This window comes from Pseudonocardia nantongensis (genome assembly GCF_046546495.1).
Classification (GTDB): Bacteria; Actinomycetota; Actinomycetes; order Mycobacteriales; family Pseudonocardiaceae; genus Pseudonocardia; species Pseudonocardia nantongensis.
In genome coordinates, this window is record NZ_JBKGXT010000022.1 from 1 (window position 1) to 57,671 (window position 57,671).

General features: G+C 74.6%; 45 protein-coding genes and 1 rRNA gene (1 of these 46 running past the window's edge). 32 read left to right on the forward strand and 14 right to left on the reverse strand.

What is annotated here, in order from left to right:
• Window positions 1–7 precede the first annotated feature (7 nt).
• The 7 genes from rrf (at window position 8) to ACLFMI_RS21505 (ending at window position 12,636) form a co-directional block, all read left to right on the forward strand.
• Window positions 8–124 (forward strand): 5S ribosomal RNA (gene rrf, locus ACLFMI_RS21475).
• 250 nt (window positions 125–374) lie between these two features.
• Entirely contained in the window at window positions 375–899 is a 525-nt protein-coding gene (locus ACLFMI_RS21480) for a single-stranded DNA-binding protein (RefSeq protein WP_410949722.1), read from the forward strand.
• 25 nt (window positions 900–924) lie between these two features.
• Entirely contained in the window at window positions 925–2,601 is a 1,677-nt protein-coding gene (ettA, locus tag ACLFMI_RS21485; protein ID WP_410949723.1) for an energy-dependent translational throttle protein EttA, read from the forward strand.
• Between the two features lie 92 nt (window positions 2,602–2,693).
• Window positions 2,694–6,509, forward strand: a complete 3,816-nt coding sequence (locus ACLFMI_RS21490) for a hypothetical protein (protein ID WP_410949724.1) — start codon at window positions 2,694–2,696, stop codon at window positions 6,507–6,509.
• Window positions 6,510–6,630: 121 nt separating this feature from the next.
• The gene (locus tag ACLFMI_RS21495; RefSeq protein WP_410949725.1) at window positions 6,631–11,469 is read left to right on the forward strand and encodes an NAD-glutamate dehydrogenase; all 4,839 of its coding nucleotides are present in this window, start codon (window positions 6,631–6,633) and stop codon (window positions 11,467–11,469) included.
• A gap of 21 nt (window positions 11,470–11,490) precedes the next feature.
• Window positions 11,491–11,931, forward strand: coding sequence for an acyl-CoA thioesterase (locus ACLFMI_RS21500; RefSeq protein ID WP_410949726.1), 441 nt, complete (start codon window positions 11,491–11,493; stop codon window positions 11,929–11,931).
• A gap of 48 nt (window positions 11,932–11,979) precedes the next feature.
• The gene (locus tag ACLFMI_RS21505; protein ID WP_410949727.1) at window positions 11,980–12,636 is read left to right on the forward strand and encodes a hypothetical protein; all 657 of its coding nucleotides are present in this window, start codon (window positions 11,980–11,982) and stop codon (window positions 12,634–12,636) included.
• A gap of 33 nt (window positions 12,637–12,669) precedes the next feature.
• Here the strand turns inward: ACLFMI_RS21505 and ACLFMI_RS21510 are convergent, their stop codons facing one another.
• The 5 genes from ACLFMI_RS21510 to ACLFMI_RS21530 all read right to left on the reverse strand — a co-directional run bounded on the left by ACLFMI_RS21510 (window position 12,670) and on the right by ACLFMI_RS21530 (window position 20,378).
• Entirely contained in the window at window positions 12,670–16,476 is a 3,807-nt protein-coding gene (locus tag ACLFMI_RS21510) for a hypothetical protein (protein WP_410949728.1), read from the reverse strand.
• Between the two features lie 36 nt (window positions 16,477–16,512).
• On the reverse strand, window positions 16,513–17,940 hold the full coding sequence (locus tag ACLFMI_RS21515) for a coiled-coil domain-containing protein (RefSeq protein WP_410949729.1): 1,428 nt from the start codon (window positions 17,938–17,940) through the stop codon (window positions 16,513–16,515).
• 196 nt (window positions 17,941–18,136) lie between these two features.
• A complete protein-coding gene (locus ACLFMI_RS21520; RefSeq protein ID WP_410949730.1) occupies window positions 18,137–18,520 on the reverse strand; it encodes a globin in 384 nt (127 codons plus the stop codon).
• Between the two features lie 23 nt (window positions 18,521–18,543).
• Window positions 18,544–19,566: a mechanosensitive ion channel family protein gene (locus tag ACLFMI_RS21525; RefSeq protein WP_410949731.1), complete on the reverse strand. Its 1,023-nt coding sequence runs from the start codon at window positions 19,564–19,566 to the stop codon at window positions 18,544–18,546.
• Window positions 19,567–19,697: 131 nt separating this feature from the next.
• On the reverse strand, window positions 19,698–20,378 hold the full coding sequence (locus ACLFMI_RS21530) for a pyridoxamine 5'-phosphate oxidase family protein (protein ID WP_410949732.1): 681 nt from the start codon (window positions 20,376–20,378) through the stop codon (window positions 19,698–19,700).
• Between the two features lie 69 nt (window positions 20,379–20,447).
• Between ACLFMI_RS21530 and ACLFMI_RS21535 the strand changes: the two genes are divergently transcribed.
• Both ACLFMI_RS21535 and ACLFMI_RS21540 read left to right on the forward strand, forming a co-directional pair.
• Window positions 20,448–21,902 (forward strand): aminotransferase-like domain-containing protein, encoded by a 1,455-nt coding sequence (locus ACLFMI_RS21535; protein WP_410949733.1) that lies wholly within the window; start codon window positions 20,448–20,450, stop codon window positions 21,900–21,902.
• A gap of 26 nt (window positions 21,903–21,928) precedes the next feature.
• Window positions 21,929–23,011 (forward strand): D-alanine--D-alanine ligase family protein, encoded by a 1,083-nt coding sequence (locus ACLFMI_RS21540; protein ID WP_410949734.1) that lies wholly within the window; start codon window positions 21,929–21,931, stop codon window positions 23,009–23,011.
• 58 nt (window positions 23,012–23,069) lie between these two features.
• Here the strand turns inward: ACLFMI_RS21540 and ACLFMI_RS21545 are convergent, their stop codons facing one another.
• Both ACLFMI_RS21545 and ACLFMI_RS21550 read right to left on the reverse strand, forming a co-directional pair.
• The gene (locus ACLFMI_RS21545) at window positions 23,070–23,591 is read right to left on the reverse strand and encodes a DUF3515 domain-containing protein (RefSeq protein WP_410949735.1); all 522 of its coding nucleotides are present in this window, start codon (window positions 23,589–23,591) and stop codon (window positions 23,070–23,072) included.
• 28 nt (window positions 23,592–23,619) lie between these two features.
• Entirely contained in the window at window positions 23,620–23,856 is a 237-nt protein-coding gene (locus tag ACLFMI_RS21550; protein WP_410949736.1) for an Lrp/AsnC family transcriptional regulator, read from the reverse strand.
• A gap of 101 nt (window positions 23,857–23,957) precedes the next feature.
• Here ACLFMI_RS21550 and ACLFMI_RS21555 point away from each other — a divergent pair, with 101 nt between their 5' ends.
• Both ACLFMI_RS21555 and ACLFMI_RS21560 read left to right on the forward strand, forming a co-directional pair.
• On the forward strand, window positions 23,958–24,944 hold the full coding sequence (locus ACLFMI_RS21555; RefSeq protein WP_410949797.1) for a thiamine-phosphate kinase: 987 nt from the start codon (window positions 23,958–23,960) through the stop codon (window positions 24,942–24,944).
• Window positions 24,945–25,042: 98 nt separating this feature from the next.
• Window positions 25,043–26,818, forward strand: coding sequence for an L-lactate permease (locus ACLFMI_RS21560; protein WP_410949737.1), 1,776 nt, complete (start codon window positions 25,043–25,045; stop codon window positions 26,816–26,818).
• A gap of 66 nt (window positions 26,819–26,884) precedes the next feature.
• On the opposite strand, the gene ACLFMI_RS21565 is transcribed toward ACLFMI_RS21560, so the two are convergent.
• Complete coding sequence (locus tag ACLFMI_RS21565; protein WP_410949738.1) at window positions 26,885–27,127, reverse strand: hypothetical protein; 243 nt, start codon at window positions 27,125–27,127, stop codon at window positions 26,885–26,887.
• A 324-nt stretch (window positions 27,128–27,451) separates the two neighbouring features.
• Between ACLFMI_RS21565 and ACLFMI_RS21570 the strand changes: the two genes are divergently transcribed.
• The gene (locus tag ACLFMI_RS21570; protein WP_410949739.1) at window positions 27,452–27,811 is read left to right on the forward strand and encodes a hypothetical protein; all 360 of its coding nucleotides are present in this window, start codon (window positions 27,452–27,454) and stop codon (window positions 27,809–27,811) included.
• A 63-nt stretch (window positions 27,812–27,874) separates the two neighbouring features.
• On the opposite strand, the gene ACLFMI_RS21575 is transcribed toward ACLFMI_RS21570, so the two are convergent.
• The 3 genes from ACLFMI_RS21575 to ACLFMI_RS21585 are packed head-to-tail and all read right to left on the reverse strand — an operon-like array spanning window position 27,875 to window position 31,977.
• Complete coding sequence (locus ACLFMI_RS21575; protein ID WP_410949740.1) at window positions 27,875–29,314, reverse strand: (Fe-S)-binding protein; 1,440 nt, start codon at window positions 29,312–29,314, stop codon at window positions 27,875–27,877.
• Window positions 29,315–29,321: 7 nt separating this feature from the next.
• On the reverse strand, window positions 29,322–30,473 hold the full coding sequence (locus tag ACLFMI_RS21580) for an FAD-binding oxidoreductase (protein ID WP_410949741.1): 1,152 nt from the start codon (window positions 30,471–30,473) through the stop codon (window positions 29,322–29,324).
• Between the two features lie 49 nt (window positions 30,474–30,522).
• Window positions 30,523–31,977, reverse strand: coding sequence for an FAD-linked oxidase C-terminal domain-containing protein (locus ACLFMI_RS21585; protein WP_410949742.1), 1,455 nt, complete (start codon window positions 31,975–31,977; stop codon window positions 30,523–30,525).
• 196 nt (window positions 31,978–32,173) lie between these two features.
• Between ACLFMI_RS21585 and ACLFMI_RS21590 the strand changes: the two genes are divergently transcribed.
• The 13 genes from ACLFMI_RS21590 (at window position 32,174) to ACLFMI_RS21650 (ending at window position 45,821) form a co-directional block, all read left to right on the forward strand.
• Window positions 32,174–34,327, forward strand: coding sequence for a malate synthase G (locus ACLFMI_RS21590; RefSeq protein ID WP_410949743.1), 2,154 nt, complete (start codon window positions 32,174–32,176; stop codon window positions 34,325–34,327).
• Between the two features lie 94 nt (window positions 34,328–34,421).
• The gene (locus ACLFMI_RS21595) at window positions 34,422–35,645 is read left to right on the forward strand and encodes an MFS transporter (protein WP_410949744.1); all 1,224 of its coding nucleotides are present in this window, start codon (window positions 34,422–34,424) and stop codon (window positions 35,643–35,645) included.
• A 58-nt stretch (window positions 35,646–35,703) separates the two neighbouring features.
• Entirely contained in the window at window positions 35,704–36,942 is a 1,239-nt protein-coding gene (locus ACLFMI_RS21600; RefSeq protein WP_410949745.1) for a cytochrome P450, read from the forward strand.
• Between the two features lie 332 nt (window positions 36,943–37,274).
• Window positions 37,275–39,659, forward strand: a complete 2,385-nt coding sequence (gene mbhE, locus ACLFMI_RS21605; protein ID WP_410949746.1) for a hydrogen gas-evolving membrane-bound hydrogenase subunit E — start codon at window positions 37,275–37,277, stop codon at window positions 39,657–39,659.
• On the forward strand, window positions 39,656–40,270 hold the full coding sequence (locus tag ACLFMI_RS21610; RefSeq protein WP_410949747.1) for an MnhB domain-containing protein: 615 nt from the start codon (window positions 39,656–39,658) through the stop codon (window positions 40,268–40,270). Before mbhE ends, ACLFMI_RS21610 begins: the two co-directional genes overlap by 4 nt.
• Entirely contained in the window at window positions 40,270–40,725 is a 456-nt protein-coding gene (locus ACLFMI_RS21615; protein ID WP_410949748.1) for a Na(+)/H(+) antiporter subunit C, read from the forward strand. Before ACLFMI_RS21610 ends, ACLFMI_RS21615 begins: the two co-directional genes overlap by 1 nt.
• A 5-nt stretch (window positions 40,726–40,730) precedes the next feature.
• Entirely contained in the window at window positions 40,731–42,374 is a 1,644-nt protein-coding gene (locus tag ACLFMI_RS21620; RefSeq protein ID WP_410949798.1) for a Na+/H+ antiporter subunit D, read from the forward strand.
• The gene (locus tag ACLFMI_RS21625) at window positions 42,371–43,018 is read left to right on the forward strand and encodes a Na+/H+ antiporter subunit E (protein ID WP_410949749.1); all 648 of its coding nucleotides are present in this window, start codon (window positions 42,371–42,373) and stop codon (window positions 43,016–43,018) included. The genes ACLFMI_RS21620 and ACLFMI_RS21625 overlap by 4 nt, the downstream gene beginning before the upstream one ends.
• Window positions 43,015–43,281, forward strand: a complete 267-nt coding sequence (locus ACLFMI_RS21630; RefSeq protein ID WP_410949750.1) for a monovalent cation/H+ antiporter complex subunit F — start codon at window positions 43,015–43,017, stop codon at window positions 43,279–43,281. Before ACLFMI_RS21625 ends, ACLFMI_RS21630 begins: the two co-directional genes overlap by 4 nt.
• Window positions 43,278–43,853: a monovalent cation/H(+) antiporter subunit G gene (gene mnhG, locus ACLFMI_RS21635; RefSeq protein ID WP_410949751.1), complete on the forward strand. Its 576-nt coding sequence runs from the start codon at window positions 43,278–43,280 to the stop codon at window positions 43,851–43,853. The genes ACLFMI_RS21630 and mnhG overlap by 4 nt, the downstream gene beginning before the upstream one ends.
• Window positions 43,854–43,953: 100 nt before the next feature.
• A complete protein-coding gene (locus tag ACLFMI_RS21640) occupies window positions 43,954–44,478 on the forward strand; it encodes a gamma carbonic anhydrase family protein (RefSeq protein WP_410949752.1) in 525 nt (174 codons plus the stop codon).
• A complete protein-coding gene (locus tag ACLFMI_RS21645; RefSeq protein ID WP_410949753.1) occupies window positions 44,478–45,158 on the forward strand; it encodes a uracil-DNA glycosylase in 681 nt (226 codons plus the stop codon). The genes ACLFMI_RS21640 and ACLFMI_RS21645 overlap by 1 nt, the downstream gene beginning before the upstream one ends.
• 63 nt (window positions 45,159–45,221) lie before the next feature.
• Window positions 45,222–45,821 carry a DUF1707 domain-containing protein gene (locus ACLFMI_RS21650; protein ID WP_410949754.1) on the forward strand — a complete coding sequence of 200 codons (600 nt, stop codon included), beginning with the start codon at window positions 45,222–45,224 and terminating at the stop codon, window positions 45,819–45,821.
• A 128-nt stretch (window positions 45,822–45,949) separates the two neighbouring features.
• Here ACLFMI_RS21650 and rpmB read toward each other — a convergent pair whose 3' ends face one another.
• Complete coding sequence (rpmB, locus tag ACLFMI_RS21655) at window positions 45,950–46,141, reverse strand: 50S ribosomal protein L28 (RefSeq protein WP_410949755.1); 192 nt, start codon at window positions 46,139–46,141, stop codon at window positions 45,950–45,952.
• A gap of 138 nt (window positions 46,142–46,279) precedes the next feature.
• Here rpmB and ACLFMI_RS21660 point away from each other — a divergent pair, with 138 nt between their 5' ends.
• Both ACLFMI_RS21660 and recG read left to right on the forward strand, forming a co-directional pair.
• Window positions 46,280–48,049 (forward strand): DAK2 domain-containing protein, encoded by a 1,770-nt coding sequence (locus tag ACLFMI_RS21660; RefSeq protein ID WP_410949756.1) that lies wholly within the window; start codon window positions 46,280–46,282, stop codon window positions 48,047–48,049.
• Window positions 48,049–50,220 carry an ATP-dependent DNA helicase RecG gene (gene recG, locus ACLFMI_RS21665; RefSeq protein WP_410949757.1) on the forward strand — a complete coding sequence of 724 codons (2,172 nt, stop codon included), beginning with the start codon at window positions 48,049–48,051 and terminating at the stop codon, window positions 50,218–50,220. The genes ACLFMI_RS21660 and recG overlap by 1 nt, the downstream gene beginning before the upstream one ends.
• A gap of 20 nt (window positions 50,221–50,240) precedes the next feature.
• On the opposite strand, the gene ACLFMI_RS21670 is transcribed toward recG, so the two are convergent.
• Entirely contained in the window at window positions 50,241–51,101 is an 861-nt protein-coding gene (locus tag ACLFMI_RS21670; RefSeq protein WP_410949758.1) for a hypothetical protein, read from the reverse strand.
• 199 nt (window positions 51,102–51,300) lie between these two features.
• Between ACLFMI_RS21670 and ACLFMI_RS21675 the strand changes: the two genes are divergently transcribed.
• The 4 genes from ACLFMI_RS21675 to ACLFMI_RS21690 all read left to right on the forward strand — a co-directional run bounded on the left by ACLFMI_RS21675 (window position 51,301) and on the right by ACLFMI_RS21690 (window position 56,780).
• Window positions 51,301–54,693 (forward strand): pyruvate carboxylase, encoded by a 3,393-nt coding sequence (locus ACLFMI_RS21675; RefSeq protein WP_410949759.1) that lies wholly within the window; start codon window positions 51,301–51,303, stop codon window positions 54,691–54,693.
• Window positions 54,694–54,755: 62 nt separating this feature from the next.
• Window positions 54,756–55,313, forward strand: a complete 558-nt coding sequence (rsmD, locus tag ACLFMI_RS21680; protein ID WP_410949760.1) for a 16S rRNA (guanine(966)-N(2))-methyltransferase RsmD — start codon at window positions 54,756–54,758, stop codon at window positions 55,311–55,313.
• A gap of 123 nt (window positions 55,314–55,436) precedes the next feature.
• Window positions 55,437–55,922 carry a pantetheine-phosphate adenylyltransferase gene (gene coaD / locus ACLFMI_RS21685; RefSeq protein WP_410949761.1) on the forward strand — a complete coding sequence of 162 codons (486 nt, stop codon included), beginning with the start codon at window positions 55,437–55,439 and terminating at the stop codon, window positions 55,920–55,922.
• A gap of 96 nt (window positions 55,923–56,018) precedes the next feature.
• Entirely contained in the window at window positions 56,019–56,780 is a 762-nt protein-coding gene (locus tag ACLFMI_RS21690) for a DivIVA domain-containing protein (protein WP_410949762.1), read from the forward strand.
• Window positions 56,781–56,803: 23 nt separating this feature from the next.
• Here ACLFMI_RS21690 and ACLFMI_RS21695 read toward each other — a convergent pair whose 3' ends face one another.
• Window positions 56,804–57,322: a VOC family protein gene (locus ACLFMI_RS21695; protein ID WP_410949763.1), complete on the reverse strand. Its 519-nt coding sequence runs from the start codon at window positions 57,320–57,322 to the stop codon at window positions 56,804–56,806.
• A gap of 91 nt (window positions 57,323–57,413) precedes the next feature.
• On the opposite strand from ACLFMI_RS21695, the gene ACLFMI_RS21700 reads away from it, so the two are divergent.
• Window positions 57,414–57,671, forward strand: the 5' portion of a protein-coding gene (locus tag ACLFMI_RS21700) for a helix-turn-helix domain-containing protein (protein ID WP_410949764.1). 525 nt of this gene lie beyond the right edge of the window; only the first 258 of its 783 coding nucleotides appear in the window; it begins with the start codon at window positions 57,414–57,416; its stop codon lies off the right edge, out of view.

The following is a 57,671-nucleotide window of genomic DNA, read 5'->3' on the forward strand; positions in this document are numbered from 1 at the left end:
TAGTGTTGTCGGTGGTCATAGCGGTAGGGGAACGCCCGGTCCCATTCCGAACCCGGTAGCTAAGCCTTCCTGCGCCGATGGTACTGCACTCGTCAGGGTGTGGGAGAGTAGGTCGCCGCCGACATTCTTTTTGGGGAGACGCCCCTCGGATTCGTCCGGGGGGCGTTTTCGCATGTCCGGGTCCGTTGGTCGCACCGCGATCTGTCCGCGCCACGTAGCAGACGCCACGGACGACGGAGCGGTGTGGCCCGGCTCAGCGCGTGGTCCGTCCCCAGCCGGCCGAACGATCCACAGCCGGCAGGAACGGCGCGGCGCCGGCACCGGCAGGCGGGATGCTCGACGGGACAGCGAACCGGCTTCCCGAGGAGGACCCCGTGCCGAACAACCAGACCATCGTCGTCGGCAATCTGACCCGCGACCCGGATGTCCGGCTGCTACCGGACGGAACCACCCTGGCAGAGATCACCATCGCCGAGAACAAGCGGCGCCGGGACACCGGCACCGGAGAGTGGCGGGACGTCCGGACGACGTTCTGGACCGTGACCTGCTGGCGGCTGCTGGGAATCCACGTCGCCGCGAGCCTGCGCAAGGGCGATCGCGTGGTGGTCACCGGCGAGACCTTCCAGGACGACTGGGTCGGCTCGGACGGTCAGCCGCGACGCACGCTGAAGATCGACCCGGTCAGCGTGGCCGTCGACCTGGCCCGAGCGCCGGCGCGTGTCGTCCGGCAGGATGCGGTGCTGGGCCGGATGCAGGGCACCGCGGTCGCCGGGGACGGGGCGGGTTGGGCGCCGGGCGCGCCGGAGCCGGTCGTCGAGGAGCACCCGCCGTACGACCCGGACGAGACCCCGGATGAGACGCGGGTCCCGATGGCCACCGTACCGGCCTCCGAGGGCTGAGAGCGACGCAACTACCATTGGGTTCGTGGCGGACCTGATTTACACGATGCGGAACGTGCGCAAGGCGCATGGCGACAAGGTCATCCTGGAGAACGCGTCGATCAGCTTCCTGCCGGGGGCGAAGATCGGCGTCGTCGGCCCGAACGGTGCCGGGAAGTCGACCGTCCTCAAGATCATGGCCGGGCTGGAGAATGCGAACAACGGCGACGCGATGCTCAAGCCGGGTGCGAGCGTCGGCATTCTCCAGCAGGAGCCGCCCCTCAACGAGGAGAAGACCGTTCTCGGCAACGTCGAGGAGGGGCTGGGCGAGGTCAAGGTCAAGCTCGACCGGTACAACGCGATCGCCGAAGAGATGGCGACGAACTACACCGACGAGCTGATGGAGGAGATGGGCAAGCTCCAGGAGGAGCTCGACCACGCCGACGCCTGGGAGATCGACTCCCAGCTGGAGCAGGCGATGGACGCCCTGCGGTGCCCCCCGGGCGACGCGGAGGTCGGGCACCTCTCCGGTGGTGAGCGCCGCCGGGTCGCCCTGTGCAAGCTGCTCCTCTCGAGCCCGGACCTGCTGCTGCTCGACGAGCCCACGAACCACCTGGACGCGGAGAGCGTGCTGTGGCTCGAGCAGTTCCTCGCGAACTACCCCGGTGCGGTCCTGGCGGTCACGCACGACCGGTACTTCCTGGACAACGTCGCGGGCTGGATCCTCGAGCTCGACCGCGGCCGCACCTTCCCCTACGAGGGCAACTACTCCACCTACCTGGAGAAGAAGGCGGAGCGGCTCGCCGTCCAGGGCAAGAAGGACGCGAAGCTGCAGAAGCGCCTGAAGGAGGAGCTGGCCTGGGTCCGCTCCAACCCGAAGGCCCGCCAGGCCAAGAGCCGCTCCCGGCTGGACCGGTACGACGAGATGGCGGCCGAAGCCGACCGGCACCGCAAGCTGGACTTCGAGGAGATCCAGATCCCGCCGGGGCCGCGGCTGGGTAACAAGGTCGTCGAGGTCTCGAACCTGGACAAGGGGTTCGACGGCCGGCAGCTGATCAAGGACCTGTCCTTCACGCTGCCGCGGAACGGCATCGTCGGCGTGATCGGCCCGAACGGGGTCGGCAAGACCACCCTGTTCAAGACGATCGTCGGGCTGGAGGAACCGGACTCCGGCGAGGTCAAGGTCGGGGATACCGTCAAGCTGTCGTACGTCGACCAGAACCGGGGCGGGATCGACCCGAAGAAGACCGTCTTCGAGGTGGTCTCCGACGGGCTGGACTTCATCCAGGTCGGGAACGTCGAGATGCCGTCCCGTGCCTACGTCGCGGCGTTCGGTTTCAAGGGACCGGACCAGCAGAAGCCGGCCGGCGTCCTGTCCGGTGGCGAACGCAACCGGCTGAACCTGGCGCTGACGCTCAAGCAGGGTGGCAACCTGATCCTGCTCGACGAGCCGACGAACGACCTGGACGTCGAGACCCTCGGGTCGCTGGAGAACGCGCTCGAACAGTTCCCGGGCTGCGCCGTGGTCATCTCCCACGACCGGTGGTTCCTGGACCGGGTCTGCACACACATCCTCGCCTGGGAGGGCACCGACGCGAACCCGGCCGCGTGGTACTGGTTCGAGGGCAACTTCGAGGCGTACGAGAAGAACAAGGTGGAGCGGCTCGGGGCCGAGGCCGCGCGACCCCACCGGGTCACGCATCGTAAGCTCACCCGCGACTGATCACCACTCGTCCGGACCGCGCCGAACCGTGCGGTCCGGACACTACGGCGCGGCTGAGGCGAGTCCCGGCCGGTGGTGCCACGGGAGGCGATGTGACGTCCGACCTGGGTCATCGTGTCGGAGATGCGGCGACGGCCGAGCTGCGGACGGCGGCGGCCCTGCGCTGGCAGCAGCCGCTGCTGACCGCGGAGCTGGCCGGGCACGTCTGCAGCCGAGCTGTCGCAGACGGTGACGATCACCGCTGGCTGCAGGCCGCCGGGTGGCTGCTCGACGGCCACGCCGCGGGCGGTGACGCCCGTCCGGCCGCGACCGCCGTCCTCGAGGCGCTGACAGGCTCCGGGACGTCCGACGTGATCGCGGTCCCCGCCCGGTGCATGGGTGCGGACGCGCTCGATCGGCCGGAGGCGGCCCGGCTCCGGCTCGGGCTGGCGGTCGTGGCCCGGGCCGACGGGGAGCTCGCGGCTGCGCGGGCTCTCGCCGCCGGACTCCCGGACACCGGTCCCGGTGAGCACGACCGCTCCCTGCGGCTGGACCGCCTCGCCGTCGAGGTGCGCTGCGCGCTCGTCGAGTCACCGGGGACCCGGCTGGAAGAGCTGCGGACCGAGGTCGAACGGTGCGGCGACGAACTCGGCGGTGCGGCTGCCGCGTTCGCGGACCTGGTCTGCGGCTCGGTGCACCGGGCCGGCCGCGACCAGGACGCCGCCGTCGGCTGCGCCCTGCGCGGGTTGCAGCGGTTGGGGTGGACGCCGGACCGGCCTGACGACCGCCCGCTCTCGCCACACCTGGCGTCGGCACTGCTCAGCCAGTGGATCACGGCATTGCTCGACGCCGGGCCCGTCCCGGGCGAGGTTGTGCGTGCCGCGGCCGCCCACCGCGACGCCGCCGACACCGGACGGCAGGGAGTGCTGCTGCGGCTGGCTCTCGCCCGGGCCGGCGCCGGGCCCGTCGACCATGCGGCCCGTGCCCTGGAGGCCGCAGCGGCCGGGGCCGAGGAAGCCGGCGTCCCCGCATTGGTCGCCTCCTGCCGGATCGCCCGGTCCGAGCTGCACGAGAGTGCCGGGCAGTACCAGGAGGCGCTCGAGGCGATGCGTGCGTCGGTCGAGGCCGACCGGACGGACCGGGACCGCAGCGACCGGTTCCGTGCAGCGCTGACCGCACTCCCGCTCGGTATCGAGCGGGCGGACGCCGGCCGATCGCGGCAGGACGATGCTCGTACCGAGCTCGACCGGGGGCGCCGAGCCCGACCGACGGGTCGCACCGCCCCGGCGCTCGATGCCGACCTGGCGCGCGAGGCCGGTCCGGCGCGCGATGCCGTGGTGGATCCCGAAGGCGGAGGGGACGGCGCCGCGTTGCGCGGCCCGGCCGGGGCCCCGGCGGACACCGGCATCCCGGTGTACACGCTGCGGAAACCGGGTTCGTCGTCCGCCGGGCCGGTCCGCCGCAACGGGCACCGCGCCGACAGCTCCTGGTCCGCCGAAACGCCCGACGGCGACGGCCCGGAGCGGTCGGCGGGGGACGGCAACGGCCCCGAGATCCCCGGCGGAGGGGAACCGGAGGTGTCGAGCCCGGCAGGCCCGATGTCGATCGATCCGGCCGACCCGCTGGGGCTGGGGACGCTCGTCGATCCGGACGGCGAGTTCGCCGTGCGCCCCCGTGGATCCAGGTTGTTGCGTTCGGCATCCGGTGAGCCGGTCGGTGGTGCCGGTCAACATCTGCTGGAGTGGGCGGAACGGACCTGGTACGGGCCCGGCGCGCTGACCGGCGGCGACGTGCCGGACAGTGGCGCACCGCTGGGCGACGCGCTCGTCGCCGAGCTCCGTGGCGTCGAGCGCGGCACGCGCGTGCTGCTGCCGACGGTGCCGGGGCCCGCGCAGGCCTCCGGGACGGTTGCGCGTACGTCGGCGGTTCTGGACCGGCCGGACGATCAGCGGGACGGCACGCCTCCGGAGGAGCCGGTTCCGGCGCGGCCGGTCGCCGCAACACCGGACCGGACGATCCTGGTCGACCTCGTCGACACCGCGCAGCGGGTGAGCGGGCCGGCCACCGCCGCGGCGGTGCTGGACGAGCTCGCCGTCCGGGCGTGCCGGCTGGTGCCGCCGTCGGGGCACGCCGACGTCGTGGGCGACGGCGTCCGGATCGTGCTCCCCGACGCCGACCGGGTCACCGCCCTGCTCTGGGCCCGTTCGCTCGCGACGCACCTCTCCGGCCGGGTGCACCGCGGAGGGCTCCCGGACGACGCCGGGTTGCGATTGCGGGTAGCCGGTCCGGACGGGCCAGAAGGCGACGAGGTCGTCCGGCCGCTGACCGGGCCGACGGAGCCTGCTGCGCCCGTCGATCCCGCTGCGGCTGTCGACCCGGCTGCGGACGTGGGTGCCGCGGAGGCGACGGCCGCCGCGACCGGGTCGAACGGGCAGGCAGCGCCGGCTCCCGGGGCGGCAGCGGGCGGCGCGCGGTGGGACACGGCGTCCGAGACCCGGCCGGCGGGGCCGGCGATGGCCGGTGCGCTCGAGCTGGGCACGCCCGGCCCGGAGGCCCGGTCCGCGGACGCGCTCGAGCTGGGTACGCCGGACCCGGAGACCCGGCCCGGGGAACCGCCCTCCGCGGACGGGTCGTCCGGGGCCGGGTGGTCCGGAGACGTCGCGACCGTGGCCGGGTCGAGCATGCCGAACGGGGTCGCGCCGTCCGGGCGTCGTGCCGCTTCGGAGCGCGCCGGATCCTCCCTGGCCGCGTCCGGGGTGACGGTCCGGCCCGGTTCGGGCGGGCGGCGACGCGCGGATGGCGCGCGTTCGGCCCTCGAGGCCACCGGCGTCCACGGCGGCGACGAGCCGGCCGGTGCGACACCGGACAGGTGGGCCGCCGCCGGATCCGGTCCCGGACGGCGCGGAATGCCCGAGGGCGCGGTGCCCCTCGGTCCGGCCTCCCCGGCCGGCCGGCGCCGCTCGCGGCACGGCGCGGAGCGCGACGGTGGCATCGTGCGGAACGGTGCGGCCACCGACATTCCGTGGCTCGGCGCTCCGGCACCGGATCCGCTGTACGACCCGTTGCCGGACCGGCCCGGTGACGACCCGGCAGGCGACGTGCTCGGTGGACCGGCCGGGGCTCTGCCCGGTGATCCGGCCGCCGACGTGCTTGCCGGAGCGGCCGGGGTGCTGCCTGCTGATCCGACGGCCGACGTGCTCGCCGGACCGGCAGCGGAGCTGCCTGGTGACCCGGCAACGGGCTCGTACGGTGCGCGGGAAGTGGACCCGCTGGGCGAACCGGTCACCGGCGCGCCCGGTGGGTCGAGCGGAGACCTGCTCGATGGGTTGGGCGGAGACGTGCCCGGTGAGCCGTCGGTGGGCACGCCCGATGGGCCGGAGACGGAGCAGCACGGCGAACCGACGGCCGGCCGGCACGACGGCGTCCCGTCGTCGGATCCGCTCGGCACCTCCGCTCCTGGCCGCCACGCGACGCCCGCGTGGCCCGCGCGCGACGACGTCGTGCCCCGGAGACGTGGCCGGCAGGCCGCGCACGGGGCGACCGCTGTGGTGTCCGAGGACGAGCGCTCGGGGACGTCCCCGGCGGGCGTGGACACCGTCGGCCCGGAGGCGGGATCGGACACCGTCGGATCGGACACCGTCGGATCGGACGCCGTCGGATCGGACGCCGTCGGATCGGACGCCGTCGGATCGGACGCCGTCGGATCGGACGCCGTCGGAGCGAAGGTGCCAGGCTCGGGTGCGCCCGGACCGGCCGGGGCCCGGTCGGACCTGACGGGCCCGGGCGTCGCCTCGGAGGCGGGTGGGGCGCGCGAGCCGGCCCCGTCCGCCGCGCCGGCGCCCCCGTCCGACGACCCGGTGGAGATCCCCGAGAACATGGGGCTGGCCGACCTGCTCGCCGGGGCGATGGCGGCGTACCGGGAGATCTGACGCCCACCGTCGAGAACCGGCCTCCGGGCGCCGTGGCGGCCGCTCCGCCGGTCGCCCGGCGGGCCGGCGCCCGGGGCTAGGGTGGCGCCCGTCAGCCAATGTGGGTGGGCCGGAGTGGATTGTGAGCAGCCGGGTGCCAGGTACGACGGGCAACGAAACGGGCGTACGGGCGGGCGGCGGCGAGCCGCGCCCCGGTAGCGGAGCCGCGGCGGATCTGGTCCGCCGCTACACGCGACACACGGTGGAACCGGAGAGCGGGACCGGGGCGGAGCTCCCCGGCCCGGCGACGGTGGTCGACTCCCACTTGGCGCTGGCCGCCCACCGCGAACCCGGGCGTGCGGTGGTCGACGTCGTCGAGGGTCCGTCCGGCGCGACCGCCGTCGAGGTCGTCACCGACGACATGCCGTACCTGGTCGAGTCGGTACTCGCTGGGATCGGCCAGCTCGGCGGCATCGTCCGCCGGGTGATCCACCCGATCCTGGTCGTGCACCGCGACGGGGGCACGCTGGCCGGCGTCGACCACGACGCCGACCCGGCCGAGCCGGGTGAGGGGCGCGCCGAGTCCTGGATGCACCTGGACCTCGTCCCGAACGCCGACGTCGACCCGGCCGCGCTGCACGCCGAACTCGAGCGCACCCTGTCCGACGTCCGCCAGGTCGTCGACGACACCGCGGCGATGACGACGCGGGCCCGGGCACTCGCCGACGATCTCGCCGCCGCCCAGACCGGGCAGACCGCGGCGGCCACCAACGGTGCGCACCCGGGCGAGGTCGCCGACCTGCTGCGCTGGCTCGTCGACGACCACTTCACGTTCGTCGGCTACCGGCACTACTCCCGGCGCGAGGGCCGGTTGCGACCCGACACCGACACCGGGCTCGGCGTGCTGCGACCCGACGACGCCGGCGCGAACGTCTTCCTGCCCGAGTCCGCCGCGACCGGCGGCACCGCCGCCCCGACCGCCGCGGACCGGGACGACGAGAACACCCCGGACCCCGCGGCCGACACCGGGATCCTGCTGATCACCCGGGCCAGCGAGCCCACCCGGGTGCTGCGGGCGGTGCACCCCTACTACGTCGGCATCCGCACCCGCGACGCCGACGGCAGCGTCACCGGTGAGCACCGGTTCCTCGGCATGCTCACCGTCCCGGCCCGGCACGAGAGCGTGCTGGACATCCCGGTCGTCGCCCACCGGATCCGGAGCGCGATCCGCCGCGCCGGGTTCCCCGCCGACTCCTACTCGGGCCAGCAGATGCTCGAGGTGTTCTCGGTGCTGCCCCGCGGCGAGCTGTTCGCCTCCTCCACCCGGCGGCTGCACGACACCGGTGTCGGCGTGCTCGCGGCGAGCGAGCGCCGCGCGGTGCGGCTGTTCGTGCACCCCGACCCGTACCGCCGGTTCCTGTCCTGCCTGGTCTACCTGCCGCGCGACCGCTACACCACCGGCACCCGGCTGGCCGTCACCGACCTGCTGCGCGAGCGGCTCGGTGGCACCGAGGTCAGCTACACCGCGCAGGTCGGCGACGCGCCGCTGGCGATGCTGCACCTGCTCGTCACCATCGACCCTGCCGGTGGCACCGCCGACTACGACGTCGCCGCCCTGCAGGACGAGGTCACCGAGACCACCCGCAGCTGGGACGACCGCCTGATCGCCGCCCTGGGCGACGCCGGGCCCACCGCCCGGCCGATGCTCGCCGGCGTCCCCGAGTCCTACAAGGCCGGCGTCGAACCGGCCCGCGCCGTGGAGGATCTCCGCCGCCTGATGGCGCTGGAGCCGGACGGCCGGGACGCGTTCGACCTGCGGCTCTACAAGAGTGTCGACGACGAGGTCCGGTTCGCGCTCTACGTCGGCGACGCCCCCGTCACGCTGACCGACGTGCTACCGCTGCTGCAGCAGCTCGACGTGGAGGTCGTCGACGAGCGGCCCTTCGAGTTCGTCCGCCCGGACGGCCGGCGCTGCTGGCTCTACGACTTCGGGCTGCGTCCCCCGCAGCCGGCCGGTGCCCCCGCCGTCCCGACCGTCACCGTGTCCGATGCGGGCACCAGGTTCGAGGAGGCGTTCGCCGCGGCCTGGCGGGGCGACGCCGAGTCCGACCGGTTCTCGGCGCTGGTGCTGCGCGCCGGGCTGCACTGGCGCGAGGCCGCGGTGCTGCGGGCCTACAGCCGCTACGCCCGCCAGCTCGGCGGGCTGTTCACGCTGCAGTACACGGCGAACGTGCTGGTCGCCCACCCTCAGGTCGCGCAGGCGCTGGTGACGCTCTTCCGGGCCCGCTTCGACCCGGACCTGCCCGACCGCGAGGCGGCCCACGAGCGCGCGCTCGACGCCGTCACCACGCTGATCGACGAGGTCAGCGGCCTGGACGCGGACCGGATCCTGCGCGGGCTGCTCGCCGCGACCGAGGCGACGCTGCGCACCAACTGGTTCCGGGGACGGGCGTTCTTCTCGTTCAAGCTGGATCCGGCCGCGGTGCCCGACATGCCGCTGCCCCGGCCCCGGTTCGAGATCTTCGTGTACGCGCCGCAGATCGAGGGCGTGCACCTGCGGTTCGGCCCGGTCGCCCGGGGTGGGCTGCGCTTCTCCGACCGCCAGCAGGACTACCGCACCGAGGTCCTCGGCCTGGTCAAGGCGCAGGCGGTGAAGAACGCGGTGATCGTGCCGGTCGGGGCGAAGGGCGGGTTCGTCGTGCGCCGGCCCGCCCCTGGGCCCGAGCACGTGCGTGACTGCTACCGCACCTTCATCTCCGGGCTGCTCGACGTCACCGACAACCTGCTCACCCGGCCCGACGGCGGCACCGAGACGATCCCACCACCGGGCGTCGTCCGGCACGACGGCGACGACTCCTACCTGGTGGTGGCCGCGGACAAGGGCACCGCGACGTTCTCCGACCTGGCCAACTCGGTCTCCGCCGAGTACGGCTTCTGGCTCGGCGACGCGTTCGCCTCCGGCGGCTCGGTCGGCTACGACCACAAGGCGATGGGCATCACCGCCCGCGGCGCCTGGGAGTCGGTGAAGCGCCACTTCCGCGAGCGCGACCTGGACACCCAGGCCGACGAGTTCACCGTCGTCGGCGTCGGGGACATGTCCGGGGACGTGTTCGGCAACGGGATGCTGCTCTCGGAGCACATCCGGCTGGTCGCCGCGTTCGACCACCGGCACGTGTTCGTCGACCCCACCCCGGATGCCGCCGTCTCCTACGCCGAGCGGCGCCGGCTGTTCGAGCTGCCCCGCTCGACCTGGGAGGACTACGACACCTCGCTGATCAGCGCGGGTGGCGGGGTGTGGGCGCGGACCGCGAAGTCGGTACCGGTCGGGCCGGAGATGCGGACCGCGCTCGGGCTGGGCGACGAGGTGACCCGGATGTCGCCCCCGGAGCTGATCCACGCGATCCTGCTCGCCCCGACCGACCTGCTGTGGAACGGCGGGATCGGCACCTACGTCAAGGCCTCCGACGAGACGCACCCCGAGGTCGGCGACAAGGCCAACGACAACATCCGGGTGGATGGCCGCGACCTGCGGGTGCGCGTCGTCGGGGAGGGCGGCAACCTCGGCCTCACCCAGCGCGGCCGGATCGAGTTCGCCCAGCGCGGCGGCCGGATCAACACCGACGCGATCGACAACTCGGCCGGTGTGGACTGTTCCGACCACGAGGTCAACATCAAGATCCTGCTGGACCGCCTGGTGGCGGACGGCACTCTCGACACGCCGGGCCGCAACGAGCTGCTGGCCTCGATGACCGACGAGGTCGGCGAGCTGGTGCTCGCCGACAACGTCGCGCAGAACGCCGTGCTCGGTGTCGCCCGCGCGCACGCCCCGGCCATGGTCGGGGTGCACGGCCGGATGGTCGCCGACCTGGTCGAGCGCACCGGGCTGGACCGGGAGCTGGAGGTGCTCCCGGACGCGGCCGGGTTCGACGCGCTGGCCGCCGCCGGGCAGGGCCTGAGCAGCCCGGAGCTGGCGACGCTGCTCGCGCACACCAAGCTCGACCTCACCGACCGGCTGCTGGCCTCCGACCTGCCGGACCGGCCGGCGTTCGGCGGGCGGCTGCCGGAGTACTTCCCGCAGCCGCTGCAGGAGCGGTTCGACCACGCCGTCCGGAACCACCCGCTGCGCCGGGAGATCACCGGCACCCTGCTGGTCAACGAGATGGTCGACGGCGCAGGGCTCAGCTACACGTTCCGGTTGGGCGAGGAGCTCGCCGCCGGGCCGGACGAGATCGCCCGCGCCTACGCCGTCACCACCCGGGTGTTCGAGCTCCCCCGGCTGTGGGCCGCGGTGCGCACCGCGCAGGTGCCGGTCGCGGTCGCTGACGCGACGGTGCTGGAGTCGCGCCGGCTGCTGGACCGGGTGTCGCGCTGGTTCCTCACCAACCGGCCGCAACCGCTCGCCGTCGGCGCCGAGATCAGCCGGTTCGCCGGCCCGATCGCCGAGCTGCGGGCCGAGCTGCCGGAGCTGCTGCAGGGCCGTGAGCGGGCCGCGGTACGGGCCCGGGCGGCCGAGCTACGCGACTCCGGGGTGCCGGAGGAGATGGTGGAGCCTGCGGCGCTGTCGCTCTACGCCTACGGCCTGCTCGACGTCGTCGAGCTCGTCGAGCTGTCCGACCGGGAGAAGGAGCCGCGCCCGGCCGCGGAGGTGGCCCGGCTGTACTACGCGCTGTCCGAGCATCTCGGCGTCGACCAGGCGCTGACCGCCGTGAGTCGCCTGGACCGCGGTGACCGCTGGCACGCGCTGGCCCGACTCGCCCTGCGCGACGACCTGTACGGCTCGCTGCGCTCGATCACCCTGGACGCGCTGCGCGAGACCCCGCCCGGCACCGGGTTCAGCGAGGCGATCGCGGCCTGGGAGCAGGCGAACGCCTCGAAGCTGTCCCGGGCGCGCACCGCGCTGGAGGAGATCGGGGCCTCGGCCTCGCTGGATCTCGCCACGCTGTCGGTGATCTCTCGCCAGCTGCGTGGCCTGGCCCGGTAGCCGTCCGGGACACTCTGTGCCATGTCCACCTCCGTCGCTGCGCCGTTCGTGGTCGCGGTCCCGCTCCGCTGGACCGACCAGGACGCCTACCGGCACGTCAACCACGCCCGGGTCGTCACGCTGATCGAGGAGGCCCGCGTCGCGATGGCCTTCACCGCGGCCGGCGAGGAGGGGCTGACCGGGTTCGCGTCCGGGCTGCTGGTCGCGGGGCTGAACGTGGACTACCGGAGGCAGCTGCCGTGGCGGGCCGAGCCGCTGCGGGTGGAGATCACCGTGCGGGAGCTGCGGGCGGCGGCGTTCACGCTGGACTACGTGCTGCGGGACGGGTCCGGTGCGGGCAGCCCGGTCGCGGTGACCGCCTCCACCCGGATGGCGCTCTACGACCTGCAGGCGCAGCGGCCGCGGCGCCTCACCGACCCCGAGCGTGACTTCCTGGGGCGACACCGGGAGGACGTCTCGTGACCGCGCGGACGGAGGACGCCTGATGACACTGCGGACGGAGTACGCCCGATGACACTGCGGCTGGCCGACCCGACCGACCGCGACGACCTGGGCGCCTTCACCGCCCGCGTCGTGCGGCTCGACCAGGCGGCCGCGATCCGACTCACCGCGGACGGCGGCCGGGTCACCGCGTGGGCGAGCACCCCCTTCGAGGTGCTGGTGACCCGTTCGGTCGCCGGCGAGCTGGACCCGCCCGAACCGGTCACCGCGCACGCGTCGTCGTTGCTGACGGCGCTGGCGGTGGAGCGGGCCGAGGCGATCGACCCGGGCCCGCCCGCGGCGTGGGTCGAGGAGCTGCCGCCGGAGGGTGGCTGGGAACGCGTCGACGAGGTGCCCGCGGCCGAGCTGGACGGCCTCGCCGACCGCGGGCTGGCGCTGGCCCGCGAGCACGCGGGGCCGATGGGCCCGCCGGCGTCGCTGCTGGACCAGACGGTGCTGACGGTGAGCCCGCCCGGCGCGGGGCGGCCGGTGACGGTGCCGATGCGGGTTCTGTTCGCGATGTCCGGGATGGGCTTCCTCGGCGCCGGCCCGGGTGGTACCGAGGAGGCCGAGCAGGGGCCGCGGGTGCGGGTGTCCGCGTCCGGTTCGTGGACCCGGATCGACGCGCGCTACGGCGCGGTGGTTCGGCACCGGGTGGTCTCGCTGCCGCTGCTGGTCACCGGGTAGTGGTGCGGGCGCGGCGGTGGTTCAGCCGCGAGTTCAGGCGAGGTTGAGGACGCTGACCTCACCGTCGCCGGTGACCCAGCCGGTGCGCCCGTCCGGGGAGACGGCGATTCCGGTCGGCTCGGGGACGACGTCGGTGCTGCCCACGACCTGCCAGTCCCGGGTGTCGACGACCTGCAGTCCCTGCCCGGTCGTGACGTACAGGTGCCGGCCGTCCGGCGCGAAGGCCAGCCCGGTCGGACCGCCCGGGGTCTCGACGGTGGCGATCTGGCGGCCGTCGTCGGGGTTCAGCACGGTAACGGTGTCCGACGGGGCCCCGGCGACCGCGACCATCGGTTCGGGGACCGGCGCCGGCGCCGCCGCGACGGCGTCGGCGGCGCCCTCGACCGGATGGGCGCCGAGCACGGTGAGGCTGTTCGGGTCGATCACGGTGAGCCGGTCCGCGCCGCTGCTGGTCAGGTAGACGCGGTCACCCGGCTCGTTCGTGGTGGCCGCGGACGGGTCGCCGGACACCTCCACCTCGCGGGTGGCGACGCCGGCGTTCGGGTCGATCTCGACGACCGTGCCGTCGGCGCGGGAGGGCACGTAGAGGAACCGACCGTCCGACGAGGTGACCGGGGTGCCCGGGTCGGCGGGGACCGGCAGGGTCGACACGAGCCGCCCGGCGGGCACGTCGACGATGCCGACCTGCCCGGCGTCGCCGTCCGACAGGCTGACGTAGGCACGGGTGCCGTCCGGCGAGGTGGTGACGGCCTGCGGCGCCGCCGGCAGCGGCACCTCCGCGGTGACCGCGTCACCGGCCGCGTCCAGGACGAGCAGCCGGGGCGCGTCCTGCACGGCGACGACGGCGGCCTGCCCGCCCGGCCCGGCCGCCACCCCCACCGGGGCCGCACCGGCCGGGACGGTGGCGCGCACCGCCGGGGTCGGGAGGCTGGCCGATGCGGGGCCGGCCAGGGGCCGGGGGCCGGTGCCCGCCGGAGCGTCGACGGCGCTCGCGGGCCGGGGCTCATCGGCGTTCTGCGGGGTCGGCGACAGCATCGCCCACAGCGTCAGCCCGCTGAGCAGCGCGATCGCCAGCGCGATCGCGAGCCCGGCCGGGGAGACACCGGCACGGCCGTTGCGCGGCTCGGCCGACATGATGGCCGGCCGGCGGGTGGCGATCGGCTTGGCCGGGGCCGCGGGCGCTCCGTCGGCGTCCACCGCCTGCGGGCCGGTGGAGGACGCCGCCCCGGACGGGCCGCCCGGCTCGGCGCGGGCGGCCGCGACGGAGACGGCCCCCAGCGCGGCCGCGGTGGTGGCGGTGCGGGCCGTCGGGTCCGCGCCGGGTCCGTCGTCGGCCTGCGGGCTGCGGGCCGGGCCGGTCGCGGCGGCCGGGCCGTCGCCGGCGACTCGCGGCGCCGGGCGTCCGTCGTGGCCGAGCGCCGGGATGTTCTGCGTCGTCGCGGTGCCGGACGCGTCGGAACCGGCATCCTGCGGGTTGCGCCGGACCGGCGGGCCGCCCCGGCGACCCGGTGCCGGTTCCGGGGGACGGGCGCCGGGATGTGCCGGGCCCGGCGGTGCCCACGGCGACGGGCCGGGCGCCGGGTGGGCGCCCGTCGCCTGGCCGTGACCGCCTCCCGGACGGGGTCCGTCGTCGCGGCTGGGGTCGGGGGCCGGCCGGGTGTCGCCGTGGACCGGACGGAGCGCGCGGGTGTCCTGGTCGGCGGCACCGCCGTCCGGGTCGGGGTGCGGCGTGGCAGCACCGTCCCGGGTGGCACCGTCCTGGGTGGCACCGTCCCGGCCAGCATCGTCCGGGCCGGCGTGGCCGCGCGCCGCGGCCGGGAACGCGCGGGTGCCCGGTCCGGTACGGAACGCCCCGGTCGCGGGACCGGCCGGGTACGACCCGGTCCGGCCGCCCTCCCGGGGTGGTGGCTCGGGCCGGAACGCGCCGGTGGGGCCGGGCGCGTCGTTCCGGCGGTCGTCCGGGTCCGGCGCGGCGGGCGCGCCGACGATGCCGGTGGCCGCGTCGTCGGGTCCGGCGGGGGCCTCGTGTGCGGTCGCCTCGCCGGCGGTGGCCGCGCCGTCGGGATCCGGCCGGCGCCGGCCCGGCGGGTCGCCGAACCCGCGACGTTCACCGGCGACCGGCGACGAGAACAGGTCGTCGCCGGAGAGACCGGCCATCGCCGGCCCGGACGAGGCACCGCCCATCGCCGGACGCGGTGTGGACGGGCGCGGCTCCTCCGGGCCGGGGCGGGCCGGCCGGGAGCGCGCCGGCATCGTCGGGCGGGCCGGGGTCTCGGACCGGGTGTCCTGGTCCGTGGGGGCCGGCTCGGACGCCCTCGGGTAGTGCCCGATCAGTGCGTTCGGCGGCAGGATGTCGGTCTCGGGTCCGTCCGGGACGGGCCGGGACGGACGCGGTGGCCACCGCTTCGACGCCGATGATCCGGTCCCGGACACCGGTGCCTCCGGCTCGGCCGGGGGGCCCACGTCGGCCACGTCGGCCACATCGGCCGGCTCGTCCGTCTCGTCCAGCGGCGGCGGGGGTGGCGCGATCGGCGGCACGACGGTCGGGGCCGGTTCGGTGACCGGGACGCCGTCCGGGCCGGAGGTGCGCGGCCGTCCGGCCGCCGGGGTGACCTCGGCGTCCGGGCTGGACCGCGCGTCGTCGGGCGCGAAGCTCGGTGCGGGCGCGAACCGGTCGTCGGGGGTGTGCAGCGGATCCCGGGCCTCCACGGCCTCGGGGCCGTCGTCGGGTTCTTCGGGGATGGGGCCGACGCCCAGCGGGTCGTCGCCCAGGTCGCCGAGGTCGGCGTAGAAGTCCTCGCCGGGACCGAAGCCGGCGGTGGCGGGCTCTCCGGTGGTGTCGGCGGCGGTGGTGGTGCCCGCTGCGTGAGGGGAGGGACGCGGGGTCCCGGACGTCCGCGCGACGCCGTTGGACGCCGGTGCGCCGGTGCTCGCGCTGCCGGTGTCTGCGCTGACGGTGTTCGGAGTGCCGGTGTCCGGGGTGGTCGCCGATCCGGCGCGGAGGGCAGCGGAGCGACCGGTGGTGTCGCTACCGCCGGTCGCGGTGACCGGGGGCGCCGCGCCGGTGGTGGCCTCCGCGGAGCTCGAGCCGACAGCCCGGTCCGCTTCGGCGTCGCCATCGGTATCGGCCTCGGCGCCGGGTGCGGTCGAGCCGGACGTGCCCGAGCCGGGCGTGGCTGAAGCGGGCGTGGGTGCCGCGGACGTGGGCGGACCCGACGTGGGCACCCCCGGAGTGACCGAACCGGACGTGTACGACGTGGACGTGGGCTCGCCCGGGGTGAGGGCACCAGGCGCACCGGGCGGCGTCCCGACGCCGCCGGTAGCGGCCGGCGTGTCGGAGCCCGGGGTCGGCAGCCGGCTCCCGTCCGCGAATCCGGGGGTGCGGCGGGCCGCGGGCGGGTCGGCGGCGGAGCCGGTGACCGGGCCGGGGGACGGACGCCGGGTCACCAGGTCGGTGAACCCGGGCCCGGGCGCCGGGAGCGCACCCGTCCCGGTGTCGTGACCGGTGGCCGCGCCCGGGGTGTCGGGAGCGCTGTCCGTCGGGCCCGGCGGGGAGCCGGACGGGACGTCCGCGCCCTCGACCGATCGGCCGTCCGCGTCGGCGGCAGTGGGGTCGACAGCGCTGGGGTCGACAGCGCTGGGATCGAGGGCTCCGGGTTCGGCGGCACCGGGTTCGGCGGCGGTGGGCTCGGGGGAACCTGGGGAACCCGACCGCATCACCAGGTCGACCAGCGAGCCGGGGACCACGGGAACGCGGCCGGTCCGGATCGCCTCGCCGAGCCCGTCCGGGTCCGGTTCCGGCGCGTCGTCACGGCCCGGATGACCGGGCGCCGACGTCATGCCTGCTGTGACGGTCGGGTGCACATAACGATCCGATTATCGCGAGCGGCGCCCCGGGCTCGGACCCCGGGTCGGCCCCCGGTGCCCGCGGGGCGACCCGTTGGTCTCATCCGTCCTGGTCCGGGCGTTGTCACCGCCCGCTGCGAGATCACCGAACGGGAGGACCCCGATCGATGCGAGCGAGATCGGCGGGATCTGCCCGATCGTGGTCTCCTCCTCGGCGGTCGGGCGCGGGGAGGCACCGGCTCCGGTGCGGCGCTCCGGCAGCCGTCCGGGGCCCAGCAGGAGGGTGCCGGTCGCGCCCTCCTGGTCGTCGTTCCCGTCGGTGCCGGGAGCGGGGTCACCGTCCCCGGCAGCACCGTCCCCGGCAGCACCCCCGGCGCGGGTAGCGCGGTGCGTACCGGCGGCGGCGTTGTCGGAACCTGCGGCGTTGTCGGAACCTGCGGCGTTGTCGGGACCGTCGGCGTTGTCGGAACCTGCGGCGTTGTCGGGACCGTCGGCGTTGTCGGAACCTGTGGCGTCGTCGGGACCGGCCCCGTGGCGGGACCCGGATCCGAGCGGGCCGGACGGAGCGTGGTCGGACCCGGCCTGCGTGGTCTCCGGCAGTGCGGTCTCGGGCAGCGCGGAGGGGCCGAACAGGGCGTCGTCCAGGGCGGCGGCGACCGGCTCGCGGTCCAGCTCGGCCGACAGCGACTCCCGCACCCGGCCCAGCTCCGCGCGGACCTCGTCACGCAGCACGGACAGCCGGTCGACGTCCCGGGCGATCCCGCTGCGCCGCTCGTCCGCTTCCTGCCCGGCCTCGCGGCGCAGCTCGGCGGCCTCCTCGCGGGCCCGGTCGAGCTCCGCACTGGCTTCCGTGCGCAGCTCCGCGGCCTCGTCGCGGGCCGACGCCAGCCGCTCGTCGGCCTCGCGCTCGCGCTCGTCGAGGGCGGTGCTGCGGGCGGTGAACTCCCGGTCCAGGGTGGCCGCCCGGCTCAGCAGCGCCTCCTCGGTCCGGTTCCGGTGCGTCTCGGCCTCGGCACGGGCCCGCTCACGGAGCTCCTCGGCGTCCGCGGCGGCCCGGTCCCGCAGCTCGGCGGCCTCCTGCTCGGCGGCCTGCAGTACCCGTTCGACCCGGCGGCCGAAGCCGGCGTCCCCGGCTCCGGCGGTCACAGTGGACAGCGTCGACGTCTCGGGCGTGCCGGACTCCAGCTGCTCCTGCAACCGCCGCACGTGCGCCCGGGACGCCGACAGCGCCGACTCGGCCGAGTCGGCACGCCGGAGTTCCTCGTGGATCCGGCGGTCCAGCTCCGCCAGCCGGGTGTCGACCTGGCTGCGGTCGTAACCACGCAGCACGACGGCGAACCAGGCGCCGTCGTGCTGATCGTCGCCGGCCTCGGGCGCGGGGTCCCGCTCGAGACGGTGCGACGAGTGCCGGGACTGCTCGGGGTCGGGGCGCGCGGAACCGGACGACAACGACTGCACTCTTCGAACCCCCAGACGGGTGACGCCTCGCCGTCCCGGTGGCCGGGCACGGCGTCCCGTTCAACGATCACAACCGCGTTGGGTCACGATCTCCGGGAACGATCCGCGGCGTGACGCGCAATGCCACCCGATCGGACGCACGACCAGGCCAAATCGCCCACTCAGGGTGACCGTGCGACCGCATCGTGGGGTCGGTTCAGAACTCGGAGTTCTGCATGCTGACCGCGGCGTACTGCAGGTAGTTCCACAGCTGCTCGCGGTGCTCCGGCGCGAGGTTCTCCTCGTCGACCGCGACCTGCATGCAGCGCAGCCAGGCGTCCCGCTCGATCGGGCCGATCTTGAACGGGAAGTGCCGCATCCGCAGCCGCGGGTGACCGCGCTGCTCGGAGTAGGTCCGCGGCCCGCCCCAGTACTGCTCCAGGAACATCCGCAGCCGGTCCTCGGCCGGGCCGAGGTCCTCCTCGGGGTAGAGCGGACGCAGCACCTCGTCCTCGGCGACCTGCTCGTAGAAGCGGCGGACGATCCGGTGGAAGACCGGAGCGCCGCCCACCTCGGCGTAGAAGTTCTGCGGTGCACTCACGGCGCCATCGTCTCCCATGTCCGCTACTTCTGCGCCTGCGCCTGGCCGTTCATGGCGGTACCGGGGAACAGCAGCGGGCGCGGGATGCCGTGGTCGTCGAACGCGTCGGTGATCGCACCGTTGAGCGCGCGCTGCACCGCCCACTGCCGGCCGGGGCTGACCCGGGCGGTCAGCCGCAGCGTCATGCCCTCCGGCCGGATCTTGTCGACGCCGAGCACCTCGGGTGGATCCAGGACGTCGGCGGCGATGTCGTCCTGGCCGGAGCGTTCCAGGGCGGTGCGCCCGGCCAGCCGGGTGGCATCCTCGACGTCCGCGTTGTGCGCGATCGGCAGGTCGACCACGGCGACCGCGTGCCCCTGGCTCATGTTGCCCACCCGCAGGATCTCGCCGTTGCGGACATACCAGACGGTGCCCTGCAGGTCGCGGATCGTGGTGATCCGCAGACCGACCGTCTCGACCTCACCGATGGCCTCGCCGAGATCGACGATGTCACCGACGCCGTACTGGTCCTCCAGCAGCATGAACATCCCGGACAGGAAGTCGCGGACCAGGTTCTGCGCACCGAAGCCGATCGCCAGGCCGAGCACTCCGGCGCCGGCCAGCAGCGGGCCGAGCGGGTAGCCCAGCTCGCTCATCACCATCATCACCGCGACCAGCAGCACCACCGCGGAGACGACCGAGCGCAGCACCGAGCCGATCGTGCGGGCGCGCTGCATCCGGCGCTGGGCGCCCGGCGGGGAACCCGTACCGGCGCCGACGCCGTCGGGCCGGCGCAGCCGTCGGGCCCGGCCGACCAGTGCGGAGAACCGGCCGTTCGTCGCGCCGTCGACCATCCGCGCGATCGCCCGGTGCGCCAGCCACCGGAACAGCACCGCGACGACGACGATCATGGTGATCGAGACCGTCTTGTCCACGATGGTGTCCGCGGACCGGGCGAGGAAGTCGCTCTGGGTCTGGGAGTAGAAGGTGGCGCACCACGACCCGGCGTCCTGGACGCATTCGGGGGTGAGGGCGGGGGAGCCGGGCGGGGTGATCGCGGTGATCACGCGTCCTCCTCGGGGGCGGGGAGAGGGCGGATGCTCGCCCCGGACGCCGTCACCACAGAGCGCCCGCGCAGGGATGCGTCCCGGCGCGCGGCGCCGGCGGGTGGTCCGAGGTCACGTGTCCCGAGGCTACGTCACCCGTTCCGGTGGCCCGGTCCCCCCAGGTGGCCCGGCAGCAGGTGGTGCTCCGGCAGGTCGGGGGCGGGTTCCGGGTCGCCGAGAACGGTCCGGACGGGCACCACGCCGGCCCAGGCGCGGTCCGCGGCGACGTCGGCGTCGTCGTCGGAGGGCGGGCCGGTGCGGACCTTCACGCTGGCCTCGCCGAGGTCCAGCGCGAACACCGCGGTCGCGGCCAGTTCCCGGCGGTCCGGCCGGCGGGCGTGGTCCCAGGCGCCGGGCGCGAGGTGCTCGACGATCGAGCGCAGCGCGTGCCACCGCTCGTGCGGGTCGGTGACCCGGCGCGCGACCCCGTGCACCACGGCGCTGCGGTAGTTCATCGAGAAGTGCATCGTCGCGCGGGCGTGCACGATCCCGTCCAGGTGGGTCACGGTCACGCAGCACGGCAGGTCGTCGGCCCTCAGGTACCGGGCCCCGGACGATCCGTGCAGGTAGAGCGTCTCCCCGTCGCGAGCGTAGCTGGTGGGCAGCACGACCGGGGCCCCGTCCCGGACCAGGCCGAGGTGGCACACCCGTCCCTCGTCGAGCACCGCGTGCAGGTCGGCCCGGTCGGCGCCCGCGCGGGTCGCGTTGCGGCCGAGCGTGCTGCGCGAGGTCGGGGAGAGCGGGGTGGAGGGCGTGGTGGTCTCGGCGGTCACGGGACCAGCCTCACCCCCCGAAATGGCATGCTGGAATGGCCAATTCGTCGCCGATTCGGGAGGCCGATCGTGGTGCAGATCCCGCCGGTGCCGCTCGACCGGGACGCACCGACGCCGCTTGCTGTGCAACTGGCCGACGGGCTGCGCTCCGCCGCGGCCGACGGCACGGTGCGGCCTGGGGACCGGCTGCCCTCGACCCGGGCGCTGGCCACCGCGTTCCGGGTGAGCCGCACGGTGACCGCCGCGGCCTACGACCAGCTGCTCGCCGAGGGCTGGGTGGCCGGCCGGGTCGGGTCGGGCACCTACGTGACCGCGATTCCCGCCGAGATGCAGCGTACGGGGGCTGGGAGATCCACAAGTCCCGCTGAGCCGCATCTCGGCGAGGGCGGAGCCGGCGCGGCGCCCGCGGCCCCGGTTCAGCGGGCCGGTGACGCCGAGCCGGGGGCGTACGAGCTCGATCCCGGTCGGCCGTGCGTCGCCGCGCTGGACCGCGGCATGTGGCGGCGCGCCTGGCGGGCCGCGGCCGACCCCGCCCCGGACGACCGGCCGGAACCGGACGGGCTCACCGGGTTCCGGGCCACGGTCGCCGAGCACCTGCTGCGCCACCGCGGCCTGCCCGCCGGGTCCGACGACGTGCTGGCCACCGCCGGGACCTCGGCCGCGGTCGCCGAGCTGGCCCGGTTGCTGCCGCCCGGGGCGACGGTCGCGGTCGAGGAGCCCGGCTACCGGCGGGCGGTGACCGCGCTGCGTGCGGCCGGGTGCGTGATCGCGCCCGTCCGGGTGGACGACGACGGGTTGGTCGTCGACGACATCCCGGCCGGGTGCGCGGCCGTCTACTGCACCCCGGCGCACCAGTTCCCGCTGGCAGTCCGGATGGCCGCGGCCCGCCGGGTCGCCCTGATCGAGCGGGCCCGCGTCGAGGACCTGCTGGTGATCGAGGACGACTACGACGGCGAGCTCCGCTACGACGTCGCCCCGCTACCGCTGCTGGTCGCGCTCGCCCCGGAGCGGGTGGTGCACCTCGGCACCGCCAGCAAGATCATCAGCCCGACCCTGGGTGCCGGCTGGGCCGTCGCGCCGGAGCCGGTCCGCGCGGCGTGGCGGGAGCTGCGCGCGGACACCGGGACGCGGCCGTCACCGGCCGGGCAGCGGGTGTTCACCGCGCTCGCCGGGCACGGTGACCTGTCCCGGCACCTGCGCCGGCTGCGCCGCGAGCTGGGTGCCCGCCGCCGGCTGGTGCTGGCCGCGGCCGCCCGGGCGGGCTGGCGGGCCCACGGCGACCCGGCGGGCGCGCACCTGGTGCTGCGGCCGCCGGCCACCGACCGTCGGACCGAGCCGGCGCTGGTGGCGGAGGCCGCCGGTCGTGGGGTCGCGGTGCGCGGTCTCGCCACGTTCCACGACGGTCCGCCGCGGACGTCCGGGCTGGTCGTCGGCTACGCGGCCGGGAGCCGCGACGACGTCGTCACGGCCCTGGAACGGCTGCTCCCCGGCGGATCCGCGGCCCGCCCCGACCCGGGCGGGTGATCACGCGACGCATACCCTCGTGCCCCATGAGCACGGACCGGGTCAAGGTCGCCGTCGTCTTCGGCGGACGCAGTTCCGAGCACGCCATCTCCTGCGTCTCCGCGGGCAGCGTGCTGTCCCACCTGGACCCGGAGCGCTTCGACGTCGTCCCGGTCGGGATCGCGCGGGACGGTGCCTGGGTGCTCGGCCCCGGTGACCCGGAGCGGCTGGCGATCACCGGGCGGACGCTGCCCGAGGTCGACGGGACCGCCGACGCCGTCGCGCTGCCCGGCGAGCCCGGCCGCGGCCTGGTCCGGCTGGACGCCGGGCAGGCAGGCGAGGCGTTCGGCGGGGTCGACGTGGTGTTCCCGATCCTGCACGGCGCTTTCGGCGAGGACGGCACCGTCCAGGGCCTGCTGGAGATGGCCGGCCTGCCCTACGTCGGTGCCGGTGTGCTGGCGTCGGCCGTCGGGATGGACAAGGAGTTCGCCAAGAAGCTGCTGCGCGCCGAGGGCCTGACCGTGGCCGACGGTGTCGTGCTGCGGCCGGGCACCGACATGGGGTTCGCCGACCGGGAGCGGCTGGGGCTGCCGCTGTTCGTCAAGCCGGCCCGCGCCGGGTCGTCGATGGGCGTGACCCGGGTGATCGACCCGGCCGCGCTGGACGCCGCGATCGCCGAGGCCCGCCGGCACGACCCGAAGGTGCTGGTCGAGGCGGGGGTCCCGGGCCGCGAGGTGGAGTGCGCGGTGCTGGAGTTCCCGGACGGCAGCGTTCGCGCCAGCCTGCCCGCCGAGCTGGGCTACACGGGAGAGTTCTACGACTTCGAGTCCAAGTACCTCGACGTCTCGGAGCTGCAGATCCCGGCCCGGCTCGACGACGAGCTCACCGAGTCGGTGCGCTGGAAGGCGATCACCGCGTTCCGGGCGCTCGACGTGCAGGGCCTGGCCCGGGTGGACTTCTTCGTCGACGACGAGACCGGGACGGTCACCGTGAACGAGGTGAACACGATGCCCGGGTTCACCCCGAGCTCGGCGTTCCCGCAGATGTGGGCGGTCACCGGCCTCGATTACGCCGAGCTGCTGACCACGCTGGTCGAGACGGCGCTGGCGCGGGGGACCGGGCTGCGGTAGGCGGCAAGCGCCCGTGAGTGGTTATCGCGGTCAGGACCGCGATAACCACTCACGGGGGCTACCGCACCCGAACCGGCTGCGGCGGCAGGTGCGCGGTGATCGCGTCGGAGACGGTCTGCAGCGGGCCGGGGCCGGTCCCGGCCGGGGCCGAGAGCTCCAGGTAGACGCCCCGGTCGACGGCGGCGTAGGTCGTCGTGAGGGCGCCCGGCGGGGTCGACAGCTGGAGCCAGTCCACCCCGTTGATGACGATCAGCGACGAGGTCGGGCCCAGCTCGGCCGGGCGTTCGGTACCGCAGCGCAACACCACCGGTTCCGGGTCGGCGACCCAGGCCCGGGCGCCGGGCGTGACCGGGTCCAGCTCGCGCGGGGCGAGGGCCTCCGGGTCACCGGGAAGCTGGCCGGGCAACGCGCCCAGCACGGCGTCGCACGGGGCGGAGGTGGCCTGTGGCGCGGGGAGCTCCGGCAGCGCCAGCGGGCCGGTGTCCGGCCCGGCGGTGACCCGGGCCCAGATCCCGAGCCCGGCCACCACCAGCGCGAGCAGCAACGGCAGCGCGACCGCCACCGCCACCGGCGGTGACACACGGCGTGCTCCGGGCCCGGTCATCGGCTCAGCCGAGCTTGACCACGGGGCAGGTCAGCGTGCGGGTGATCCCGTTGACGTTCTGCACCCGCGCCACGACCAGCCGACCGAGCTCGTCGACGTCGTCGGCCTCGGCGCGCACGATCACGTCGTACGGGCCGGTGACGTCCTCCGCGGAGACGACCCCGGGCAGTCCCCCGATCTCGGAGGCGACGGCGGCGGCCTTGCCGACCTCCGTCTGGACGAGGATGTATGCCTGGACCACGGCGTGCCCCTTTCCGGTACGAGCCGCCCCGGGAGGATGGTTGGCGGCAGGAATGTCGGACGCCCGAACCTACCGGAGGTCGCCCCGTGCCCCCATCCGCGATCGAGCCCGACGGCGCATCCGAGGCGAGCGTCTCACTCCGGGAGGTCGGTGAGTTCGGACTGATCACCCGGGTGACCGCGGGCCGGGCCCAGCCGGGCACGACGCTGCTCGGCCCCGGCGACGACTCGGCGGTCGTCGCGGCCCCGGACGGACGCGTGGTGGCCTGCACCGACGTGCTCGTCGAGGGCGTGCACTTCCGGCTGGACTGGTCCTCGCCCGAGCAGGTCGGGCGCAAGGCGGCGGCGGCGAACCTGGCCGACGTCGTGGCGATGGGGGCGGTGCCGACGTCGCTGCTGGTCGGCCTGGCCGCCCCCGCCACGACGCCGGCCCGCGAGCTCGAGCAGCTCGCCGACGGCCTGTGGGCGGAGGCGTCGGTGGTCGGGGCCGGGGTGGTCGGCGGGGACCTGACGTCGGGACCGGCGCTCGTGCTCTCGGTGACCGCGCTCGGGTCGCTGCAGGGCCGGGAGGCGGTCACCCGGGCCGGTGCGCGGCCCGGGGACCGGGTGGCGGTGTGCGGGCGGCTGGGCTGGTCGGCGGCCGGGCTCGCGGTGCTCGGGCGCGGGTTCCGCTCGCCCGCGGCGCTGGTGAACGCGCACCGGGTCCCCGAGCCCCCCTACGCCGCGGGGCCGCAGGCGGCGGACGCCGGCGCCACCGCCATGATCGACGTCTCGGACGGGCTGCTGGCCGACCTGGGACACGTGGCGCGGGCCTCCGGGGTGGCGGTGCGGCTGCGGTCGGCGGCGTTCTCGGTGCCGGAGCGGCTGGTCGAGATCGGGTCCGCGCTGGGCCTGGACCCGATGGACTGGGTGCTCACCGGCGGCGAGGACCACGCGCTGGTCGCGACGTTCCCGCCGGACACGGCGCTACCGGACGGCTGGGCGGAGATCGGCGTCGTCGAGCCCCCCGGCGACGGCGGCCCGGCCGTCAGCGTGGACGGCCGCCCGCACGAGGGCGACGCCGGCTGGCTCCACTTCGCGAAATTCTGATTCCGTTCAAACCTTGCGATGATCCGGTCCGGGTGTCAGGGTTCCTGACGTTGTCCGGGCGGTACGCCCGGAGTGTCCCGCTCCGAGGAGATGTCACCGTGGACAACCTGGGTGTGCTGAGCCTGTTCGCACTCGCACCGATCCTCGTCGTCGCGATCCTGCTGGTCGGCCTGCGATGGCCGGCGAAGTACGCGATGCCGCTGGGGTTCGTCGCCGCCGCCCTGGTCGGCGCGCTGGTGTGGGGGATGGACACCACGACGATCGTGGCCGCGTCGATCGAGGGCCTGATCCTCGCGATCGGCCTGCTCTACATCATCTTCGGTGCGTTGCTGCTGCTGCAGACGCTGACCCAGAGCGGCGCGCTGGCCACCATCCGCGCCGGGTTCACCAGCATCAGCCCGGACCGGCGGGTGCAGGCGATCATCATCGGCTGGCTGTTCGGCTCGTTCATCGAGGGTGCCTCGGGGTTCGGGACGCCGGCCGCGGTGGTCGCCCCGCTGCTGCTCGCGCTGGGCTTCCCGGCGCTCGGCGCGGTGCTGGTGGGCATGGTCATCCAGTCCACCCCGGTCAGTTTCGGCGCTGCCGGGACCCCGGTGCTGACCGGTATCGGCGACGGCCTGGCGGGCTCCGGTCAGGTGGAGGCGCGGACCGCGCTGCTCGGGCTGGACCCCAACGGCTACCTCGCGTCGATCGGGCTCGAGGTCGCCGTCCTGCACGCGGTGGCCGGCACCCTGGTCCCGCTGTTCATGGTGTGCCTGCTGACCCGGTTCTTCGGCGCGAACCGCAGTTTCGCCGACGGGCTGTCGGTGGCGCCGTTCGCGATCTACGCGGCGTTCGCGATGACCGTGCCCTACGTCGCCGTCGCCGCCCTGCTCGGCCCGGAGTTCCCGGCACTTCTCGGCGGGCTGATCGGGCTCGCCCTGGTGATGTTCACCTCCAGCCGCGGCTTCCTGATGCCGAAGCAGGTCTGGGACTTCCCGCCCCGGGAGAGCTGGCTGGACCGGTGGACGGGCAACATCGAGCCGGACACCTCGGTCGCCGGCGGCCGGATGAACATCTGGCTGGCCTGGACGCCGTACGTCCTCATCGCGCTGGTGCTGGTCCTGAGCCGGACCATCGAACCGGTCAAGGACGCGTTGCAGTCGGTCACCCTCGGGATCGACGACATCCTCGGTACCGGCATCGGCGACGACGTCGAGGTGCTCTACTCGCCGGGCGCGGTGTTCCTGCTGGTCTGCCTGATCACCTACGGACTGCACCGGATGAACGGGCGACAGATCGGGACGTCCTGGCGGGTCTCGGCCGGTCAGCTCGCCGGGGCCGCGGTCGCCCTGCTCTTCGCGGTGCCGCTGGTCCGGATCCTGATCAACTCCGGGCCGGAGTACAACGCGAGCGGGCTGGCCAGCATGCCGCTGACCCTCGCCGAGGGTGCCGCGACGATCGTCGGCCCGGCCTGGCCGATCCTGGCGCCGTGGATCGGCGCGCTCGGTGCGTTCGTGGCAGGCAGCAACACCATCTCCAACCTGACGTTCTCGCTGTTCCAGTTCGCGACGGCGGAGAACCTCGGAATCGCCCCGGAGACCGTGGTCGCCGCCCAGGCCGTCGGTGGCGCCGCCGGCAACATGATCACCGTGCACAACGTCGTCGCGGCCTCGGCCACGGTCGGCCTGCTCGGGCGGGAGGGCGACGTCATCCGGATGACGATCATCCCGATGACCTACTACTGCCTGCTCACCGGCGGGCTGGCGTTCGTGCTGATCTACGGCGTCGGGTTCAACGCGGGCACCGTCCTGCTGGTGCTGCTGCTGGCGGCCCTGGCCGGGATCGTCGTCGCGCTGCGGCGGTCGGCCGCGGCCCGCAGCCGGGTGACATAGCGCCCCGTCGGCGCGCACACGTCGGCCCGGCCACCGGCTCGGTGGCCGGGCCGGGTGCCGTGCGGATCAGGCGCCGCGACGCCAGAACAGCAGGATCCGCCGGATCCGGCTGCGCAGCGTCGGGTGCCCGGGCACCGATCGCTGCGGGGTGGGGAACTGACGGAACTCCGCCGGTGCCGGGCTCAGGCTCGCCGCAGGGAGGGTCGGCGGGTCCATCGCGACCAACGTCTGCGGGAAATGGCGGGCGGAGTCGCCGGAGGTCGCGGGTGGTGCCGGGATCCGGTTCGGGGTCGCTGCCTTCTGCTCCACGGATGGTCCATCGCCGTCCGTGGCCGAACCGTTACCGGTGGCCTGGACCTGGTTCACTCGCCCTCCTGTCGGTCGGTGCGCGGCGGGGCGGCCGCGTCCGCGCGCCCCCTTCGCAGCCATCGTGTACCCCGGCCGGTGCGCCGGCATGCGGCGGGTGACGTCACAGGGGTGCCGGTTCGATGATCTCCGGGAAGCGCGGGCGGCCGCCCCTTCGCGATCAGGACGGTCGGTGACCGGTCGCCCCGGAGCGCGAGCGCCGACGCCTCGCCGGCCGGGCGGGCACTGCCGCGGCCGTTACCGTGGGTGCCGGCCGGTGGGTGCGTGGTGAGCGGAGCGGTGGTGTCGGCGCTGGTGACGGTGGTGGCGTGGGCCGGCCTGGCGGGAGCGATCGCCGCCGGGGTGCTGCTGGTACTCGCCCACCTGCGCATCGAGCGGCTGGAGCGTGCCCACACCGCCCGCAAGTGGGACCTCGTCGGTCTGCGGGCCGAGATCGGGGCGCTGCGCCGCCGGTTGGGCGAGCCGGGCCCGCGGGGGGAGGCCGGCCCCGAGCCGCCGGGAGGCCCGGACCGGGAAGCGTCAGGGAGGCCGGGGCGCCGGCCCGCCGGTGCGCGTGGCCCCACCGGCCCGACGGCGTGGCGGCGTGCGCATCGCCCCCCGGCCCGGCAGCGCCGTCGCCCGCACTGATCCGGCCCGACGGCCGGCGTGGCCGGAGCGGTACCGACACCGGCGGCACCGCTGCGGCCGCGGCTACCGGTGCGGCACCTCCGCGCCGCGGATGCTCGCGTCCAGCAGCTGCACCGGGTGCAGCAGCGGCACGTCGGCGAAGCCGCCGTCCGGCAGGTACTTCGCGATCTGCAGCAGGCAGCCCGGGTTCGCCGTGACGACGACGTCCGGGCGCGCGTCCCGGATCTTCTGCGCCTTCCGCTCGCCCAGGTCGCCCGCGGCGTCCGGCTTGATCATGTTGTAGATGCCGGCCGAGCCGCAGCACAGCGACGCCTCGGCGATGTCGACCAGCTCCATCTCCGGGATGGTGCGCAGCACCTCGCGGGGCTGGGACCGCACGCCCTGGGCGTGCCCGAGGTGGCAGGCGTCGTGGTAGGCGACCCGGCCGGTCACCGGGGTGCGCGGGGCCCGGGGGCCGCCACCGAGGGCAGCGCCGGCGGAACGAGCATCGGTACCGTCCTCGGCCTCGGGGCGGGAGTAGAGGTCGGCCAGCACCTCGTGCACGTCCTTGCAACGTGCCGAGAACGCCGCCGCCCGCTCGGCCCACTCCGGGTCGTCGGCGAGCAGGTGGCCGTAGTCCTTCATCGACGAGCCGCAGCCGGCGACGTTGGTGACGACCGCGTCCACGTCGAGGGTCTCGAACCGGGCGATGGTGCGCCGGGCCCGGTCCAGCGCGGACTCGGCGCGGCCGGCGTGCACCTCCAGCGCGCCGCAGCACTGCTGGTCGCGGGGGACCAGCACGTCGCAGCCCTCGGCCGAGAGCACCCGGGCGGTGGCCTCGTTGACCCGGTGGAAGAACACGTCCTGCACGCAGCCGGTGAGCAGCGCGACCCGCCCCCGGCGCGTCCCGACGGCCGGGGTGTACACCGGCAGCGTCGCGAACGCCTCGCGGATCGTGACCGGCGGCAGCAGCGACTCCATCGCGGCGAACCGGCCGGGCAGCTTCTCGGCCAGCTTCCGGATCGCCGGGACGGTGCGCAGCTTCTGGTACAGCGCGCCGGGCAGCGCCGCCGCGCGCAGCCGCCGCTTGTACGGGAACAGCGCGAAGATCGCGTCCCGGAAGAGCTTGTCCGCGCGTCCGCGCTGGACGTTGCGCTCGATCTGCGGCCGGACCGACTCCAGCAGCTTGTCGTACTGGACGCCGGACGGGCAGGCGGTCACGCACGCCATGCAGCCCAGGCAGTTGTCCAGGTGCTCGGTGAACGGCCCGTCGAGCGAGATGTCGCCCTTCTCGGCCAGGTCCATCAGCAGGATCCGGCCGCGCGGGGAGTCCATCTCCTCGCCCCACAGCACGTAGGTCGGGCAGGTGGGCAGGCAGAACCCGCAGTGCACGCAGTCGTCGAGCAGCTCGCGCTCCGGCGGGTGGATCGTGTCGAACGCGCTCGGGGCCTGCTGGGGGATCTTCGTCTCGGTCGCGCCGGTGGGGGTTCCCTCGGTCGCGCCGTGGTCAGGGGTGCTCGTCACCAGTACCTCACATCCAGGGGGCGAAGCGGCCGGTAGCGAACCGGGCTTCGGGGTCGAGCTGCTTCTTGATCGCGGTGAAGACGGCCATCGCGGACGGGGCGGGGCCCCAGGCCGGGGCGTCCAGGTCCGCCGCGCGGTCGCGCAGCACCGAGGTGCCGTGCACCGCGGCGACGGACTCGTGCAGTTCGGGCACCGCCGTACCGGGCACGGTGACCGTGGCGACGCCGGTCGCCAGGCCGGCGGTGACGGCGGTGGCCGGCAGCCGCTCGAGCAACGGGGCGAGTTTCGACGGCGCGCAGCCGATCCGGACGACGGCTCCATCGTCCACGGGCGGGCCGGCGGTGACCGCGGCGTGCCCGTCCCAGGCGTCGGTGCCGATGCTCGTCCCGTCGGCACTGCTCTCGGTACCGACCTCGCGGGCGCCGGAGCCGAGCAGCTCCAGGAGCCGGCCGGTGCGCTGCGGCAGGGTGTCGGTGCCACCCTCCAGACGGACCAGCAGCCGCCCCGGGTCACCCGAGACCCACTCGCAGGCGATCGGTTCCAGCGGGCTCGCCACCAGCTCGCGCACCAGGGCGGCGGCGTCGGTCACCGGCCCGTCGACGGCGACCGTCGCGGTGGCCGGCGGCACCGGATGCAGCCGCAGCACGACCTCGACGAGCACCCCGAACGTGCCGTACGAGCCGTGCATCAGCTTGGCCATGTCGTAGCCGGCCACGTTCTTGATCACGTGGCCGCCGCTGCGGACCATCGTGCCGTCGGCCAGCACCGTCGTGGTGCCGATCACCAGGTCCCGCATCCCGCCGTAGACCAGGGCGGACGGGCCGGCGTCGGCGGTGGCGACCAGGCCGCCGACGGTGGCACCGCGGCCGATCCGCGCGGCGTCGAGCGCGAGTCGCTGGCCGTGCTCGGCGACCACGTCCTGCAGCTCGCGCAGCGGGGTGCCGGCGTGCACCGACACCGTCATGTCGCCCGGGTTGTGCCGGATCACCCCGGACAGGGCGGTCAGATCGAGCGTGGCGTCGACCTCGCCCGGGCGGCCCGCCCAGTGCCGGGCGGTGCCGGCGCCGGAGATCGCGAGCCGGCCGGGGGTGTCCAGGACGGCGTCCCGGACCTCCCGGGCCGAGGTCGGGCGCAGCGTGGTGGGTGCGGCGCGGGTCATCGTCGGGGCCCTTCCGGGTCGTTCGGTTCGGATGGTTCGTTCCGCACGGTCACAGCCGCTCGATCAGGCCCGCCTCCTCCAGCGGGTGCGGCCGGTAGCGCCCGGGCTTCTCCCCGCACAGCCGCGGCGTGGGCAGGAGCTTGCCCGGGTTGCAGAGGCGGTCGGGGTCGAACGCGGCACGGATCCGGTCCATCACCGCCAGGTCGTCCGCGCCGAACATCTTCGGCATCGAGCAGGCCTTGTCGGTGCCGATGCCGTGCTCGCCGGACAGCGACCCGCCCATCTCGACGCACAGCTCGGCGATCGCCGCCGACAGCTCCTCGGCCCGCTCGGTCTCGCCGTCGGCGGCGCAGAACAGCACCAGCGGGTGCAGGTTGCCGTCGCCGGCGTGGAAGACGTTGGCGACCCGCAGCCCGGCCGCACGGCCCATCTCGTCGATCCGTTCGAGGACCTCGGCCAGCCGGGTCCTGGGGACCACGCCGTCCTGCACGATGTAGTCCGGCGAGATCCGGCCGACCGCGGCGAACGCGGCCTTGCGGCCTCGCCAGATGTTCGCCCGCTCCTGCGGCGAGCCCGCGACGTGCAGCCGGGTGCAGCCGTGCCGGTCGCAGATCTCCTTGACCCGCGCGAACTGCTCGTCGCACTCCTCGACGGTCCCGTCCAGCTCGACGACCAGGGCGGCCGGCGTGTCCAGCGAGTACCCGGCGCCGGTCGCACCCTCGGCGGCCTCGATCGCCAGCGCGTCCATCATCTCGACCGCGGCCGGCACGATCCCGGCCGCGACGATGTCCGACACGACCTGGCCCCCGGCCGCGACCGATCCGAAGTCGGCGAGCAGCGTGCGCATGACCTCCGGGGTGCGCAGCAGCCGCACGGTGATCTTCGTGACGACGCCGAGGGTGCCCTCCGACCCGAGGAACACCCCGCGCAGGTCCGGGCCCTGCTGCTCGGCCGAGTCGGTGCCCAGCTCGACCATCGAGCCGTCCGGGAGCACGACCTCCATCGACAGCACGTGGTTGGTGGTGAAGCCGTACTTCAGGCAGTGCGCGCCGCCGGAGTTCTCCGCGACGTTGCCGCCGATCGTGCAGACCTGCTGCGACGACGGGTCCGGCGCGTAGTAGAGCCCGTACGGCGCCGCCGCCGCGGTGATCTCCACGTTCGTGACGCCGGGTTCGAGGACCGCGCGGCGGTCGTCCGGGTCGATCTCGAGGACCCGGTCGAGCCGGTTCAGCCCGATCACGACGCCGTCCGCGACCGGCAGCGCGCCGCCGGAGAGCCCGGTGCCGGCGCCGCGGGCGACGAACGGGATCCCGTGCCGCGCGCAGATCCGGACGCACCCGGCGACGCCGTCGGCGGTGCGCGGCAGCAGTACCAGCTCCGGGACGACCCGGCTGCCGGTCAGCCCGTCGCACTCGTAGGTGCGGGTGCGGATCGGGTCGTCGATCACGTCGGCGGCGCCCAGCAGGGCGACGAACTCGGCGCGGACGTCAGCGTCCAGGGGCATCGGGGCGCTCCTTCCTTGCGCGGCGATCGGGCGTGGCGGGGCTCACGCGAGGGTACGTCCACCCGGTGACCGGCCGCCCGCTCGCCGAACGCCGACGACGATCACATACTTTCATGATGCGGAAAAGATAATCCGCTGGTAGAAAGTGCACCAGACGACACCCGCCAGAGCCACGAGGAAGAGAGGGTGGTCACAGATGGCCGACAGCTCCGGGCTGCAGGTCGACCCGTACCTGAAGTCGTTCGTCGAGGACGAGCTGCTGTCCGACGTGGACCTCTCCGCGGCGGACTTCTGGGCCGTCCTGGCCCGGCTGCAGGAGCGGTTCGCGCCGACGATCACCGAGGCGCTCGTGCAACGGGACGAGTTCCAGGCCCGCATCGACGAGTGGCACCGCGCCCACGGCGCCGGCTCGCGCGCGGGGTACGAGCAGTTCCTCACCGATCTGGGCTACCTGCAGCCGGTGCCGTCCGCGCCGCCGGTCGTCACGGTGGACCGGGTGGACCCGGAGATCGCCGAGGTCCCCGGCCCGCAGCTGGTGGTGCCCGCCACCGTCCCGCGCTACGCGCTGAACGCGGCGAACGCGCGCTGGGGCTCGCTGTTCGACGCCTACTACGGCACCGACGCGCTCCCGCAGGACGGTGAGCTCGGACCAGGTTACGACGAGCGCCGCGGCGCGCAGGTCATCACCGCCGCCGACGAGCTGCTCGACGAGCTCTTCGGGCTCGCCACGGGCAGCCACGCCGACGTCACCGCCTACCGCGCCGGCACCGACGGTCTCGTGGTGGACACGCACAACGGCACCGTGGGTCTCGCCGACCCGGCGCAGTTCGCCGGGTTCCGGGCCGTCGACGGCGACGGGCGCGGGGCCGTCCTGCTCACCCGCAACGGGCTGCACCTCGAGATCACCATCGACCCGACCACCCGGGTCGGGCGCCAGCACCACGCCGGCGTCGCCGACATGGTGCTGGAGTCCGCGGTCACCACGATCGTCGACCTCGAGGACTCGGTCGCCACCGTCGACGGCGAGGACAAGGCGGACGCCTACCGGACCTGGCTCGGGCTGCTGACCGGCAACCTGGTCGCCGAGTTCGACAAGGGCGGGCGGACCGTCACCCGCCGGGTCAACCCGGACCGGACCTACACCGCGCCGGACGGCTCCGAGCTGACCCTGCCGGGTCGCTCGCTGATGGTGGTCCGCAACTGCGGCCATCACATGACCACGAACGCGGTGCGCACCGCCGACGGCACCGAGGTCGCCGAGGGCGTGCTGGACGCGCTGGTCAGCGCGGTGGCCGGGATCTACGACGTGGCGCACAAGGGTCCGCACACCAACTCCCGCGCGGGCAGTGTCTACATCGTCAAGCCCAAGCAGCACGGCCCGGCCGAGGTCGCGCTGACCGTCGAGCTGTTCGCCGCGATCGAGGAGGCGCTCGGCCTGGTGCCGAACACCCTCAAGATCGGCATCATGGACGAGGAGAAGCGGACCACCGTCAACCTCGAGGCCTGCATCGCGCAGGCGACCGACCGGGTGATCTTCGTGAACACCGGGTTCCTGGACCGGACCGGCGACGAGATCCACACCTGCTTCGCCGCGGGACCGGTGCTGCGCAAGGGCGACATGCGCTCGACCACCTGGCTGCAGACCTACGAGGACCGCAACGTCGACGTCGCGCTCGCCGCCGGGTTCAGCCACACGGCGCAGATCGGCAAGGGCATGTGGGCCAAGCCGGCCGCGATGGCCGAGATGATCGAGCAGAAGATCGGCCACCCGAAGGCCGGCGCGAACTGCGCCTGGGTGCCGTCGCCCACCGCGGCCACCCTGCACGCGCTGCACTACCTGCGGGTCGACGTGCACGGGGTGCAGTCCGAGATCGCCTCGCGCGGGGTCGCCGACCGCCGTGACCTGCTGGAGCTGCCGCTCGGCGACCCGTCGTCGCTGTCCGTCGAGGAGATCACGCACGAGCTGGAGACCAACGCGCAGTCGATCCTGGGCTACGTCGTCCGGTGGGTCGGCATGGGCATCGGCTGCTCCACCGTGCCGGACCTGGCCGGCGTCGGGCTGATGGAGGACCGGGCCACGCTGCGGATCTCCGCCCAGCTCGTCGCGAACTGGCTGGCGCACGGCGTCCTCGACGAACAGACCGTGCGGGACACCTTCGCCCGGATGGCCTCGGTCGTCGACGACCAGAACGCCGGCGAGACCGGCTACCCGCCGATGGCCAAGGACCTGGACGGCAGCGAGAGCTTCCAGGCCGCGCTGGAGCTCGTGTTCTCCGGGGCCGATGAGCCGAACGGGTACACCGAGCGGACACTGACCCGCTGGCGTCAGCGCGCCAAGGCGCGCACCTGAGGCGTCCATCCCGCGTCACCGACGACGCCCCCGGGACTCCGAGTCCCGGGGGCGTCGTCGTGTCCGTATCCGTCTTCGGCAGAGGAGAGCCGTGGTGAAGGCCTGGGTCCGCCCGGCGGCCGCGTTGTTCGGCATCGGTTTCGGTGCCAACCAGTTCAGCCCGCTGATGGTCGTGTACCGCGAGCAGGGGCACTACTCGGCCACCGCGGTCGCGGCCTTCTTCGGCGTCTACGTGCTCGGGCTCGCGCCCGGCCTGCTGGTGGGCGGGCCGGCGTCGGACCGCTGGGGACGGCGCCGGGTGCTGCTCCCGGCGACCGTGCTGGCGATCCCGGCCAGCGCGGTGCTCGTCCTCGGTGCGGTCTCCGAGCCGCTGCTCTACGCCGGACGGCTGCTGTTCGGCGTGAGCATGGGCGTCGCGATGGCGGTGGCGACGACCTGGGTCAAGGAGCTGTCCGACGACGGCGGCGGGGCGCGCCGCGCCGCGCTCGCGCTGACCCTGGGCTTCGGCGTCGGTCCGCTGGTCGGCGGGCTGCTCGCGCAGTACGCGCCGCTGCCGATGGTGCTGCCGTACCTGGTGCACGTCCTGGTCATGGTCCCGGTGGTGTGCGGGCTGCGCCGCGGCGCGGAGACGGTGACCCCGACGCCGGGCCGGTCGCTGTGGCGGGACCTGCGGGTCCCCGCGGCGGCGCACCCGCGGTTCCGCCGGCTGGTGCTGCCCGCCGCGCCCTGGGTGTTCGGCGCCGTCGCGCTGTCCTACGCGGTGCAGCCGACCCTGCTCTCCCCGTCGGTCGGTGACCGGGGCCTGCTGGTGGCCACCGGTATCACCGTGGTCAGCCTGGCGGTCGGGTTCGGGGCCCAGTCGGTGGCCCGGGTGATCGACCGGCACTCGGAGCACGCGACCAGCCTGATCGGCATCGGCCTGACGATCGCGGGGACGCTGACCGCGGCCCTGGTCGCGGCCACCGCGTCGATCCCGGTCGCCTTCGCCGGCGCGGTCCTGCTGGGCGCCGGGTACGGGTTCGTGCTGCTGGCCGGGCTGCAGGAGGTGCAGCGGATCGCCGCGCCGGAGCACCTGGCCGGGCTGACCGCGGTGTTCTACTCGCTGACCTACGTCGGGTTCCTGCTCCCGGTACTGCTGTCCGCGCTGACCGGCCTCGCCGGATACCCGGTCCTGCTGCTCGGGCTGGCAGCGGTGCAGGCCCTCTGCCTGGTCCTGGTCCGGGTCGGCGCCCGGCGCAGTGCCGCCGACGCCCCGCTCCACCCGCTGACCCCGGCCGTCGAGTGTGACGTTTCCGCCGCGGCGAGGGCGCGAAGGTGACACTCGACCGTCTGGCGGGTGCCTCCGCGCGCCCGTCCCGCGACGTAACGTCGTCGGTGTGACCGCCGACACCGAGCTGCCCCGACTGCCGTTCCCGCGCACCGACGTCCTCGAGCTCCCGCCGCTGTTCGACGAGCTCCGCGCGCGGGCCCCGATCACCCCGGTTCGGACGCCGGCCGGGGACGTCGCGTGGCTGGTCACCGGCTACGCCGAGGCCCGCGAGCTGTTCGCCGACCCGCGGCTGGGTCGCAGCCATCCGGACCCGGAGCGGGCGGCCCGGATCTCCGGGTCGATGGTCTTCGGCGGCCCGTCCGGGGAGGCGCCGGAGACCGAGCAGCGCAACCACGCGCTCATGCGACGGCTGCTCGCGCCGGCGTTCTCGGCGCGCCGGATGGCGCGGCTGTCGGATCACGTGGCCGAGCTGGTCGGCGAACGCCTGGACGCCCTGGAACAGGCCGGCCCGGGCGCGGACCTGCACGAGACGCTGTCGTTCCCGCTGCCGGTGCTGGTGATCTGTGAGCTGCTCGGCGTCCCGTTCGCCGACCGGGAGCGGTTCCGGGGCTGGTCGGAGGGTCTGGGCCGGCTCGACGACCGGGCGCATGCCGAGGAGTCGGCGGGCGCGCTGTTCCGGTACATGCGCGAGCTGATCGATCGCAAGGACGACGAGCTCGGCGAGGACGTGCTGTCCGACTTCGCCGCGCTGAGCCGGGACGCGGCTGCCGGCGACGACCAGCGGGACCGGCTCGCCGGTCTCGGGGCCGCGCTGCTGTTCGCCGGGCACGAGACGACCGTCGGCCGGATCGACGTCGGCACCCTGCTGCTGCTGGACGCGCCGCACCGGTGGGCCGCGCTGGCCACGGACCCGGAGCAGGCCGGCGGCGCCGTCGAGGAGATCCTGCGGCTCGCCGCACCCGGCTCGACCGGGATCCTGCGGTACGCGCACGCCGACCTCGACGTCGCGGGGGTGCACATCCCGGCAGGCGACGCGCTCCTGCTCGCCCCGGCCGCGGCCAACCGGGACCCGCGCGCGTTCGCCGACCCGGACGCGTTCGACACCGGCCGCGGCTCCGGGAGCGGGCAGCGACCGGACCGGTCACCGGCGCACCTCACGTTCGGCCACGGCCCGTACTTCTGCGTCGGCGCGAGCCTGGCACGGGTCGAGCTGGTCGAGGTGTTCCGCGCGCTGCCGGCCCGGTTCCCGTCGCTGCGGCTCGCCGCGGCGCGGGCGGATCTGGCGCTGCGTACCGACGTGCTCACCGGTGGGCTGCGCGCGTTGCCGGTGACCTGGGACCGGTGACGGCCGTGCTCGGCTGGGCCGGCGGGTGATACCCGGAGACCGGCACCACCCGGCCCGCGGCGATGGCACTTCGCATGACCTGCGGACACCGGCCGGCAGGCGCGCTCGATGCGCACCGCGGAGGCCCCGATCCCGCTGCTTCGCCGAGCGATCGGCGGAGTGAGTCCCGGTACGGTGGCAGGCGAAACGCCCGGTTGCGCCGATAGGATGATCCGAGGCGTCACCGCCGGCCTGGCACCGGCGGCTGATCATCTCGCCCGCACCACTCCCCGGTCCGGTCGTGTCCGCCGCCCGCTCGTACGTTCGCGACCCCAGAACCCCAGGAGGTGCCGGTGCTCGCCCTCGTGGCCGCCCATCTCGTCCTGGCGGCGTGCCTGCCGGCACTCGCCCGGTACAACCGGCGGCTGGCCTTCGGAGCCGGCGCGGCATTGCTCGCGGCCACCCTGGTGTGGGCGATGGCCCAGGCCCCGCAGGCGATCGGTGGTGCGGGCGGCCCGGTCACCGACGAGATCGCCTGGGCCCCGGAGCTCGGGCTGACCCTGAGCCTGCGGCTGGACGCGCTGGCCCTGGCGATGGTCGTCCTGGTGTCCGGGGTCGGGGCGCTGATCATGGTCTACGCGGCCTGGTACTTCGGACCGCGCTCGACGGACGCGGCCCGCTCGGCGGCGCTGCTGGTCGCTTTCGCCGGGATGATGCTGGGCCTGGTCCTGGCGAACGACCTGCTCACCCTCTACGTGTTCTGGGAGCTGACGTCGCTGACGTCGTTCCTGCTGGTCGGGCAGGGCGGTCAGTACCGGGAGAACCGGCGGGCCGCGGTCCAGGCGCTGGTGGTCACCGTGTTCGGCGGGCTGGCGATGCTGCTGGGCATCGTGCTGCTGGGCGACCTGGCCGGCACCTACCGGATCCCGGAGATCATCGAGCTGGCCTCGGCCGGGGTGCTGGGCGCCGGCCGGCCGGTCGCGCTCGGTCTCGCCCTGGTGCTGATCCTGCTCGGCGCGCTGACCAAGTCCGCGCAGCTGCCGTTCCACCCCTGGCTGCCGCACGCGATGGCGGCCCCGACCCCGATCAGCGCCTACCTGCACGCGGCGTCGATGGTGAAGGCCGGCGTGGTGCTGGTCGCGCGGCTCAGCCCGGCCTTCGCCGGCTACGCCGTGTGGTGGGTGCCGGTGGTGCTGCTGGGGCTGGCCACGATGCTGCTCGGCGGCTGGCGGGCGCTGCGCCAGACCGACCTCAAGCGGCTGCTCGCCTTCGGCACCGTCTCCCAGCTCGGCTTCCTGATGGTTCTGTTCGGTACCGGGTCCCGGGTCGCGGCCCTGGCCGGGATCGCGCTGCTGCTGGCACACGGCCTGTTCAAGGCGCCGCTGTTCATGGTGGTCGGCGCGATCGACAAGGCGTGCGGCACCCGTGACCTGCGCGAGCTGTGCGGCCTGGGCCGGCGCCGGGTGGGCCTGGCCGTGTTGTCGACGCTGGCCGGCCTGTCGATGGCCGGGTTGCCACCGATGCTCGGCTTCGTCGGCAAGGAGGCGGCCTACGCCGCGTTCGTGCTGGAGGGCGGGGTCCGCGGCACCCTGGTGCTGATCGGCCTGGTGGCCGGATCGCTGCTCACCGCGGCCTACACCGCGCGGTTCCTGTGGGGCGCATTCGCCACCAAGGGCCTGACCGCGACCGGCGGCGACCCGGTGCCGGCGGGGCTGTCCTGGCCGGCCTGGATCTGCGCGCTGGCCGGGATCGCGGGCGGTTTCGCCGCCCCGCTGGTGCAGTCGCTCGCCGCCGGGTACGCCGAGGCGTTGCCACCGGTCGGCGCCGGCTACGCCGGGCGTTACGCGCTGGCGCTGTGGCACGGGGTCGGTGCCGAGCTCGGGCTGTCGGCGCTCGCCGTCGTCGGCGGCCTGCTGCTGCACCGCTACGGAACCGGGGTCACCGGGCACCAGCGCGTGTCGCGGGTGTCCGCGCAGCGGGGCTACGAGGCCGTGGTGACCGGCCTGGAACGCGGCGCCATCACCGTCACCGGCCGGCTGCAGATCGGATCGCTGCCGGTCTACCTCGGCGTCATCCTCACCACCCTGATCGTGCTGCCCGGGGTGGTGCTGCTGGTGCGGGGCACGGCGCCGCAGGGTCAGGTCGTGTACCACTCGATCATGCAGGTCCCGGTCGGCCTGCTGGTGATCGTGGCCGCGCTCGCGCTCTGCCGGGCCCGCCGCCGGTTCACCGCGGTGCTCCTGGTGGGCGCCGTCGGCTACGGCATCGGCGGCCTGTTCGTCATCGACGGCGCCCCGGACCTCGCGCTCGCCCAGTTCCTGGTGGAGACGCTCACCCTGGTCGCGTTCGTGTTCGTGCTGCGCAGGCTGCCCGCGCACTTCGCGGAACCGGACAGCGAGCACCGGGTCCGGCTGCCGAAGGCGCTGGTCGCCGGGATCGGCGGGATCATGGTCGCGGGGCTCGCGGTGTCGCTGTCCGGCGCCCGGACCCTCGCCCCGTCCACCACCGCGGACTTCGTCCGCTCCGCCCCGGACGCGGGCGCCACGAACGTGATCAGTGCGATCCTGGTCGACTTCCGGGCCCTGGACACCGTCGGTGAGATCACCATCCTGCTGATCTGCGCCGCCGGCACGGCGAGCCTGGTCCTGGCCACCCGCTACGACCGCAGGAAGCCCGGCCGGACCGTCGTCAGCGGCGCCGGGTCGTCGAAGCACGAGAAGGAGGTGCTGGGCCATTGAGCACGTCAGCGGATCGGGCCTCGGAGCGGGCCACCGGACCGGACGGAGCGACCCCGCCCCCCGACGAGTCGACGTGGTCCGGCTGGGACCAGCCCAGCGGCCGGTGGATGCTGCCCGGGGCCTGCCCGGACATCCGCGAGCGCACCCTGGTGCTGGAGTCCGCGGCCCGGCTGCTGTTCCCGACGGTGCTGGTCTTCTCGGTCTACCTGCTGTTCGAGGGCCACTACGGGCCCGGCGGCGGGTTCTCCGGCGGGCTCGTCGCGGGCCTGGCGTTCGTGCTGCGGCACATCGCAGGCGGCGACGACAACCTCGGGTCGAAGTTCCGCGTCCGCCCCCCGGTGCTGGTCGGCGCCGGGCTGACGCTGGCCGTTCTCACCGCGCTCGCACCGCTGCTGTTCGGCGAGCCGGTGCTGTCCAGCGCGAAGCTCACGTTGAGCTTCGGACCGTTCGGCTACCTGGACCTCGTCTCCAGCCTGGTGCTCGATCTCGGTGTCTACCTGCTGATCATCGGCGTGGTGCTGGACCTGCTGCGCTCGCTGGGCAGCGGTATCGCCCGGGACGCCCGCGAGGCCGGCGAGAGCGCCCGGGTGCGCTCCGGCGGGGGCAGCTGATGTACACGGTCAATCTGAGCATGGCCGTGGTGCTCGCGGTGCTCTACTCGGTCGGGTTCTACCTGCTCATGCAGCGGTCGCTGATGCGGATCCTGATCGGCATCGTGGTGCTGGGCCACGGCGCGAACCTGCTGCTGCAGCTCGCCGGCGGCCCGCCCGGCCGGGCCCCGATCATGGACGCCGTCGGGCTGGAGGAGATCACCGACCCGCTGCCGCAGGCGCTCGCGCTCACCGCCATCGTGATCACCTTCGCGCTCACCACCTACCTGCTGGCGCTGGGGTACCGGTCCTGGGTCCTGGTCGGGCACGACGAGGTGCAGGACGACGTCGAGGACCGCCGGATCGCCGCCCGCTACAAGCCGGACAGCGCGATGGAGGAGGGCTCCGCCGAGGAGACCGAGGACGCACCCGAGGACACCGCCGACTCGCACGAGCTCGAGGAGGGCCGCAAGTGACCGCACTGCAGGCCCTGGTGGCGCTGCCGGTGCTGCTGCCGATGCTGGGGGCCGCGCTCAGCGTCCTGGTCAGCCGCCGGGCGTCGCTGCAGCGGGCGATCGGCGTCGTCATGCTGGTCGCGGTGTCCGTGGTCGCCGCGGTGCTGCTGGTCGCCGCGGACGCCCACGGCCCGGTCGTCGCCGAGCTGGGCGGCTGGCCGGCCCCGATGGGGATCGTGCTGGTCGCCGACCGGCTCTCCGCGCTGCTGCTGCTGATCTCGACGCTGGTCACCCTGGCGGTGCTGGTGTACGCGATCGACCAGCGGATCGCCGACTACGGTCGGGAGACCGCCAGCACCACGTTCCACCCGATCTTCCTGCTGCTCTCCACCGGCGTGTCGCTGGCCTACCTGACCGGCGACCTGTTCACCCTGTTCGTGGCCTTCGAGGTGATGCTGGCCTCGAGCTACGTGCTGATCACCCGGCGGACCACCGCCGCCCGGATCCGGTCGAGCATGACCTACGTGATCGTGTCGCTGACCTCGTCGCTGTTGTTCCTGACCGCGGTGGCGCTGGTCTACGCGGCCGCCGGCACCGTGAACCTGGCCGACCTGGCCGGGCGGGTGGACCAGCTCCCGCCGGGCCTGGTCACCGTGCTCGGGCTGTTGCTGGTGGTGGTGTTCGGGATCAAGGCGGCGATGGTGCCGCTGCACTTCTGGCTGCCCGACAGCTACCCGAACGCCCCGGCGCCGGTCACCGCGTTGTTCGCCGGGCTGCTGACCAAGGTCGGCATCTACGCGTTGCTGCGCACCCAGACCCTGGTGTTCCCCCAGGACCATCCCTCGACCCTGCTGCTGGTGATCGCCGCGGTAACGATGGTGGTCGGTGCGCTCGGCGCCGTCGCGCAGGACGACCTGAACCGGTTGCTGTCGTTCCTGCTGGTCAGCCACATCGGGTTCATGCTGTTCGGGCTCGCCGTCTACACCCCGTCCGGGTTCGCCGGGACCGCGCTCTACGTCGTGCACCACATCACCGTGCAGGCGACGCTGTTCCTGGTCAGCGGCCTGATCACGCGTCGCACCGGGACGGTGTCGATCCAGCAGATGGGCGGGCTCGCGCGGACCGCGCCGAGGCTGGCCGTGCTGTTCGCGATCCCGGCGATCACCCTGGCCGGCCTGCCACCGACGTCCGGGTTCGTGGCCAAGCTGGCGCTGCTGCGGGCCGGGGCCGAAGCCGGACTCGGCACCGGGGTCGTGGCCGCGTTCGTGGTGTCGGCCAGCCTGCTCACGCTCTACGCCGTGACCCGGGTGTGGGTGCGGGTGTTCTGGGGGGCACCCAAGGACCCGCTGTCCGACGACGACCCGAACGACGAGCTCGTCGTCGGGACCGCACGCAGTGCCCGCGGCATGTACGTCGGCGCGTCGTCGCTGGTGGTGGTGAGCATCCTGATCGCGCTGTTCGCCGGCCCGCTGTCGGCGGTCACCGGCCGGGCGGGCGAGGATCTGCAGACCCGCGACGACTACCGGGTCGCGGTGCTGGGCCCGGACGTGGAGCCCGGCGGCCCCGGTGCGCAGCCGGTCGCCGCGGTTCCGGACGGCACGGGCGCCGACGGCACGGGCGCCGACGGCACCGCGATGGCCCCCGCGACCGCCCCGGAGGTGACGCCGTGAGCGGCGACGAGTCCGGCCGCACGCCCGCCCGGGTGCCCCCGCCGCGCCCGGACACCGAGTCCGATCCGATGCGCGGCGGCGCCGCCGTCGGCAGCCTGCCGCGGCGCATCCCGCAGGTGCTCGCGCTCGCCGTGGTCTGGGTGCTGCTGTGGGGCAGTCTCACGGCGACCACGCTCGTGGGCGGGCTGCTGGTCGGGCTCGTCGTGACGCTGCTGTTCCCGCTGCCGTTGCTGCCCGAGCGGATGCCGGTCCGGCCGGTGAAGACGCTGCGCCTGGCCTCGTTCGTGCTGCTCGACCTGCTCGTGTCCGGGATCCGGGTGAGTGCGGTGACATTGCGGCACGGCCCGCGGGCCAGCGCCGGGATCATCGGGCTGCCGCTGTACGCCGAGTCCGACCGCACCGCGACGACGATCGCCGCGGCCTGCGCTCTGACCCCGGGCAGCTTCGTGCTGCAGATCGACCGGCGGCGCAACCGCTGGTACGTCTACGCGCTCGGGCTGCACCGGACCGGGGCCGTGGCGCGGGTGCGTCGGGACATGCTGACCCTGCAGATGCGGGTGGTCGAGGCGATGGGCACCGACGCGGACATCCGTGGCTGCCGGGCCGCCCTCGACGCCCTGGCGGTCGGGAAGGACCACCGGTGACCGTCGTCTACGCCCTCGTACTGGCCATGCTGACCGCGGCGGCCGCGCTGACCATGTGGCGGCTGCTGCAGGGCCCCACCACGCTGGACCGGATCGCGGCCCTGGACGTCCTCGTGGTGCTCATCGTGGCGGCCGCCGCGGTGTACGCCGCGATCTACTCGGACGGGTCGAACATCCCGCTGCTGGTCGCGGTCGCGCTGATCGCGCTGGTCGGGACGGCGACCGCGGCCCGGCTCGTCGAGCGATGGGAGCGGCACCGGTGAGCGCCGCGGGGTTGGGGAATACAGCCGATGTCGTCTCCGCCGTGCTGCTGCTGCTCGGCGGGCTGTCCTGCCTGCTCGGCGCGCTCGGGCTGGTGCGGCTGCCGGACCTGCCGGCGCGGCTGCAGGCCACCACCAAGCCGCAGACGCTGGGCCTGCTGCTGATCCTGGTCGGGGTCGCGGTGCGGCTGGAGTTCGAGAACGCGTCGACGCTGGTGCTGGTGATGATGTTCCAGATGCTCACAGCGCCGGTGATCTCGCAGGTGGTGGGCCGCTCGGCCTACCGCAGCGGGGCGATCGAGCGGGAGTCGCTGGTCGTCGACGATCTCGGGGTCCGGATGGAGGCCGACGCCCGCGCGGTCGTCGTGCCGCGGGACGGGGAGCCCGGCGGGGACGGGGCGCCCGGACAGCCGCCGGGGGCCACGCTGCGGCTGGACCGGACGGACCGTACCGAGGACGACCCGGACGAGGACCCGGCCGACGGCGCCGGGGCCGGGCCGGCGGGATCCGACGGCCCCGGCCGGGGCAGTGACGGCGACCGGCGGGCCCGCGGGGACGGCGCGGGCGAGCGGTAGCCGCCCCGGCGGGGCCGCGGTCCGGCGGGCGCACTCCTGGTGGGCCCCGCGGGGCCGAGGGGTCGACAGTGGCCGATCGCGGGCCTCGTACCCTCCTGGTGTGCCTGTGTACGCGCTCGGTGACACCGAACCCGACATCCATCCGACCGCCTACGTCCACCCGGATGCCGTGGTCATCGGCAACGTGACCCTCGGGCCGGAGGCGACGGTCTGGCCGACCGCGGTGCTGCGCGGCGATGACGGCCGGATCGAGGTCGGAGCCCGCACCAGCATCCAGGACGGGTCGATCATCCACACCACATTGCGGCAGCCCACCGTCATCGGCGACGAGGTGACCGTCGGGCACAACGTGCACATCGAGGCCGCCACCGTCGGGAACCGGGCGCTGATCTCCTCCGGGTCGGTCGTCCTGAACGGGGCCACGATCGGGGAGGGCGCGACCGTGGCCGCGGGCGCGGTCGTCTCGCCGAACGCCGACGTCCCGGCCTACCGGATGGCGCTCGGCGTCCCGGCCCGGGTCCGCGAGGGGTACGAGGTACCCGCGGACCGGTACCGGCACGCCGTGGAGTCCTATGTCGACCGCGGGCGCCGGTTCCGCGAGCAGCTGCGGAAACTGGAGGACTGATGGCCGCGAAGCCACTGCAGGAGGTCGTCGAGGCCGGCTGGGCGCAGGCCCTGGAGCCGGTCGCGGAGACCGTCACGGAGATGGGCGAGTTCCTGCGCGCCGAGATCGCCGCGGGCCGCCGCTACCTCCCGGCCGGGGCGAACGTGCTGCGCGCGTTCCAGCAGCCGTTCGACGAGGTCCGGGTGCTGATCGTCGGGCAGGACCCGTACCCGACGCCGGGGCACGCGGTGGGGCTGTCGTTCTCGGTGGCGCCGGAGACCCGGCCGCTGCCGCGGTCGCTGCAGAACATCTTCCGCGAGTACGGCGAGGACCTCGGGCACCCGGCGCCGTCCTCCGGGGACCTGACGCCGTGGACCGAGCAGGGCGTGCTGCTGCTCAACCGGTGCCTCACCGTCGCGCCCGGCGAGCCCGGCTCGCACCGCGACAAGGGCTGGGAGGAGATCACCGAGCAGGCCATCCGGGCCCTGGTCGCCCGGGAAGCCGAGCCGATGGTGGCGATCCTCTGGGGCCGGGACGCCCGCAACCTGGTCCCGCTGCTGGACGATGTCCCGACGGTCGAGTCGGCGCACCCCAGCCCGATGTCGGCCGACCGGGGCTTCTTCGGGTCGCGGCCGTTCAGCCGGGCCAACGACCTGCTCGAGGAGATCGGCGGGGACGCCGTCGACTGGAAGCTGCCCTGAGGCACGTTCCGTGAGTCGATCACCGGTCGGATCGACCCCGGACGGGGCATTAGGCTGGGCCGGGTGAGCGACCCTGACTCGATACGCATATCCGATGCCGACCGCGAGGCGGCCGCGAAGCGGCTGCACGACGCTCTCGGCGAGGGCCGGATCACGCTGACCGAGCTCGAGGAACGCCTCGGGGTGGTCTACGCGGCCCGCACCGCGTCCGAGCTGGGCCCGCCGCTGGCCGACCTGCCCGGCGGTGCCCCGGCCGCCGGTCCGGTGCCCGGAGCGGCCGTCCCGGCGGGCCCGTCCGAGCGGGTGCACCTGCGGACCGGCGCCGGCACGCTGAAGCGGACCGGGGACTGGCAGGTCCCCGCGGCGCTGAAGCTGACGACCAGCATGGGCACGATCCACCTGGACCTGTCCGAGGCCCGCCACCTGCCGCCGCGGATCGACGTCGAGGTGTCGACCGGGATGGGGGAGGTCGTGCTGGTGCTGCCCGAGGGCGCCAGCGCCGACGTCGACGGCGTCGTCGAGTCGTGGGGCGGTGAGATCAGGACCAAGGTGCCCGGCCGCGCCGGCGGCGGCCCGCACCTGGTGGTGCACGGCAAGGTGGGGATGGGCTCGCTCACCGTCCGCGGCTCGCGTTCGGGCTGGTGGAAGGCCGTCCTGGGATAGCGCGCCCACCGGCCTGAACACGACGGCCTGAACACGACGGCCTGAACACGACGGCCTGAACACGACGAAGGCCCGGTCCCTGGTGGGATCCGGGCCTTCGGTGGTTCGGGTCTCGCTGCGCACCTGCGTCAGACGCGGGTGACCTTCCCGGCCTTGAGGCAGGAGGTGCAGGCGTTGAGCCGCCGGCGGTTGCCACCGTTGATGGCGGCCCGCACGGTCTGGATGTTCGGGTTCCAGCGGCGCTTGGTGCGGCGGTGCGAGTGCGAGACGGACATGCCGAAGCCCGGACCCTTGCCACAGACGTCGCAGACGGCAGCCACGTCGGACACTCCTCGATGTTGGCGGACAGATGTTCGAGCCCCGGACGTGCCGGGGCTCGGCCACCAAGTCTAGCGATCGGTGCCGCGCGGTCTCCGGCGGGGCCCGCGCCGCCCCGGCCGATCTCTAGGCTGGGACCCGTGGCCCCGCCGTTCGACCCCGCGCTGCTGCGCCGCTGGATCGACGCCGCCGCCGAGCGGCTGACCGCAGGCCGGGCCGAGATCGACCGGATCAACGTCTTCCCGGTCGCCGACCACGACACCGGGTCCAACCTGCTGCTCACCGCCCGGGCGGCCGCATCGGCGCCGCTGGACGGCGGTCCGGCCCGGGCCGCCGCCGCGCTGGCCGCCGCCGCGGTCCGCGGTGCCCGCGGCAACTCCGGGATCATCCTGTCCCAGCTGTTCCGCGGGGTCGCCGACGAGCTGGCGGCGGCGGGCACCGAGGCCACCGGGACCGACGCCACCGGGACCGCCGCCGCCCGGCCCCGCGGCGCGGGGGAGCTGCTGGCCGGCGCGCTGCGGCGGGCCGCGGCGCTGGCCACCCGCGCGGTGTCCGCCCCGCGGCCCGGGACCGCGCTGAGCGTGCTCGCCGCCGCGGCCGCCGCCGTCGCCGCCACGGTCGACCCGGCCCCGTCCGCACGGGATTGCGTCGTCCGCACGGGATCCGATCCCGTGCGGACGCAGCGAACCCGTGCGGATCAGGCCGATCCGGCCGACCGTGCCGAGGACGGCGGCGGCCCGCGCGAGGCGGAGCCCGGTGCGGCCGACCGGGCGGGTGCGCTGCTGCGGGCCGCCCGGGTCGCCGCCGACGCCGCCCGGGCCGGCCTCGCCCGGGCTGCCGGTCGCCCCGCGGAGCTGGTCCGGGCCGGGCTGGTCGACGCCGGCGGGCTCGGCCTGGTCGTCGTCCTCGACGCGCTGGTCGTCGCGGCAGGCGGCGATCCCGGCCCGCCGCCGGACACCCGGATCGCCCGGCCGGGGCCGCCCGGCACCGGTCACGGTGCGCCCGTCCCGCCCGCGGCACCGCCGGTCTACGAGGTCACCTACTGGCTCGCCGGCGCCGGCACGGACGCCCCGGCGGAGCTGCGGGCCCGGCTGGACGCGTTGGGGGACTCGGTCGTGATCGCCGGCGACGGCACCGGCGGATGGCGGGTGCACGTGCACACCGCCGAACCGGGCGCCGCGATCGAGGCGGGCCTGGACGTGGGACGGCCGTCGTCGATCCGGATCGAGGCGCTCCCGCCGGCCCCGGTGCCGCGGGATCGCGCGGTGCTGCTGATGATCGAGAGTCCGGGTACCGCGGAGCTCGCCCGCTCGGCCGGCGCGGAGGTGCTGGCGGCGGACCCGGACCCGACCGAGGACGACGTCGTCGCGGCCGTCCGGGCGACCGGCGCGGCACACGTCGTCGTGCTGCCGTGTGCCGCGCACCGCCGCGAGGTCGCCGAGCGGGCCGCGGCCACCGCCCGGGCCGGCGGCGTCGAGGTGGTGCTCGTGCCCTCGACGTCGGTGCCGCAGGGCCTGGCCGCGCTGGCCGTGCACGACCCGGCCCGCCGTTCCTCTGACGACGCGGTGGCGATGGCCGAGGCCGCCGCAGGCACCCGGACCGGCGGGCTGCAGGTCGCCGATGCCGAGGCGCTCACCTGGGCCGGTCGGTGCCGGCCGGGTGAGGTACTGGGCATCTCCGACGGCGAGGTGGTGCTGATCGCCCCGGATCTCGCCGTCGGGGCCCTGTGGTTGGCTCACCGCATGCTGACTCCGGGAGGGGAGCTGGTGACAGTGCTGCTCGGCGCCGCCGCGCCGGACGGGCTGGGCGAGCGGCTGGCCGAGGACCTGCGGCGCACCCACCCGGAGGTCGACGTCGCAGTGCACCACGGCGGGCAGCCGGACTTCCCGCTGGTGCTGGGGGTGGAGTAGTGGAGACCGACTTCTACGACCTGGAGAGCCGGCTGGACGGGCCGGTCGGCAAGGGCACCGCGGACGCGCTGGCCCCGCTCGGGCTGCACACCGTCGGGGACCTGCTGCGGCACTACCCGCGGCGCTACGTCGACCGCGGCCGGCTCACCGACATCGCCGGTCTGGTCGCGGGCGAGCACGTCACGGTCGTCGCGCAGGTGGAGCGGGCCGAGCTGCGCGACATGCGCCAGCGGCGCGGGAAGATGCTCAAGGCCGTCATCCGGGACGAGAAGGGTGGCGAGCTGGAGTGCACCTTCTTCAACGGGCGCAAGCTCCAGGGCTTCGTCCGGGCCGGGGTGCGCGGGGTGTTCTCCGGCAAGGTCGGGATGTTCCGGCAGAAGCCGCAGCTCACCCACCCGCAGTTCGAGGAGATCGACGAGACGGACTCGCTGCGGCCGTTCCTGTCGGTCTACCCGGCGAACTCCAAGATCACCTCGCAGGCCGTCGCCCGCGCGGCCCGGCTCGCCCTGGACCAGATCGACGACCCGACCGACCCGCTGCCGGAGGCGATGCGCGAGCGGGAGGGACTGAGCGACCTGGGCCGGGCGCTGCGCCGGATCCACGTGCCGGAGTCCGAGTCCGACATCCACGCCGCGCAGCACCGGCTGGTCTGGGACGAGGCGCTCGGCGTCGCGCTGGCGCTGGCGCTGCGCCGGCAGGCGACGGCGTCCCGGCCCGCGCATGCCTGCGAGCCGTGGCCGGGCGGGCTGCGGGAGGCGTTCGACGCGGACCTGCCGTTCGAGCTGACCGAGGGCCAGGTCGCCGTCGGCGAGGAGATCGCCGACGACCTGGCCCGCGAGCACCCGATGAACCGGCTGGTGCAGGGCGATGTCGGTGCCGGCAAGACGATCGTCGCGCTGCGGGCGATGCTGCAGGTGATCGACGCAGGCAAGCAGGCCGCGATGCTCGCCCCGACCGAGGTGCTCGCCGCCCAGCACGCCCGCTCGCTGCGCGCGCTGCTCGGCCCGCTCGGCCGGGCCGGTGAGCTCGACGCCGCCGAGGGCGCCACCTCGATCACCCTGCTCACCGGGTCGATGGGGACGCGGGCCAAACGGCAGGCGTTGCTGGACGCCCAGTCCGGAGCGGCCGGGATCGTCGTCGGCACGCACGCGCTGATCCAGGACACCGTCGGCTTCGCCGACCTCGGCCTGGTGGTGGTCGACGAGCAGCACCGGTTCGGCGTCGAGCAGCGGGACGCGCTGCGGGCCCGCGGCGAGACCGCGCCGCACATGCTGGTGATGACCGCCACCCCGATCCCGCGGACGGTCGCGATGACCGTCTACGGGGACCTGACGGTGTCGGCGCTGCAGGGCCTGCCCCGCGGCCGATCCCCGATCGCGACGACGGTCGTCCCGGTCGCCGAGCATCCGACCTGGTTCGAGCGGGTCTGGCAGCGGGTCCGCGAGGAGGCCGAGAAGGGCCACCAGTGCTACGTGGTGTGCCCGCGGGTCGGGGACACCGAGAAGGGCGACCCGGAGCTGGACGAGCCCCCGCCGGAGGAGGGCGAGGAGAAGCGGCGCCCGCCGCTGGCCGTGCTCGAGATCGCACCGATGATCACCGAGAAGCTGGCCGGGCTGCGGGTCGGGGTCCTGCACGGAAAGCTCCCGCCGGACGAGAAGGACGCCGTCATGCGCTCCTTCGAGCGCGGCGAGCTGGACGTCCTGGTGGCCACGACCGTGATCGAGGTCGGCGTCGACGTGCCGAACGCGACCGGGATCGTGCTGCTCGACGCCGACCGGTTCGGCCTGTCCCAGCTGCACCAGCTCCGCGGCCGGGTCGGGCGCGGGCAGGTGCCGGGGTTGTGCCTGCTGGTCACCGAGACGCCCGCGGCCACCGCCGCCCGGGAGCGCCTCGACGCGATCGCCGGCACGACCGACGGTTTCGAGCTCGCCCGCCTCGACCTGGAGCTGCGCCGCGAGGGCGACGTGCTCGGTGCCAGCCAGTCCGGGTCCCGCTCCGGGCTGAAGCTCCTGTCGCTGCGGCGGCACGAGGAGGTCATCGCGAAGGCGCAGGTCTACGCCCAGGACCTGGTCACCCGGGACCCGGGGCTGCGCGCGCACCCGGGCCTGCACGCCCTGGTCGGCGAGACCATCGGCGACGAGGAACGCGCCGCCTTCCTGGACAAGGCCTAGCTGGAGCGGGCGTGCCGCCGCTACGCGGGGCCGCCGGGCAGCGCGCCACGGGCGGCCGCGTCCAGGTGGGCGCGGGCCGGCTTCGGCAGGTGCACCACGCCGGACCGGTCGAGCCGGTCCATCTCGGCGCGGGCGCGGGCGTAGGCCGCGACCCGTTCCGGCTCGGAGTCCGAGTCGCGCGCCGTGGTGAGCAGCTTGAGCACCCGCTCCACGGTGTGCCGCTCCTCGAGGTCCAGCCCGGTGAGCCGGATCCGGTCGGCGGCCTCGACCGCGGCCTGCCAGGCCCGCCGGGCGACCTCGACCGACCGGACGTAGGAGGCGCCGTAGGGCTCGCCCGGGTAGCCGTCGGTGTCCAGCGCCTGGGCCGCGGCGAACGCGTCGACGAACCGGGCGGTGCTGGGGACCGCGACGTCGCTCAGCGCGGGCCGGCGCAGCACGGCCATCGGGTCGGTCTCGTGCGCCGCGAAGTCGGCGCGCACCCGCTGGAAGTCGGCCCGGGCCCGGCGCCAGGCGGACTCGGCGGTCTCGGCGGCCGTGGGCCCGGGTGCCGTGGCACCGGGCGGCTGCGGGGCGGCCCGGCGGTGCCGCGCCCGCACCCAGACGAGCGCGCCGACCGCCAGCAGCAGGAACGGCAGGACCCGGACCAGCACGTACAGCACCACCGCCGCCGTCGCCCCGGCCAGCAGGAGCACCCCGAGGAGCCCGGCGAGCACCAGCAGCAGCGGGCGGCCGGGGCCGCCCCCGCGACGGTGCAGCCGTCGCGCCCGGCGGTGGTCGTGCCGGGCGGCCCGGTAGGCGTACCGGGCGGAGCGCGGGTCGGGCCCCGGCGTCCCGTGCCCGTGCCCCCACCCGTGCCCCTGGCGGTACCCGCGCCGTGTCATCCCTCATTGCTACCGGAATCCGGCGCCACGCGATGCGGTCCGGACGGGTGGGGGTGCGGCGCGCGGGCGGACGGGCACCCGTCCCGGCACGTGGTCGTCCGGTGGTCGGACCCGGTCCGCGCGTGCCAGGATCATCCGTCCGGCCGGGCCGCGCGGCGCGCGGTGGGCGGACGGCACGGCCGAGCGACAGAGGAGAACGATGTTCCGCAAGGTGCTGGTGGCCAACCGGGGTGAGATCGCCATCAGGGCGTTCCGGGCGGCGTTCGAGCTGGGAGTCTCCACCGTCGCGGTGTTCCCGTACGAGGACCGAAACTCGCTGCACCGGGCCAAGGCCGACGAGTCGTACCAGATCGGGGAACCGGGGCACCCGGTGCGCGCGTACCTGTCGGTCGACGAGGTCATCAAGGCGGCGAAGAAGGCCGGCGCCGACGCCGTCTACCCCGGCTACGGGTTCATGTCGGAGAACCCGGACCTGGCCCGTGCCTGCCGCGAGGAGGGCATCACCTTCGTCGGGCCGCCGACCGAGGTCCTGCACCTGACCGGGAACAAGTTCCGCGCCGTGGCGGCCGCCCGCGAGGCGGGGGTGCCGGTGCTGGAGTCGAGCGACCCGTCATCGGACGTCGAGGAACTGCTCGCGGCGTCGGAGAACATCGACTTCCCGGTGTTCGTCAAGGCCGTGGCCGGGGGCGGCGGGCGCGGGATGCGGCGGGTGAACTCGCCGGACGCGTTGCGTGAGGCGATCGAGGCCGCGATGCGTGAGGCCGAGTCCGCGTTCGGGGACCCGACGGTGTTCCTGGAGCAGGCGGTGGTGAACCCGCGGCACATCGAGGTGCAGATCCTCGCCGACGCTTCAGGCGACGTCGTGCACCTCTACGAGCGGGACTGCTCGGTGCAGCGCCGGCACCAGAAGGTCGTCGAGATCGCGCCGGCGCCGAACCTGGACCCGGACGTCCGGGACCGGATCTGCGCGGACGCGGTGAACTTCGCGCGCCAGATCGGCTACGTCAACGCCGGCACCGTGGAGTTCCTGCTCGACGAGCGCGGGCAGCACCACTTCATCGAGATGAACCCGCGGATCCAGGTCGAGCACACGGTCACCGAGCAGGTCACCGACCGGGACCTGGTGATCGCCCAGCTGCGGATCGCGTCCGGCATGAGCCTGCCCGACCTGCGGCTGAGCCAGGACCGCATCACGCTGACCGGTACCGCGATGCAGACCCGGATCACCACCGAGGACCCGGCGAACGAGTTCCGCCCGGACGTCGGGACGATCTCGGTGTACCGGTCCCCGGGCGGGCCGGGCGTGCGCCTGGACGGCGGCACCGTGCACGTCGGCGCCGAGGTGTCCGCGCACTTCGACTCGATGCTGGTGAAGCTCACCTGCCACGGCCACGACTTCACCAACGCGGCCCGCCGGGCCCGGCGGGCGATCGCCGAGTTCCGGATCCGCGGCGTCGCGACGAACCTGCCGTTCCTGGCCGCCGTCCTCGATGACGCCGACTTCCGGGCCGGACGGGTCACCACCAGCTTCATCGAGGAACGCCCGCACCTGCTCCGGGCCCGCCCCTCGGCGGACCGTGGCTCGCGGATCCTGCAGTTCCTCGGCGAGACCACGGTCAACCGGCCGAACGGCGACCGGCCGGTCGTCGTCGAGCCGGTCGACAAGCTGCCCGGCACCGACCTGGAGGCCGCCGCCCCGGACGGGTCCGCGCAGCTGCTCCGGTCGCTGGGGCCCGAAGGGTTCGCCCGGCGGCTGCGGGAGCAGACTCAGGTGGCGGTCACCGACACGACGTTCCGGGACGCCCACCAGTCGCTGCTGGCCACCCGGATCCGGACCCGGGACCTGACCGCGGTCGCGCCCCATGTGGCGCGGACGATGCCGCAGCTGCTGTCGATGGAGTGCTGGGGCGGGGCGACCTACGACGTCGCGCTGCGGTTCCTGGCCGAGGACCCCTGGGAGCGCCTGGCCGCGATCACGGCGGCGGCGCCGAACATCTGCACCCAGATGCTGCTGCGCGGCCGCAACACCGTGGGCTACACCCCGTATCCGACCGAGGTGACCGACGCGTTCGTCGCCGAGGCCGCGGCGACCGGGATGGACATCTTCCGGATCTTCGACGCGCTCAACGACGTGTCCCAGATGCGCCCGGCGATCGACGCGGTCCGAAACACCGGGACGGCGCTGGCCGAGGTCGCGCTCTGCTACACCGCGGACCTGTCGGATCCGGCCGAGGACGTCTACACGCTGGACTACTACCTGCGGCTGGCCGAGCAGATCGTGGACGCGGGCGCGCACGTGCTGGCGATCAAGGACATGGCCGGGCTGCTGCGCCCACCAGCAGCCAGGACGTTGGTGAGTGCGTTGCGGGAGCGGTTCGACCTGCCGGTGCACCTGCACACCCACGACACCGCGGGCGGGCAGCTGGCCACGCTGACCGCGGCGATCGACGCCGGGGTGGACGCCGTCGACGGCGCGGTCGCCTCGATGGCCGGCACCACGTCGCAGCCCTCGCTCTCCGCGCTGGTCGCGGCGACCGACCACACCGAGCGGGCGACAGGGCTCTCGCTGGCCGCGGTCGGCGACATGGAGCCGTACTGGGAGGCGGTGCGCAAGGTCTACGCGCCGTTCGAGTCCGGGCTCGCCTCGCCGACCGGGCGGGTGTATCACCACGAGATCCCGGGCGGTCAGCTGTCGAACCTGCGCCAGCAGGCGATCGCACTCGGGTTGGGGGACCGGTTCGAGCTGATCGAGGACTGCTACGCGGCCGCGGATCGGATGCTGGGCCGGCTGGTGAAGGTGACGCCGTCGTCGAAGGTGGTCGGGGACCTGGCGTTGCACCTGGTCGGTGCCGGGGTGGAGCCCGCGGACTTCGAGAAGGACCCGGCGAGCTTCGACGTGCCGGACTCGGTGATCGGGTTCCTGCGCGGTGAGCTGGGCGAGCCGCCGGCCGGGTGGCCCGAGCCGTTCCGGACCCGCGCGCTCCAGGGCCGCAGCCCCGAGGTCGAGAAGGCCGAGCTGACCATCGAGGACCGGCGCGGCCTGATGCCCGGGACGGAAGGCGCCGAGCGCCGCCGCACCCTGAACCGGCTGCTGTTCCCCGGCCCGACCCGGGACTTCGACACCCACCGCGAGGAGTTCGGTGACACCTCGGTGCTGAGCTCGAAGGACTACTTCTACGGGCTGGAGGAGGACCTCGAGCACACCGTGGAGCTGGAGCCCGGGGTCACGTTGCTGATCGAGCTGGAGGCGGTCTCCGAGCCCGACGAGCGTGGCTACCGCACCCTGCTCACGACCCTGAACGGACAGCTCCGGCCGGTCGCGGTGCGCGACCACTCGGTGGCCACCGAGGTCAAGGCCGCGGAGAAGGCCGACCGCGACGACGACGCGCACATCGCGGCGCCGTTCGCCGGCGTCGTCACGCTGCAGGTCGGCGAGGGCGACACCGTGGACGCCGGGCAGACCGTGGCCACGATCGAGGCGATGAAGATGGAGGCCTCGATCACCACGCACCGCGCCGGCACCGTGTCCCGGCTCGCGATCGGTGAGGTGCAACAGGTCGAGGGCGGCGACCTGCTGGTGGAGTTGGGCTAGCGCCCCGTGAGTGGTTATCGCGGTCAGGACCGCGATAACCACTCACGGGCGCCGGAGGCGCCATGACGAGGCTGATAGCAGGCACCGCAGGCGGCCGCCGCCTGGACGTGCCGCCGTCCGGGACCCGGCCGACCTCGGACCGGGTGCGGGAGGCGTTGTTCTCCGCGCTCGACCACGACCCCGGGCTGTCCGGCACCACCGTGCTGGACCTCTGCGCGGGCTCGGGTGCGCTGGGGCTGGAGGCGCTGTCCCGCGGTGCGGCCGACGCCGCGTTCGTCGAGTCCGACCGCCGGGCCGCCGGGGTGCTGCGGAAGAACCTGGCCGCGGTCGGCCTCGGCGGGCGGGTACTCGCCGGGAAGGCCGGGACGGTGCTGGCCGGGCAGGCCCCGCTGGCGTTCGACGTCGTGCTGGTCGACCCGCCCTACGCGGTGCCCGACGCCGAGGTCGCCGGCTGGCTCTCCTCGGCGGCCGGGAACGGCTGGCTGGCCGACGGGGCGTCGGTCGTCGTGGAGCGCGCGCGGTCGTCGGGGGCCTTCGCCTGGCCGACCGGCTTCGCGCCGGAGCGCGAACGCCGCTACGGCGACACCGTCCTGCACCGCGCCCGACACGCCCCCACCTGACCCCTACCCATCCCGCCCGTCCGGCGCCGCACCGGGTGCGCGCCTGCCGCACCCGCCGCAACGGGTGCGGCACGTGGTCACGAGGTGCGGCGCGGGTGATCAACGGCTGATAGGTTCCGCCGCATGTCGGAGCTGCGCCGAGCGGTGTGTCCCGGTTCCTACGACCCGCCGACGGTCGGCCACATCGACGTCATCGCACGCACGGCCGCGCTGTTCGACGAGGTCTACGTCGCGATCATGGTGAACCCGCGCAAGCAGGGACTCTTCGACGTCGACGAGCGGGTCGCGATGCTCACCGAGATCACCGCCGACCTGCCCGCCGTGCGTGTCGAGGCGTTCTCCGGGCTGGTTGTCGACTACTGCCGCGAGCGCGGGGCGGAGGCGTTGGTGAAGGGCCTGCGCGGCGCGACCGACTACGACTACGAGCTCCCGATGGCGCACATGAACCGGCACCTGACCGGCGTCGAGACGCTGTTCCTGCCCGGCGCGCCCGGTCAGGTCTACGTGTCCAGCTCGCTGGTCAAGGAGGTCGCCCGCGGCGGCGGGGACGTCACGCCGTTCGTGCCGGCGGCGGTGCACGAGCGGCTGATCGAGCGGATCGGGGACTGAGCACCCGCTCGTGTGAGGGTCACCCGATCGGAACTTGACACGCGGGAGCGCCGCCAATGGCCGGGAGCTCCGGGCCGCGGTGGGAGGATCTGCGTCGTGTACCGGGTCTTCGAGTCGCTGGATGCATTGGTGACGACCGTCGAGGAGGCGCGTGGCGTCCCGATGACGTCCAACTGCGTCGTGCCGCGTGGCGACGTGCTGGAGCTGCTCGACGACGTCCGCGAGGCGATCCCGGGCGAGATGGACGACGCCCAGGACGTCCTGGACCGCCGGGACGAGGTGGTCTCCGAGGCCGAGCGGGAGGCCGAGGAGACCCGGTCGGCGGCCACCTCGGAGGCCGAGGAGACGCTGCAGAACGCGCGCACCGAGGCCGAGCGGCTGGTCGCCGAGGCGCAGGAGGAGGCCGCGCGCACCGTGGCCGAGGCCCGGCACGAGGCCGAACGCGCCGTCGCCGAGGGCCGCCGGCAGTACGCAGAGCTGACCGACCGGTCCCGGGACGAGGCCGAGCGCATGACGCACGCCGGTCGCGCCGCGCACGACCGGCTCGTCGCCGACGGGCAGAACGAGCAGACCCGGCTGGTCTCGCAGACCGAGGTGGTGCGCGCGGCGCACGCCGAGGCGGGGCGGGTCACCGACGCCGCACACGCCGAGTCCGACCGGCTGCGCCGGGAGTGCGACGGCTACGTCGACGCCACCCTCGCCGAGCTGGAGACCACGCTCAACAACGCGCTCGGCGTCGTCGGGCGCGGTCGCAGCCAGATCTGGTCCGGCCAGTACGGGCAGGGCGGTTACGACGGCTACGACAACTACCCCGCCTCGAACGGGCGGAGCGGCACCGGGATGGATCTGATCGACTGATCGACCGGGTGGTGGGCGACCGGCTACCCCTGGGTGGCGGCCCACTCGGCGACCCGGCGCTCGCTCTCCTCCGGAGACAGGTCCTCGACCCGGGTCATGATCGCCCAGCGGACCCCGTAGGGGTCGACGACCGAGGCGAACCGGTCCCCGGAGACGAACGTCGTGACCGGCTCCCGGATCGTCGCGCCCGCCTCGGCCAGCGCGGCGACGGCGGCGTCGACGTCGGCCACGTAGACCGCGAGCGACATGCTGACCGGGTGCTCGCCGGGCTCGGCGGCGATCAGGCCGTAGCCGGGCATCGCGTCGCTGACGGTGAACCGGCCGGCCGGCAGCTCGAGCTCGGCGTGCCCGATCAGGCCGCCCATCTCGGTGATCGACGCGACCCGGGCGCCGAACGCCGCGGAGTAGAGTGCGATCGCCTCGCGGGCGGGCGAGGTGACCAGGTGCGGGGTCAGTGAGGTGCTCACGTTCGGGCGGCCGTCGGTGGTGTGCGCGCCGGTGACGGCGACGGTCCCGGTGGTGCCGGTGCTGGTGTTCGTCATGGGCCCAGCCTCGCGGCGGGTGCCGGCGGGCTCTTGAAGATTCCCGACGGCGTTCCCCGGGGCGGACGTTCTCGGGGCGGGGAGGAGCGGCGTGGTCGAGTCACGCGGGCACCTGACCCCGGGGGCGCCGGAGGTGGCGCTGTCCCGTTCCCCGATCGGGCTCGACGAGCTCGTCCGGTGGGCCTGGGTCGTCCGGTGGGACGTGCCGCCCGGCCGGACCAGCGTGCAGCGGGTGCTGCAGTACCCGGCGTTCAACCTGGTCGTCGACCCGGCCGGCGCGAACCTGCACGGACCGAAGACCGTCGTCGACGTCCGTGAGCTGGCCGGACGGTCGTGGGTGGCGGCCGTG

Coding starts and splice junctions, on each gene's coding strand:
- rsmD (WP_410949760.1), top strand. CDS start 54,756: ATGACGAGGCTGATAGCAGGCACCGCAGGCGGCCGCCGCCTGGACGTG.
- ACLFMI_RS21580 (WP_410949741.1), bottom strand. CDS start 30,473: ATGACCCGCGCCGCACCCACCACGCTGCGCCCGACCTCGGCCCGGGAG.
- ACLFMI_RS21505 (WP_410949727.1), top strand. CDS start 11,980: ATGACACTGCGGCTGGCCGACCCGACCGACCGCGACGACCTGGGCGCC.
- ACLFMI_RS21695 (WP_410949763.1), bottom strand. CDS start 57,322: ATGACGAACACCAGCACCGGCACCACCGGGACCGTCGCCGTCACCGGC.
- ACLFMI_RS21590 (WP_410949743.1), top strand. CDS start 32,174: ATGGCCGACAGCTCCGGGCTGCAGGTCGACCCGTACCTGAAGTCGTTC.
- coaD (WP_410949761.1), top strand. CDS start 55,437: ATGTCGGAGCTGCGCCGAGCGGTGTGTCCCGGTTCCTACGACCCGCCG.
- ACLFMI_RS21670 (WP_410949758.1), bottom strand. CDS start 51,101: ATGACACGGCGCGGGTACCGCCAGGGGCACGGGTGGGGGCACGGGCAC.
- ACLFMI_RS21500 (WP_410949726.1), top strand. CDS start 11,491: ATGTCCACCTCCGTCGCTGCGCCGTTCGTGGTCGCGGTCCCGCTCCGC.
- ACLFMI_RS21510 (WP_410949728.1), bottom strand. CDS start 16,476: ATGACGTCGGCGCCCGGTCATCCGGGCCGTGACGACGCGCCGGAACCG.
- ACLFMI_RS21615 (WP_410949748.1), top strand. CDS start 40,270: ATGTACACGGTCAATCTGAGCATGGCCGTGGTGCTCGCGGTGCTCTAC.
- ACLFMI_RS21675 (WP_410949759.1), top strand. CDS start 51,301: ATGTTCCGCAAGGTGCTGGTGGCCAACCGGGGTGAGATCGCCATCAGG.
- ACLFMI_RS21645 (WP_410949753.1), top strand. CDS start 44,478: ATGGCCGCGAAGCCACTGCAGGAGGTCGTCGAGGCCGGCTGGGCGCAG.
- ACLFMI_RS21585 (WP_410949742.1), bottom strand. CDS start 31,977: ATGCCCCTGGACGCTGACGTCCGCGCCGAGTTCGTCGCCCTGCTGGGC.
- ACLFMI_RS21540 (WP_410949734.1), top strand. CDS start 21,929: ATGAGCACGGACCGGGTCAAGGTCGCCGTCGTCTTCGGCGGACGCAGT.